55 protein-coding genes, 2 tRNA genes and 1 pseudogene (2 of these 58 cut by a window edge) are annotated in these 54042 nt (G+C 67.2%); 7 read left to right on the top strand and 51 right to left on the bottom strand.

All coding sequences use genetic code 11. The annotated features are described in order from the left end of the window. The 5 genes from ACZ48Y_RS01825 to ACZ48Y_RS01805 all read right to left on the bottom strand — a co-directional run. Positions 1-1177, bottom strand: partial view of a nitrous oxide reductase family maturation protein NosD gene (locus ACZ48Y_RS01825; RefSeq protein WP_464741591.1) — the 5' portion only. 92 nt of this gene lie to the left of the window's left edge; 1177 of the gene's 1269 nt are visible here — the first part of the coding sequence; it begins with the start codon at positions 1175-1177; the stop codon falls past the left edge of the window. After that, positions 1167-1658 (bottom strand): nitrous oxide reductase accessory protein NosL, encoded by a 492-nt coding sequence (locus tag ACZ48Y_RS01820; RefSeq protein WP_464741589.1) that lies wholly within the window; start codon positions 1656-1658, stop codon positions 1167-1169. Before ACZ48Y_RS01820 ends, ACZ48Y_RS01825 begins: the two co-directional genes overlap by 11 nt. Positions 1659-1668: 10 nt before the next feature. Further along, on the bottom strand, positions 1669-2256 hold the full coding sequence (locus tag ACZ48Y_RS01815) for a hypothetical protein (protein WP_464741587.1): 588 nt from the start codon (positions 2254-2256) through the stop codon (positions 1669-1671). 78 nt (positions 2257-2334) lie between these two features. After that, on the bottom strand, positions 2335-4314 hold the full coding sequence (gene nosZ, locus ACZ48Y_RS01810; protein WP_464741585.1) for a Sec-dependent nitrous-oxide reductase: 1980 nt from the start codon (positions 4312-4314) through the stop codon (positions 2335-2337). Between the two features lie 133 nt (positions 4315-4447). Further along, complete coding sequence (locus ACZ48Y_RS01805) at positions 4448-4903, bottom strand: c-type cytochrome (protein WP_464741583.1); 456 nt, start codon at positions 4901-4903, stop codon at positions 4448-4450. Between the two features lie 84 nt (positions 4904-4987). Between ACZ48Y_RS01805 and ACZ48Y_RS01800 the strand changes: the two genes are divergently transcribed. Beyond that, positions 4988-6550: an AAA family ATPase gene (locus ACZ48Y_RS01800; RefSeq protein WP_464741581.1), complete on the top strand. Its 1563-nt coding sequence runs from the start codon at positions 4988-4990 to the stop codon at positions 6548-6550. On the opposite strand, the gene ACZ48Y_RS01795 is transcribed toward ACZ48Y_RS01800, so the two are convergent. From ACZ48Y_RS01795 to ACZ48Y_RS01765, 7 genes are read right to left on the bottom strand one after another with little or no spacing between them, the layout of a single operon-like run. Next, positions 6547-7305, bottom strand: a complete 759-nt coding sequence (locus ACZ48Y_RS01795) for a hypothetical protein (RefSeq protein WP_464741579.1) — start codon at positions 7303-7305, stop codon at positions 6547-6549. The genes ACZ48Y_RS01800 and ACZ48Y_RS01795 overlap by 4 nt on opposite strands. Positions 7306-7307: 2 nt before the next feature. Next, a complete protein-coding gene (locus tag ACZ48Y_RS01790; RefSeq protein WP_464741577.1) occupies positions 7308-7811 on the bottom strand; it encodes a nitrous oxide reductase accessory protein NosL in 504 nt (167 codons plus the stop codon). 49 nt (positions 7812-7860) lie between these two features. Next, entirely contained in the window at positions 7861-8487 is a 627-nt protein-coding gene (locus tag ACZ48Y_RS01785) for a nitrous oxide reductase accessory protein NosL (protein ID WP_464741575.1), read from the bottom strand. Further along, the gene (locus ACZ48Y_RS01780) at positions 8468-9208 is read right to left on the bottom strand and encodes an ABC transporter ATP-binding protein (protein ID WP_464741573.1); all 741 of its coding nucleotides are present in this window, start codon (positions 9206-9208) and stop codon (positions 8468-8470) included. The genes ACZ48Y_RS01785 and ACZ48Y_RS01780 overlap by 20 nt, the downstream gene beginning before the upstream one ends. After that, positions 9193-10437 carry a NosD domain-containing protein gene (locus ACZ48Y_RS01775; RefSeq protein ID WP_464741571.1) on the bottom strand — a complete coding sequence of 415 codons (1245 nt, stop codon included), beginning with the start codon at positions 10435-10437 and terminating at the stop codon, positions 9193-9195. Before ACZ48Y_RS01775 ends, ACZ48Y_RS01780 begins: the two co-directional genes overlap by 16 nt. Before the next feature lie 51 nt (positions 10438-10488). Beyond that, positions 10489-11058, bottom strand: coding sequence for a response regulator (locus tag ACZ48Y_RS01770; protein WP_464741569.1), 570 nt, complete (start codon positions 11056-11058; stop codon positions 10489-10491). Beyond that, positions 11018-11950 carry a sensor histidine kinase gene (locus ACZ48Y_RS01765; RefSeq protein ID WP_464741567.1) on the bottom strand — a complete coding sequence of 311 codons (933 nt, stop codon included), beginning with the start codon at positions 11948-11950 and terminating at the stop codon, positions 11018-11020. The genes ACZ48Y_RS01770 and ACZ48Y_RS01765 overlap by 41 nt, the downstream gene beginning before the upstream one ends. Positions 11951-11994: 44 nt before the next feature. On the opposite strand from ACZ48Y_RS01765, the gene ACZ48Y_RS01760 reads away from it, so the two are divergent. Then, positions 11995-12855, top strand: coding sequence for a cell division protein FtsX (locus ACZ48Y_RS01760; RefSeq protein WP_464741565.1), 861 nt, complete (start codon positions 11995-11997; stop codon positions 12853-12855). Beyond that, on the top strand, positions 12852-13997 hold the full coding sequence (locus ACZ48Y_RS01755) for a murein hydrolase activator EnvC family protein (RefSeq protein ID WP_464741563.1): 1146 nt from the start codon (positions 12852-12854) through the stop codon (positions 13995-13997). Before ACZ48Y_RS01760 ends, ACZ48Y_RS01755 begins: the two co-directional genes overlap by 4 nt. Before the next feature lie 53 nt (positions 13998-14050). On the opposite strand, the gene ACZ48Y_RS01750 is transcribed toward ACZ48Y_RS01755, so the two are convergent. The 4 genes from ACZ48Y_RS01750 to ACZ48Y_RS01735 all read right to left on the bottom strand — a co-directional run bounded on the left by ACZ48Y_RS01750 (position 14051) and on the right by ACZ48Y_RS01735 (position 16413). After that, positions 14051-14599 carry a hypothetical protein gene (locus ACZ48Y_RS01750; protein WP_464741561.1) on the bottom strand — a complete coding sequence of 183 codons (549 nt, stop codon included), beginning with the start codon at positions 14597-14599 and terminating at the stop codon, positions 14051-14053. A gap of 68 nt (positions 14600-14667) precedes the next feature. Further along, on the bottom strand, positions 14668-15138 hold the full coding sequence (locus tag ACZ48Y_RS01745) for a YbhB/YbcL family Raf kinase inhibitor-like protein (protein WP_464741559.1): 471 nt from the start codon (positions 15136-15138) through the stop codon (positions 14668-14670). Between the two features lie 41 nt (positions 15139-15179). After that, positions 15180-15713: a ribosome hibernation-promoting factor, HPF/YfiA family gene (hpf, locus tag ACZ48Y_RS01740; protein WP_464741557.1), complete on the bottom strand. Its 534-nt coding sequence runs from the start codon at positions 15711-15713 to the stop codon at positions 15180-15182. Between the two features lie 22 nt (positions 15714-15735). Further along, on the bottom strand, positions 15736-16413 hold the full coding sequence (locus ACZ48Y_RS01735; protein ID WP_464741555.1) for a cell division ATP-binding protein FtsE: 678 nt from the start codon (positions 16411-16413) through the stop codon (positions 15736-15738). A gap of 49 nt (positions 16414-16462) precedes the next feature. On the opposite strand from ACZ48Y_RS01735, the gene ACZ48Y_RS01730 reads away from it, so the two are divergent. Then, positions 16463-17797: a S41 family peptidase gene (locus ACZ48Y_RS01730; protein ID WP_464741553.1), complete on the top strand. Its 1335-nt coding sequence runs from the start codon at positions 16463-16465 to the stop codon at positions 17795-17797. A 56-nt stretch (positions 17798-17853) separates the two neighbouring features. Further along, positions 17854-18243, top strand: coding sequence for a DUF3197 domain-containing protein (locus tag ACZ48Y_RS01725; protein WP_464741551.1), 390 nt, complete (start codon positions 17854-17856; stop codon positions 18241-18243). Here the strand turns inward: ACZ48Y_RS01725 and ACZ48Y_RS01720 are convergent. The 13 genes and pseudogenes from ACZ48Y_RS01720 to pdo form a co-directional block, all read right to left on the bottom strand. After that, a complete protein-coding gene (locus ACZ48Y_RS01720) occupies positions 18240-19100 on the bottom strand; it encodes a DMT family transporter (RefSeq protein ID WP_464741549.1) in 861 nt (286 codons plus the stop codon). The two genes, ACZ48Y_RS01725 and ACZ48Y_RS01720, sit on opposite strands and share 4 nt — an antisense overlap. A 24-nt stretch (positions 19101-19124) precedes the next feature. Then, positions 19125-20996 (bottom strand): potassium transporter Kup, encoded by a 1872-nt coding sequence (locus tag ACZ48Y_RS01715; protein ID WP_464741547.1) that lies wholly within the window; start codon positions 20994-20996, stop codon positions 19125-19127. Between the two features lie 9 nt (positions 20997-21005). Continuing rightward, entirely contained in the window at positions 21006-22016 is a 1011-nt protein-coding gene (locus tag ACZ48Y_RS01710) for a hypothetical protein (RefSeq protein ID WP_464741545.1), read from the bottom strand. Between the two features lie 33 nt (positions 22017-22049). Next, positions 22050-23027, bottom strand: coding sequence for an ABC transporter ATP-binding protein (locus ACZ48Y_RS01705; RefSeq protein ID WP_464741543.1), 978 nt, complete (start codon positions 23025-23027; stop codon positions 22050-22052). Beyond that, positions 23024-24043 (bottom strand): ABC transporter ATP-binding protein, encoded by a 1020-nt coding sequence (locus ACZ48Y_RS01700; protein ID WP_464741541.1) that lies wholly within the window; start codon positions 24041-24043, stop codon positions 23024-23026. The genes ACZ48Y_RS01705 and ACZ48Y_RS01700 overlap by 4 nt, the downstream gene beginning before the upstream one ends. Before the next feature lie 23 nt (positions 24044-24066). Beyond that, positions 24067-25470 (bottom strand): ABC transporter permease, encoded by a 1404-nt coding sequence (locus ACZ48Y_RS01695; RefSeq protein ID WP_464741539.1) that lies wholly within the window; start codon positions 25468-25470, stop codon positions 24067-24069. Continuing rightward, entirely contained in the window at positions 25463-26446 is a 984-nt protein-coding gene (locus ACZ48Y_RS01690) for an ABC transporter permease (protein ID WP_464741537.1), read from the bottom strand. Before ACZ48Y_RS01690 ends, ACZ48Y_RS01695 begins: the two co-directional genes overlap by 8 nt. 119 nt (positions 26447-26565) lie before the next feature. Further along, on the bottom strand, positions 26566-28311 hold the full coding sequence (locus ACZ48Y_RS01685) for an ABC transporter substrate-binding protein (protein WP_464741535.1): 1746 nt from the start codon (positions 28309-28311) through the stop codon (positions 26566-26568). A 148-nt stretch (positions 28312-28459) separates the two neighbouring features. Beyond that, positions 28460-28690: a preprotein translocase subunit SecG gene (gene secG, locus ACZ48Y_RS01680; RefSeq protein WP_464741533.1), complete on the bottom strand. Its 231-nt coding sequence runs from the start codon at positions 28688-28690 to the stop codon at positions 28460-28462. A 27-nt stretch (positions 28691-28717) separates the two neighbouring features. Beyond that, positions 28718-28805: transfer RNA gene (locus ACZ48Y_RS01675), tRNA-Leu, on the bottom strand. A gap of 27 nt (positions 28806-28832) precedes the next feature. Beyond that, positions 28833-30416, bottom strand: a pseudogene (locus ACZ48Y_RS01670) (gamma-glutamyltransferase family protein). Then, on the bottom strand, positions 30413-31246 hold the full coding sequence (locus ACZ48Y_RS01665; protein WP_464741531.1) for a rhodanese-like domain-containing protein: 834 nt from the start codon (positions 31244-31246) through the stop codon (positions 30413-30415). Before ACZ48Y_RS01665 ends, ACZ48Y_RS01670 begins: the two are co-directional and overlap by 4 nt. A 63-nt stretch (positions 31247-31309) precedes the next feature. Continuing rightward, a complete protein-coding gene (gene pdo, locus ACZ48Y_RS01660) occupies positions 31310-31999 on the bottom strand; it encodes a protein disulfide oxidoreductase (protein ID WP_464741529.1) in 690 nt (229 codons plus the stop codon). A gap of 102 nt (positions 32000-32101) precedes the next feature. Here pdo and ACZ48Y_RS01655 point away from each other — a divergent pair, with 102 nt between their 5' ends. Continuing rightward, complete coding sequence (locus ACZ48Y_RS01655) at positions 32102-33046, top strand: nitrilase-related carbon-nitrogen hydrolase (RefSeq protein ID WP_464741527.1); 945 nt, start codon at positions 32102-32104, stop codon at positions 33044-33046. Positions 33047-33070: 24 nt separating this feature from the next. Here the strand turns inward: ACZ48Y_RS01655 and ACZ48Y_RS01650 are convergent, their stop codons facing one another. From ACZ48Y_RS01650 to ACZ48Y_RS01555, 20 genes are all read right to left on the bottom strand, one after another. Beyond that, entirely contained in the window at positions 33071-33427 is a 357-nt protein-coding gene (locus tag ACZ48Y_RS01650) for a metal-sulfur cluster assembly factor (RefSeq protein ID WP_464741525.1), read from the bottom strand. Positions 33428-33460: 33 nt separating this feature from the next. Continuing rightward, complete coding sequence (locus ACZ48Y_RS01645; protein WP_464741523.1) at positions 33461-35479, bottom strand: (Fe-S)-binding protein; 2019 nt, start codon at positions 35477-35479, stop codon at positions 33461-33463. 42 nt (positions 35480-35521) lie between these two features. Continuing rightward, positions 35522-36004 (bottom strand): divergent PAP2 family protein, encoded by a 483-nt coding sequence (locus ACZ48Y_RS01640; protein WP_464741521.1) that lies wholly within the window; start codon positions 36002-36004, stop codon positions 35522-35524. Further along, a complete protein-coding gene (locus ACZ48Y_RS01635) occupies positions 36001-36840 on the bottom strand; it encodes a bifunctional 5,10-methylenetetrahydrofolate dehydrogenase/5,10-methenyltetrahydrofolate cyclohydrolase (protein WP_464741519.1) in 840 nt (279 codons plus the stop codon). Before ACZ48Y_RS01635 ends, ACZ48Y_RS01640 begins: the two co-directional genes overlap by 4 nt. A gap of 1 nt (position 36841) precedes the next feature. Further along, positions 36842-37276 carry a transcription antitermination factor NusB gene (gene nusB, locus ACZ48Y_RS01630; RefSeq protein WP_464741517.1) on the bottom strand — a complete coding sequence of 145 codons (435 nt, stop codon included), beginning with the start codon at positions 37274-37276 and terminating at the stop codon, positions 36842-36844. Next, positions 37266-37571 (bottom strand): Asp23/Gls24 family envelope stress response protein, encoded by a 306-nt coding sequence (locus ACZ48Y_RS01625; protein WP_464741515.1) that lies wholly within the window; start codon positions 37569-37571, stop codon positions 37266-37268. Before ACZ48Y_RS01625 ends, nusB begins: the two co-directional genes overlap by 11 nt. Positions 37572-37581: 10 nt before the next feature. Further along, positions 37582-38919: an acetyl-CoA carboxylase biotin carboxylase subunit gene (gene accC, locus ACZ48Y_RS01620; protein WP_464741513.1), complete on the bottom strand. Its 1338-nt coding sequence runs from the start codon at positions 38917-38919 to the stop codon at positions 37582-37584. Next, the gene (gene accB / locus ACZ48Y_RS01615; protein ID WP_464741511.1) at positions 38916-39401 is read right to left on the bottom strand and encodes an acetyl-CoA carboxylase biotin carboxyl carrier protein; all 486 of its coding nucleotides are present in this window, start codon (positions 39399-39401) and stop codon (positions 38916-38918) included. Before accB ends, accC begins: the two co-directional genes overlap by 4 nt. A gap of 10 nt (positions 39402-39411) precedes the next feature. Continuing rightward, positions 39412-39969: an elongation factor P gene (gene efp, locus ACZ48Y_RS01610; RefSeq protein ID WP_464741509.1), complete on the bottom strand. Its 558-nt coding sequence runs from the start codon at positions 39967-39969 to the stop codon at positions 39412-39414. Beyond that, positions 39966-40895, bottom strand: coding sequence for a quinate 5-dehydrogenase (locus ACZ48Y_RS01605; RefSeq protein WP_464741507.1), 930 nt, complete (start codon positions 40893-40895; stop codon positions 39966-39968). Before ACZ48Y_RS01605 ends, efp begins: the two co-directional genes overlap by 4 nt. Positions 40896-40904: 9 nt before the next feature. Next, positions 40905-42890, bottom strand: a complete 1986-nt coding sequence (gene tkt, locus ACZ48Y_RS01600) for a transketolase (RefSeq protein WP_464741505.1) — start codon at positions 42888-42890, stop codon at positions 40905-40907. A gap of 44 nt (positions 42891-42934) precedes the next feature. Then, the gene (locus ACZ48Y_RS01595) at positions 42935-43816 is read right to left on the bottom strand and encodes a 2-hydroxyacid dehydrogenase (protein ID WP_464741503.1); all 882 of its coding nucleotides are present in this window, start codon (positions 43814-43816) and stop codon (positions 42935-42937) included. After that, positions 43809-44351, bottom strand: a complete 543-nt coding sequence (locus tag ACZ48Y_RS01590) for a GNAT family N-acetyltransferase (RefSeq protein ID WP_464741501.1) — start codon at positions 44349-44351, stop codon at positions 43809-43811. Before ACZ48Y_RS01590 ends, ACZ48Y_RS01595 begins: the two co-directional genes overlap by 8 nt. Before the next feature lie 53 nt (positions 44352-44404). Next, complete coding sequence (locus ACZ48Y_RS01585; RefSeq protein WP_464741499.1) at positions 44405-45682, bottom strand: Glu/Leu/Phe/Val family dehydrogenase; 1278 nt, start codon at positions 45680-45682, stop codon at positions 44405-44407. Beyond that, positions 45679-46935: a Glu/Leu/Phe/Val family dehydrogenase gene (locus tag ACZ48Y_RS01580; RefSeq protein WP_464741497.1), complete on the bottom strand. Its 1257-nt coding sequence runs from the start codon at positions 46933-46935 to the stop codon at positions 45679-45681. Before ACZ48Y_RS01580 ends, ACZ48Y_RS01585 begins: the two co-directional genes overlap by 4 nt. A 49-nt stretch (positions 46936-46984) precedes the next feature. Next, positions 46985-47947, bottom strand: coding sequence for a polyprenyl synthetase family protein (locus ACZ48Y_RS01575; RefSeq protein WP_464741495.1), 963 nt, complete (start codon positions 47945-47947; stop codon positions 46985-46987). A 91-nt stretch (positions 47948-48038) separates the two neighbouring features. Then, a complete protein-coding gene (locus ACZ48Y_RS01570) occupies positions 48039-50369 on the bottom strand; it encodes an Ig-like domain-containing protein (protein ID WP_464741493.1) in 2331 nt (776 codons plus the stop codon). Continuing rightward, complete coding sequence (locus ACZ48Y_RS01565) at positions 50369-51001, bottom strand: redox-sensing transcriptional repressor Rex (RefSeq protein ID WP_464741491.1); 633 nt, start codon at positions 50999-51001, stop codon at positions 50369-50371. The genes ACZ48Y_RS01570 and ACZ48Y_RS01565 overlap by 1 nt, the downstream gene beginning before the upstream one ends. Next, positions 50994-51779, bottom strand: coding sequence for an SPOR domain-containing protein (locus ACZ48Y_RS01560; RefSeq protein WP_464741489.1), 786 nt, complete (start codon positions 51777-51779; stop codon positions 50994-50996). The genes ACZ48Y_RS01565 and ACZ48Y_RS01560 overlap by 8 nt, the downstream gene beginning before the upstream one ends. A gap of 8 nt (positions 51780-51787) precedes the next feature. Further along, the gene (locus ACZ48Y_RS01555; RefSeq protein WP_464741487.1) at positions 51788-53224 is read right to left on the bottom strand and encodes a tetratricopeptide repeat protein; all 1437 of its coding nucleotides are present in this window, start codon (positions 53222-53224) and stop codon (positions 51788-51790) included. Positions 53225-53314: 90 nt separating this feature from the next. On the opposite strand from ACZ48Y_RS01555, the gene ACZ48Y_RS01550 reads away from it, so the two are divergent. Then, positions 53315-53391 (top strand) — tRNA-Met (locus ACZ48Y_RS01550). Positions 53392-53425: 34 nt separating this feature from the next. Here the strand turns inward: ACZ48Y_RS01550 and ACZ48Y_RS01545 are convergent. Both ACZ48Y_RS01545 and ACZ48Y_RS01540 read right to left on the bottom strand, forming a co-directional pair. Further along, a complete protein-coding gene (locus ACZ48Y_RS01545) occupies positions 53426-53842 on the bottom strand; it encodes a DUF420 domain-containing protein (RefSeq protein WP_464741485.1) in 417 nt (138 codons plus the stop codon). Next, positions 53796-54042: the 3' portion of a hypothetical protein gene (locus tag ACZ48Y_RS01540; RefSeq protein ID WP_464741483.1), read on the bottom strand. 95 nt of this gene lie beyond the right edge of the window; 247 of the gene's 342 nt are visible here — the last part of the coding sequence; the start codon falls outside the window, past its right edge; its stop codon occupies positions 53796-53798. The genes ACZ48Y_RS01545 and ACZ48Y_RS01540 overlap by 47 nt, the downstream gene beginning before the upstream one ends.

The following is a 54042-nucleotide window of genomic DNA, read 5'->3' as shown; positions in this document are numbered from 1 at the left end:
AGACGGGAAAGATCTTCTCCGCCCGGTCTAGGAGCCGCACCAGGGGGCTGTGCAAGAGCACCAGCGCCTGGGGATAGTCTTCCACGATCAGCGAGAAAAGTCGAACCGGACGGTAGGGAACGTCGCCGATGCCGTCCTTGTTCAGGTCGTAGCCTTCGTACTTGTCCCAGTAGTTCTTGAGGTAGGCATTGTAGGACTTGGTGGAGTTGGTGGTGACGTCGAAGGTGTTGCCGATGAAGTTGTTGTACATGAAGAGCATGCCCATCGAGTTGGCGAAGACGCGCATGCCGTAGCCGTTTTGCAGGAAGTCGTTGCCCCAAACCGTGGTGCGGTTCGAGCCGTCGGCGTAGAGCCCGACGCTGTTCCGGAAAAAGACGTTGCGACGAATGTCCGAGTCGTCGATGTCCTTGAGCAAGAGCCCGTAGGAGGCCCCGCCCCAGTTGTACTCGAAGCGGTTGTGCTCCATGCGGGTATGCTTGGAGTACATCACCGCGACCCCCGCTCCGGAGCGGCGAAAGACGTTGTGCTCGAAGACGTTGTTCTCGCTGAACATAAAGTGCAGGCCGTAGCGGACGTGGTCCTCGCTGACGTTCTCCACGATCCGGCTGTCGCGGACGAACTCCAGGTAGATGCCGTCGCGGTGGCCGGCGATATGGTTGCCGACGATCTGCACGTCGTAGGAGTTCCAAAGATGGATGCCGTTGCCGGAGTAGTTCTCGTTCTCGGCGTTGGAGACGATCTCGTTGTTGCGGATCATGCAGTGCGCCGAGCGCTCCAGATAGATCGCGAAGAAGTTGTAGAGAAAGCGGTTGTTCTCGATGACGCAGCCGTTGACCTCGCGCATCTTGACCGCGGCCTGGTCCTCGACGAAGTTCACCCCCGAGCCGCGGAACTCGAGGCCCCGGATCTGCACCCCGTCGGCGGTCACCAGGAGGATCTCGTACTTGCCCTCCCCGTCGATGACCGGATACCCCCTGCCCTCGAGGCTTACGCGTTTGTCGAGGGTCAAGGGGCCCTCGCGGTAGGGGCCCCCTTCGATCAGGATCGTGTCCCCGTCCTCCGCGAGGGCGAAGGCGGTCTTTAGGGTGCGCACCTCGCAGCTCGGGCAGACGTGCACCACCTTGGCCAGGGCCAGGCCAAAGAAGAGCCAGGAGAGGAGCAGGAGGCTACGGCGCATTGCGGGGGCGGATGAACTTGTTGACGTTCTCGGGGTTGAAGCCGGACTCGCGGATGACGTTGGGGAGGTCCTTCCAAAGGAGCTCGAGGCCGTCGTACTTGGCCTTGAAGGCCTCGAGCTCCTTCTTGCTGGCAAAGGCGGTGATCCCCAGGCTCATCGGACTCCTCAGGCCCACGCTCTGCAGGTAGTAGGCGCTCTCCGCGGGAATCAGCGTCCCCGGACGGGCGAAATCGGTCACGTAGGCCTGGGCGACGTTCTCGGGCCCCACGTCGTAGATCATGAAGGCCACCATGCACTCGACCGAATCGAACTTGTAGACCTTGCCCTTCTTGGTGATCAGCTCCGCTCCGTAGCGGGGGTCGGCGATGATCATCTTGCAAAAGGCGCAGATGTCCTGTCCGTACTCGATCGGCACCGGCCCCTTGGGGGCACACCCGGCGAGGGAGAAGATCAGCAGCAAAAGGAGCCCGAGGCGTCGCATCCCCTCCATCTTAAGCACGTTGCTTGAGCGCCGGCCAGGCCACGATCAGCGCGATCAGGGCCACCACAAAGCCCGCCAAGAGCACCCAGAACCCTTCGGCGGGGTGAGAGGCGATCAGGAAGTTCATGAACTGCTTGGTACCCCACATCGGCGGGACGTAGCCCTCGATGCGGATCGGAGCCCGGGGGTCGACGGTGTGGCCGAACTGCCAAAGCCGGTAGTAGAAGTCGATGAGGCCGAAGGCCGCGAAGACGATGTAGTAGCCGAACCACCAGAGGAAGCCGCGCACCGTCCCCACCAGGGCCACCCAAAGCCCCCAGATCGCCAGGATCGCGGTCATCACCGGCAGGACCTTGAACTCCCAGTACATCTCCGGCTTGATCTGCATGAACCCCACGTAGTGGTTGAGGTCGTTGATGATGTCGACCTTGCCGGTGAGCTTGTAGAGCCAGATGTACATGTCCAGGCCCTCGGGGTACTGGGGGGCCTCGAGATGGTAGGTCCAGAGCGGGAAGAAGAACGCCGCAATCGCGATCAACGCGCTGATGGCGACGAGCAACCGGGCGACGAGCGGAAGCTTGTTCTGTTTCGCTTGCATGCTCACCCTCCTCGCGTTCCATCTTTAGGCAAAAGGCCGGGGCAGGATGTCCCACCCCGGCCTCCCGAGCCGTACGGCCTACTCAACCGTCCACTTACCCTCGCGACCGCCGCCGCGCCAGATCATCGGCGGGTTGGCGTCGGCCGGGGAGACCCGCACGTAGCCCTGCATCTCCTGGTGCAGCGCCGAGCAGAAGTCGGTGCAGTAGAAGGGGAAGACGCCAGGCTTCTCGGGCTTCCAGACCAGGGTCAGGGTCTGGCCGGGCATGATCAGCAGGTTGGGCATGTCCGCGCCGTAGACCGCGAAGCCGTGCGGGATGTCCCAGTCCTGCTCGAGGTTGGTGACGTGGAAGTAGACGGTGTCGCCGACCTTGACACCCTCGATGTTGTCGGGCACGAAGTGCGAGCGAATCGCGGTCATGTAGACGTGCACCTCGTTGCCCTTACGCACGATCTTGACGTCCTTCTCGCTCTTGGTCGCGTAGGGGTGCTCGTTCTCCTTGAGGTTGTAGATCTTGGCCTGCTTGTCCTTGATCAGGTCCGCGGGCAGCCCCTGGGCGTAGTGCGGCTCGCCGAGGGTGGGGAAGTCGAGCAGCAGCTGCATCTTGTCGCCGCTGATGTCGATCAGCTGGGCGGACTGGTTGAGCTCGGGGCCGGTGGGCAGATAGCGGTCCTTGGTGATCTTGTTCATCGCCAGGAGGTACTTGCCCCAGGGCTTCGCCGAGTCGCCGCCCGGGATCATCAGGTGACCGATCGAGTAGTAGACCGGGATGCGGTCGACGATCTCGCCGGTCTCCCACTTCCACTTCACGACCTCGGAGCTGATGAAGCAGGAGGTGTAGGCGTAGCCCTTGCCGTCGGACTCGGTGTGCAAGGGGCCGAGGCAGATGTTCTTGACGTGGTGGTCGACGACCGCGTCGTAGTCGAGGATGGGGATGCCGTAGGCGTCGCCGGCGAACTTCTTCTCCTCGATGGCCTTGAGCATCTTCTCGAAGGAGTGCACGGCCATCGTCGCGGAGAGCTTGCCGTTACCCAGGATGAAGCGGCCGTCGGGGCTCACGTCCACGCCGTGGGGCGACTTGGGCGTGGGGATGAAGTAGACGACGCCAGGGCACTGCTCGGGCTTGATGACCTTCTCCTCCTTGATGATCTCGGAGAAGGCCATGTGCTTCTTCTCGTCGAACCAGTTGTGGGCGTAGGGGGTGTTCCAGGTCTCGTACTTGCCCTCCTTGACGCACTCCTCGGCCCGCTTCCAGTTCACCGCGGCGATGAAGTCCTTGTCATGCTGGGAGGCGTTGATCTCGAGGAGGGTGTGGGCTTCCTCGGTGTTGTAGGAGGTGAAGAAGCACCAGTCATGCGAGGGCCCCTTGCCGCAGTGGGCCAAGTCGTAGTCGTAGCCGGGCACCAGGATCTGGAAGGCCAGGCTCATGCGGCCGCTCTCGGGATCAACCTTGATGAAGGAGAGGGTGCCCTTGAAGTTCCCCTTGTACTGATCGATGGGGATGTCCTTTTGCGGCAGCGGGACCGAGAAGCGGGTACCGGCGGTGATGTACTCGGTGTTCTCGGTGACGAACGAGCTCGGGTGGTTGCCCGCCGAGTTGGGGATCTCGATGATCTCCGCGGTCTCCATGTACTTGAGGTCGAGGCGGGCAATCCGTGGCGTGTTGTTGGCGTTGATGAAGAGCCAGCGGCCGTCGGGGACCCCGTTGGTTTGCGAGAGCTCGGGGTGGTGGGTGTCGTCCCAGGGGATGAAGCCGTGGGAGGTCATCAGCAGCGGCTTGGTCTCCGGGGAGAAACCGTAGCCGTTGCGGGGGTTGACCGAGAAGACGCCCACGTTCTTCAAGACGCGCCCGGAGGGAAGCCCGACCACCGAGAGCTGCCCGTTGAAGCCGCCGGAGAGGAAAGCGTAGAACTCGTCGTACTCACCGGGCGGCACGTAGACCTTCTGCGCCGCGTCCTTGGCGAGCTTGCTCGCGACCTTCTTCGCGCCAAAGGCGACGAAGGCCAGCACCGCGAGCGCTGCCATGAGAAAGGCTAACCTGACCCGTCCTTTGTTCATCTTCCCACTCCTCCCTTCGGGCCTTTGGCCCTAATGGTTCACATCTAAGGTAGCCAAAGGGGCATAGGGCGTTTGTCCCGAAAACGCCGAGGGAGGGCCGAAAATCGGCCCTCCCTCGGCGTTGGCGCGTGGTCTACTTGACCTCTTCCCGCCCCGTCGCGTCAATGTAGCGCAGGTACTCGAGGATCGCGCGGAAGTCCTCCTCGGTCAGGTCCGGGGAGGTGCGCATGATCGTGTAGTACTGCATCAAGAGCGCCTTGGCGATGGGGTCGTTCATCACCATCTCCTGGGTGTTCACGAAGAGGTTCATGATCCACTCGGGGCTGCGTGCCAGGGTCACCCCTTTGAGCGGCGGGCCAACATAGCGCTCGTTGATCTTGTGGCAGGCCGAGCAGTACTGCTCGAAGAGCGCCGCACCCTTCTTCGCCAGCTCCTTGTCCACGCAAGGCTCGAGCTTCAGGGTCTTCTCCGCGTAGGGGCCGATGCCCTTGGGCAGGCCCGGCGGCGGCATCTTGGCCGGGATCTCGCACTCGGCGGCGAGCCCAACGGCGAACGCCAGCGTCAAGAGAACCGCGAACACCTTCTTCACTGCCTCACCTCCGCCCTCACGATACCCGGGAAAACCCGACCTGGACCAGGTTGTTTTGTCCCGAAAGCTGATAGCCTAGACGGGATGCTGGAGCGGCTCGAGGTGCGAAACCTCGCGGTCATCGAGGCCGCTGAGCTCGAGTTCTCCCCCGGGCTGAACGTCCTCACCGGGGAGACCGGAGCCGGGAAATCGCTGCTCGTCGACGCCCTGGCGCTCCTGCTCGGCGCCAAGGCCGACCGCGCCGCGATCCCTCCGGAAAGGACCGCGCTGGTCACCGCCTGGATCGACGGCAAGGCCTACAGCCGCAGGCTGGGAGGCCGCAGCATCCCGCGCATCGAGGGCGAGGTGGTGACCCTGGAAGAGCTCGCCAAGGCGGTGCGCGGCCACATCGCGCTGCACGCCCAGCACGCCGCCCATACCCTGACCCGGCCCGCCGCCCAGCGGCGGCTGGTGGACGCGCTGGTGCCGGAGCAGGTGCGCCATGCCTACGCGGCCGCCTACGCCGAACACCGGCGCCTTAAAGAAGCCTTGGCGGCGCTCAAACAGGCCGCCCGCGACCGCGCCCAGCGGCTCGACCTGCTACGCTTTCAGGTCGCCGAGATCGAGGCCGCGGCGCTTGCGCCGGACGAGGAGGAAGCCCTCCGCGCCGAGCGCGAACGGCTGCGCAACGTCGAGGGCCTGCGCGAGCGCCTCGCGGAGGCCATCGAGCTCCTCGGCGGCGAGGGGGACGCCCGGGGCGCGGTGGGCCGGGCCGCCGCGCGGGTCGAGGCCGCCGCCCGCCTGGACGCGACGCTGGCCTCCCTGGCCGAGGAGCTCGGGGGGCTCGAGGCCGCCCTCGACGGGGTGCTCGCCGAGCTCGAGCGCCGGATGGCGACGCTCGAGGCCGACCCCGAGCGGTTGCAGGTTGTGGAGGACCGGCTCGCCGAGATCGAGCGCCTCAAGCGCAAGTACGGCGACAGCGTTGAGGAGGTCCTCGCCTATCTGGCCTCGGCCAGGGACGAGCTGGCGGCACTTGAGAACGCCGAGGACGAGGCGGCGACGCTGGCGGCGGCCCTGGCCGAGGCCGAACGCCGCCTGGCTGAGGCGGCCGGGGCGCTGAGCGAGGCCCGGCGCAAGGCCAAGGCCCGGCTCGAGGCCGGGGTCCGCGCCGAGCTCAAGGCACTGGCCCTGCCCGAAGCGCGCCTTGAGGTGCGCCTTTCCCCCCTCCCCGAACCCGGGCCCCACGGCGCGGAGGAGATCCGCCTCTTCTTCACCGCCAACCCCGACCTCCCCCCCGCCCCGCTGGAGAAGGCCGCGTCCGGCGGCGAGCTCTCCCGCACCCTCCTGGCACTGCTCCTGACCAGCGGCCTGCGCGCGGAGACCGTCGTCCTCGACGAGATCGACGCCGGGCTCGGGGGCGAGGCCGCCCGCGCCCTCGCCGAGCGGCTCGCCCGGCTGGGCGAGCGCCACCAGGTCCTCGTCGTCACCCACCTGCCCCAGGTCGCGGCTCGCGCCAGGACCCACTACCGGGTGAAAAAAGAGGGCGGGCGGGCCACGGTGGAACGCCTCTCGGAAGCCGAGCGCACCCGGGAGATCGCCCGCATGCTCTCCGGCACCTACAGCGAGGAAGCCCTGCGGCACGCGGCCACCCTGCTCGACGAGGGCTAGCGGTCGCGCCGGGCGAAGACCCAGCCGGAGACCCCGTAGAAGAAGAGGTAGCTGAGCAAAAAGCTCAGAAAAAGCGGCAGGTACCCGACCCCTCCCAGGAGCTTGTCCAGCAGGTAGCCGACCGGCCCCACCAGCACCGGGGTGTGCAGCGCGTGCAGGAGGCTCACCCGCAAGATCTCCATGGGGTTTAAAAAGAGCACCGCGGTCAAAAACCCCTCCAAGGGGTAGTCGCGAAAGGCCACCGCGATCGCGATCGCCGCGGGATCGTAGGCCAGGACCAAGAGCCCCCAAAAGAAGAGCCCAAGCCCCAGGGCCCGGCCGGGCTCGAGGGTCCAGGCCCCGGCCAGCGCCGCCACCCCCACCCAGAACGCGAGCACCAGCACCAGCGCGGCGAGCAGCCAGAGCGCCCCGCCCGGGGAGAGGCCGAGCACCGCGGCCGCCAGCCCCCCGCCGAGGAGAAAGGGAAACAGAAAGCCCAGCAAGACGCCGATCGCCGCTCCCAGGTAAAGCCGGGCCGCGGGCCGGGGCATCGCCGCCCAGAAGGCCCACTCCTCGCGCCCCGACAAAAGCGGCGCCGAAAGCGCCAGCACCGCCGGGGGGACGAAGAGGAGCATCAGCCCGTAGACGCTGAGGATCGCCACCCCCTCGGGCCGGCCGCGGAAGGCCAGGGCCAGGAAGAAGAGCGCAAGCCCGAGCCCCCAGGCCCAGGGGTTGCGCAGCACCTCACGGGAGAAGAGCAGGCCGAAGTCGCGCATGCCTAGATCGCCGGCACCCAGGGGTGGGTCTTGCCTTCCTCGAGTAGCTCGGCCCAGGTCAGAAAGCGGGCCCCTTTCAGGCGGCGTTTTTCGACGAAGGCCTCGGCCGCCTCACGGCTGGAAAAGGCCGCCAGCCCGCCCCCCATCGGGGTGCGGATGCGCCGGTGGTGGACGATGACCGCCGACTCGGCGGGTATCAAGACCGGGGCGCTGGGCTTGGACCGGGCGTAGTCCGCGAGGTACCACGCCTTCGGCTCGACCCGCACCGTGGGGCCGTAGGCGGCGTAGCCGTTGACGTGGTCGGCGAGACACTCGATCGCGTCGTAGTTGTAGGATTTGCCGGTCTTGACGATGACCTGGGCGACGAAGCGGCCATCGATCACGGTCATGAAGCAGTAGGGGCAGACGTCGACCCCGATCCGCACCGGCCGGGGCTTGGCCACCCCGCGGAAGGCGTAGGGCACCGCGAAGAAGGCCAGGGCCTTGATCAGCTGACGGCGGGTCATCGCACCTCCATAGCAAGCTTAACCCCCGGGCATGCCCGGGGGTGCGGGGTTAGAGCAGTCCGGTGTGCTTGGCCAAGAGCGGGACCAGGTTGACCTCGGGAAGGGGCTTGAGGTCCCAGAGCTCGGACCAGGGGAGGATGTGGAAGCGCCCGATCTTGGCGAGCCGCTTGCGCACCCCGGCCGAGGCCTCGGCGGGGGTTTCGGTGGCTACCAGGTGGGCCATCATCGTGGTCTTGAGGTTTTGCCCCCAGACGTAAGTGGCCTCGCGGGCCGGGATCAACCCCTTGGGCGTGCAGGGGACCTTGGTCATGTCCACCGCCATCACGTAGAAGGTCGCGCCGTCTCCGTCCTCGATGCCCTTGGCATAGGCGTAGTTGACCATACAGGCGATGGACTCAAAGTGCAGGGCCTTGCCGTCGGCGAAGGCGATCTGCGCGTAGGTCCGCTCGAAGAACCCGGGCGGGAAGGTCTTGCCCTTCATGCCCCCGGGCGGGGTCTTGATCGGCATGTTGCAAAACGCGCAGCGCCCCGTTTCCCAGGGGATGGGGGCCGCGGGCACCTTGCCCTGCTTCACCACCCGGCTCGCACCGGCCTCGGCGAAGGCCCGGGGCGCCAGGGCCAGCGCCCCGCCCACCGTGCCGAGGATCTTGAGGACCTCACGCCTGTTCTTCCTCATAGAGCACCTCCCTTAACACGTCCACGGGCTCGCGCACCACGCGCGTGCCCGGCAGGACCTCGTCCAGCCGCCGGCCATCCGGCAAACGATAGGTGTAGAGCTTGTCCACCGGCCCGCGCCAGCGCACCCGCCCCGCGGAAAGGAGCAACGCCTCGTCGGCGAGGGCCTCGACCTCGTCCGGGCGGTGGGCGCTGACGATCAGCATCCCCCCGCGCCCGCGGTGCTCCCTGGCCCACTCGATCAGCCGCGCCAGCCCCCCGGGGTCGAGGGCGCTGGCCGGTTCGTCGAGCAGCCAGAGCCGTTTATCTCCCATCAGGCCGGCGGCCAGGGCCAGGCGCTGGCGCAACCCGCCTGAAAGCGCGCCCACCGGTTTCTTGAGGTGCTGGGCGAGGCCCATCCGCTCTACCGCCTCGTCGCATTCGCCCGAGCCGGTGCCGGAGAGCCGGGCCGCGGCCTCGAGCACCTCGCGCACCTTGAGGTGCAGGGGAAAGGCGATCTGCTGCGGCACGTAGGCGCGAAGGCGGGCCGCTTCCAACGAACGCGGAGGATACCCGAAGACCGAGACCCGACCGGCGTCGGGTTTGAGCCGCCCCACGATCAGGTTCAAGAGCGTCGTCTTCCCTGCCCCGTTCGGCCCCACCAGGGCCAAGGCCCCCTGCTCCAGGCGAAAGCTCACCTCCTTGAGGCGGCCCCGCTTGTTAACGCTTACGACCTCAACCATAGCCCTCCCATCAGCGCCAGCCCGGCGAGCGCCAGCGGCCAGATGGCGGTCGCGCCGGCGGTCTCGACACGCAGAATCCGGGGTTGGGGGTCGACCAGGGACAGGAGCCGCAAACCGGGCACCTTCTGCTCGGCCTCCTCCCAGAGCTTGACCCCGGGGCTAAAGGCGAAGAGCGAAAGATCGAGCATGCGCGAGGCCAGGAGCGCGTAGCTCGAGGACGGCATGTAGGGCACGTCGGAGACCCCATCCCCGTCGAGGTCGAGGGGGGAGGCGCGGTCGAAGGCGTTGCCGAGAAGGCGCACCTTGGCCTCGGGGTCGTCGACCGCCAGGTCGTAGACGTTGCCGACGAAACGGTTCTCGCGGAAGAGCGCGGCGCTCGAGACCTTGTTCGTTTCCCGCAAGACGAGCACGCCGAACCCGTTTTGCACGACGTCGTTGTCGCGGAAGGTGTCCTCGAGCGCGGAAACCACCAGGATACCAACGTTGTTGCCGCGGATCTCGTTGTGCTCGAAGACGCTCTCGTGCTGCTCCTGGGAGAGCAGGCCGAAGGCCAGCGGCCCGACGTGGCCCTCGAAGCGGTTGTCGTGGACGTGGACCCGCCGCCCGTACATCACCGCCGAGCCCACCCGGCCTTCCTTGGCGACGTTGCCGTAGACCTCGACGTCCTTGGAGAACATCAGGTGGTAGCCGTAGCGAAAGGAATGAAGCAGGACGTTGTTCCGGACCACGCTCCGGTCGGTGCGCTCCATGTAGAGGTTGTCGAGGAACCGCGAAAGCCGGTTGTCCTCCACCAACGCGCCGGGGCATTCGTAAAGGGTGATGCCCGGACCTTTGCGGTTGCCCACGGCCTCGACCCCGCGAACCACCAGGCCCGGGGCCTCCTCCGCGCGCACCGCGGTGATCACCCCCTCGGCCCGAAGCCCGTCGACCACGCAACCCTGGCACTCGACGAGGTCGACCGCGCTGTCGGGGTCGTAGAAGTCCGCGTTGGGGCCGGTGTTTCGCACCACCAGGCGCTCGAGGCGGATCCGCTCGCCGCTGACCACCACCCCGTGACCCTTACCGCCGGCGTCGATAACCGCCCCGGGTTCGGCGCGAAGGGTCAGGTCGCGCCCCTGCAGCTCCAGCGGCGGGTGCACCCCGGCCTTCAGGACCAGCTCGGTCCCCGGGGGCAGGGCCTGGGGCACGGGCTGGCCGGGCAGCAAAACGAGCGCGGCCAGGAACCACATACCAGTGCGTTATAAGCGAAATGAGAAACGCTTACAACATCAGAACTTTTCTTAGGTGCCGAGACCCGTGTGGTAGAGGGTCGCGTAGCGCAAGAGCTCTTGGGCGTTCTTCAGGCCCAGCTTGAACATCGCGTGGCGGCGGTGGGTGTAGACGGTCTTCTCGTCGATCCCCAACCGCTCGGCGATCTCGGCGGTGCTCAGCCCCTCCCCGAGCAGGAGCAAGACCGAGCGCTCCATCGGGGAAAGCCGCTCGTGGGGGGGTCCCTCGATCGGACGAAGCCCCCTCAAGGCCTCGACGAGCTGTTCCGGCGGAGCGTTCTTGGAGAGAAAAGCGCTCGCCCCGAGCTCCCGCGCCCGGGCCCGGAAGGCGGGTTCGTCGTAGGCGGTGAGGATGATCACCGGAAGGTCGGGAAAGCGCTCGGAGAGCTCGGCCAAAAAGCCCAGCCCGGGCTTGCCCGGAAGCGAGAGGTCCAAGAGCACCCGCTCCGCCCAGGCCAGGTGCGGCTCGGCCTCCTCCGCGCTGCCCACCGCCCGCACCTCGGCCTCGGGCAACGCTTCGGCGAGAAGGCGAAGCAACCCCTCACGAACCAACGCGTGGTCTTCGATCACCAGGATGCGCATGCCGCTCCTTTCTCGGCCAGACGACGCCGAGCCTCGCGCCGCCTTCGGGGGCCGGACCGAACTCCAGCCGTCCGCCCAAGAGCCGCATCCTTGCCCGGAGGATGTCCAACCCATGGCCCGGTCGCAGGTCGCCGGTCGGCCCCTGTCCGTCGTCGACGACGTCGATCCCCACTTCCTCCCCGGCGATCAGGCGCACCCACACGCGGCGCGCCCCGCCGTGGCGGCGCGCGTTCTCGAAGGCCTGGCGGGCGATACGGTAGAGCTCCTGCCGCACATGCGGGTCGTCGGGAGCCACGCCCTCAACGGCGACCTCCAGCCCCAAGCGCTCGCCCAGCGCCTTGAGGGCCGCTTCCAAGGGCAGGTGTTCAACCTCCGGCGGGGACAGGGCCTCGATCGCCTGACGCAGCGCGGCCTCGGCCTCGGCCAGGGAATGCTCGGCGGCGACCTGGTCCTTTTGCGCCAGCGCCCAGCGGGCGGCGATCAGGCTCTGCACCGCACCGTCGTGGAGCTGCTGGGCCAACGCGTTCTTCTGCAGGTCCTCGAGGCGGTGGAAGTCCTCTTGAAGGGCGAGCAGGGTGTTGATCTTGGCCACCACCCGGTCGGCGTGCTCCTCCCCCACCGGGAGGAGCCGCCCCTGGCCGCGAATCAGGTGGCCGAGCTCGGCCTCGAGCCGCTCCCAGGGGGCAAGGAGGCGCTTGAGCACCAGGTAGGCGGCAAGCCCGGTTGCCGACGAGGCGAGGACCACCAGGGTGAGGTCGCTGAAGTAGTGGTAGCGGGCGTAAAACCGAGCGAGCAAGGGCACGTCCCCGATTAGGGCCAGCACCAACCCCAGGATCAGGGGCACCAGGTAGGCCACCAGGGCCACGATGTAGATCACCTGGCGCACCCGCATGCTTTTAGGCTACACCCTCATGCACGGCCGGTAGACTGAAGCCCGTGTTCGCCCTCCGCGAAGCCGTGATCGCGCTCCTGCGCCACCCGGTGAGCTCACTGGCAACCCTGGTGACGGCCACCGTCTCCTTCTCGCTCCTGATGCTCGCCGGGCTTTTGCTTTGGAACCTGGAAAAGGTGGTGGGCAGCCTGGAGCGGGACGTCGAGATCGCGGTCTTCGTCAAGCCCGGCCTCGACGGCCGGGGGCTCTATGAACGCGTGCGTGCCTGGCCGGAGGTCGCCGCGGCGCGCTACATCTCGAAAAGCGAAGCCCTGCGACAGCTCGAGGCCGACCTCCCCTACCTTCAGGGCACCGCGGACGCGCTGGATAACCCCCTCCCCGATACCCTGATCGTCCAGCCCCGGGACCCCACGCGGGTGGCCGAGCTGGCCCAGCGGCTCCTCGGCGAGGCCGAGGTCGAGCGGGTCGACTACGGCGGCACCCTGACCCTGCAGCTCTTGCGCCTGGCCCGGGGGATCCGGCTCGGGGCGGTGGGGCTGATCCTGCTCTTGATTTTGAACACCTTCTTCAGCGTGATGGGAACGATCCGGCTCTCGATCGAAAACCGCAAGGACGAGCTAGCCATCATGCAGCTCGTCGGGGCCACCCGGGGGACGATCCTTTGGCCCTTCCTCCTGGAAGGGGTGCTGCTCACCGAGGCCGCGGCCCTGATCGCGCTGGCCCTGGCGCTCTACGCCTACCGCTTTCTGGCGACGAAGGTGCTGGCCCTTTTCCCCTTCCTCCCCACCCTGGGGCCGGAGGACCTCAAGACCGCGGCCTCGGCCCTCCTCCTGCTGGCCTTCTTCCTGGGCTTTTTCGGGGCCTGGCTCTCCAGCCGCGCCCAGCTCCGCGAGGTGGAGGCGTGAAGCGACTCTGGGCGGTCTGGCTTTTGCTCTTCGCGCTGGCCCTCGCCGGAAGCGAGGCGATCACCAGCCAGATCGAGAAGGCCAAGGCGGAGATGGCCGCCGCAGCGCGGCAGGCGGCGGCGATCAAGAAGGAGCTTGCCCAGCTCGACGCGCGCAGCAAAGCGCTCCTCGCGACCCTCAAGCGGCTCGAGGCCAAGCTGGCCCGCCTGGAGCGGGCGCGGCACGCGCTGGTGCTGGAGCTTCGAGACCTCGAGCAGGAGATTCAACGACTGCAAGAGGAGAAGGCCGCGGCCGAGGCCACGCTGGCCCGCCAGAAGACCCGGCTCCGGGCGCTGATGCGCCGGCTCTGGTACCAGCGGATGGCACGGCGCCTCCCCCTGGTGCGGGCGGAGAGCCTGACCGAGCTCACGATCAAAACCCGCTGGCTTGCCCGCCTGAGCCAGGCGGACCTGGCGTTGCTCAAGGAGACCCAGGCCCAGGCCGAACGCCTCGCCGCCGCAAAGGCCCGGCTTGAGGCCGCCCTTTCGGCCCTAAAGAAAAAACAGGCGGTGCTGCGGGAAAACGCCCGCGCGACCGAGCATGAGCGCCGTAAGATCCGCGAGACCCTGGCCCAGCTGGACCGGCAAAAGAAGGCCCGGACGGTCCGCCTGGCGCAGCTTTTAGAGAGCCAGGAGGCCCTGGAGCAACGCCTCCAGGCGCTGCAACGCCAGCTCGAGGCCGCCCGCGCCGCCGAGGCCCAAGCGAAGCTCCCGGTCCCGAAAGCGCTGGTCGGCCGGCTCCTCTTCCCCATCCCTGGGGGACGCATCGCCCATCGCTTCGGGGAAAACGGCCAGAACTTCACCTGGATCGAGGCCCCGAAACCCGCCGCCCCGGTCCTCGCCGCCGCCGATGGGCAGGTGCTCGCGGTCCTCTTTTACGGCAACATCGGCTGGACGGTGATGATCCAGCACGCCAAAGCGCTCTTTACCCAGTACGTCAACCTGCAAACCCCGTTGGTGCGCACCGGGGACCGGGTCGCGCAGGGGGAGGTGATCGGCTACCTTGGCGGGGGGACGCTGATCCCTCCAAACGTCCTCTGGTTCCGGGCGGCGATCTGGAAGGACGGGCGCTTCTACTACGTCGACCCCGCCCCCTACTTCTAAGCCACTTCCATGGGGACGGCGGTGCACCGCCGTCCCCATGGAAGCCGTCGGGCTCAGCGCCGCGGCGCGGGGCGCTTTGGAAACCGCTTGGAACGGCCGGGTGCCCCCGGACGGTGGGGCGCCTTCGGCCCCAGCCCAAGCCCCACCGGCCGGGAGAGGACCCGCTCGGCGAGCTCACCCACCTTGGCCAGAAGCCGACCCTTCTCCTGAGCGGAGATCAGGCCCAGCTCGTAGAGCCGCGCGACCTCCTCCCGGAACCGCGTCTCCAGGAGGTTCTTGGCCTTCGCGAGGTCCCCACCGGAGGCGGAGATCAGCGCCCCCCAGCTCGGCGCCGAAAGGCGCACGAGCCGCGCGGTGAGCCGGGCCTTCTCCACCTCGTAGCGGAGCCGCGCGATCTTTCCGGAAGCGTAGGCGGCCTCCAGCTTCTGAAGCGCCGCCTCAAGCCGCGCCCGGGCCTCGTCCGGGGTCCTCGGCCTGGCCATGGCCGCCGTTTTTTGCATCCCCGCGCCCGGTCCCCGCGGGGACGTTCCCTGGGCCAGGGCCCCTCCGGAGAGCACCAAGACCGCCAGCGTGACCGCGCCGATGCGTTTCCAGTCCTTCATCCTTCCACCTCCAGCCCCAGGCTAGGGGCGGGAGGTTTTAGGACGATGACGCCGAGCTGAAGGCGGCGTCAGCGGGCGTAGACGCCCATCCAGCTGGCCCTGGCCAGGACGTGGCCGTCGATCCTGGCGAGGACCGCGCGGGCCGGGACCCCGGGGTCGAGCCCCAGGCCTTCGACGTCGAGCGCCAGCAGTTCGAAGAAGTAGCGGTGGGGGCCGTGCCCCTTGGGCGGACAGGGACCGCCGTACCCGGCGAACCCGAAGTCGTTGATCGCCTGGGAGAACCTATCCACCGCGGGACCCTTGGGCACCCCCTCGGGAAGGCCGGCAAGGCTCGGGGGCAGGTCGTAAGCCACCCAGTGGATGAACGTCCCGGCCGGGGCGTCCGGGTCCGACATCACCAGGACCAAGGACCCGGCCCCTTCGGGCACGCCCTCGAACACCAGGGGCGGAGAGCGGTCCTCCCCATCGCAGGTGTAGGCCCGTGGAATGACCGCGCCCCGCTCGAACGCCGGGCTGTAGATCCGAAATCCCGCGGCCATCACCATGCCTCCTAGAAGGACGAGCCAGAAGCCGAGGCGGCTCATTGCGTCTCGATCAGCCCGTAGTTCCCGTCCTTGCGCTTGTAAATGACGTTGATCTGCTCGGTGTCGGCGTTCTTGAAGACGAAGAAGTCGTGGCCCAGGGCCTCCATCTGAAAGGCCGCGTCCTCGGGGGTCATCGGCTTCATCGCAAAGCGCTTGACGCGGACGATCTCCGGCCCTTCCTCGAGGGTCTCCTCCGCCGCCGGCGCGGGACCCAGGCTGGTGTGCCGCTTGCCCATGAGGCGGCCCTTGTAGCGCTTGAGCTGCTTTTCCAGGACTTCCACCGCCCGGTCGATCGCGGCGTAGAGGTCGGGGTCGTCCTCCTCGACGCGCACGATCCCCCCGGGCACGTTGATCTGGATCTCGGCCTTGGCACGCCGTTCGACGTGAGGGCTGCGGGCCAGGCTGAGCACCACCTTGGCCTCCTGCGCGCCGTCGAAGTAACGGTCCAGGCGGGAAAGCTTCTTCTCGACGTAGGTTCGGATGGCTTCGGTCACGTCAACGTTGCGTCCCACGAGGCGGTAGATCTGCATGCGCCCTCCTTTCCCTGCAGCCTCATTGTACCGCGAGGCGCTGGTCGCGCACGATCTGCCCGGCCTTCAAGGCCACCACCCTTTGGGGATAGGCCTTGACCAGCTCCGGGGAGTGGGTGGCGATCAGCACGGTGGTGCCCTTGGCGTGGGCCAGCTTGAAGAGCTCGAGCATCGCCAGGGCGTTCTCCGGGTCGAGGTTGCCGGTGGGCTCGTCGGCCAGGAGCACCTCGGGCTCGACGATCAGCGCCCGGGCGACCGCGACCCGCTGGGCCTCGCCGACCGAGAGCTGGAAGGGAAAGGCACGGCGCTTGTGGGGAAGGCCCACGGTGCGCAGCACGCGAGCGATGCGCTCGGGCCAGAGCCGGCGGGGGACGCCCTGCACGCGCAGGACGAAGGCCAGGTTCTCCTCGACGGTGCGGTCCATGAGCAGGCGGTGGTCCTGGAACACCATCCCCACCCGGCGGCGGTAGCGGGCCAGGCGGTTGCCGTGGAGCCCGCGAAGGTTCACCCCGTCCACGTAGACCGCCCCGCTCGTGGGCTGGAAACGCCGCAAGATGAGGCCCAAAAGGCTCGACTTCCCGGCCCCCGAGTGCCCCATGAGGAAGACGAACTCCCCCCGCTTGATCTCCAGGTTGACGTTGTAGAGGGCCATCGTCTTGGTGCGCGGGTACTCGAGACCAACCCGGTGGAGGTGGATCACGCCCTCAGCCTACCCCCTTTCTCATCGGCCAGTCGTTAGAATGGCCGGCATGAAGCCGAAACGCTACCTCTTCGCCGTCCTGGCCGTGGCCGCCGCGCTGGGCATCGCCCAGTTTCAAAACCAGGGGGAGTTCCTCACCCACCCCAACGGCCAGGCCGCGGTGGAGACCTACGAGCTCATCAAGACCCATTACCTGAAAAAACTCAGTCAGGATGAGCTGGACCGCGTGCTCGAGGGCGCGATCCGCGGCGAAGTGGAGGCCCTCGACGATCCTTTCACCACCTACAGCGCTCCGCGCCGCACCGAGATCCGCAACCAGGACGTCCAGGGCGAGTTCTACGGCATCGGCGTGGTGATCCAGGCCGCCCGCCCCGACGGGACCGGGGCCAAGATCCTCACCGTCTTCCGCGGCGGCCCCGCCTACCGCGCCGGCCTCAAGGCCGGGGACGAGATCGTCGAGGTCGACGGAGAGGACGTCACCCAGCTCGACCTCTTCGACATCGTGGCCAAGATCCGCGGCCCCAAGGGAACGATCGTGGAGATCGGGGTGCGGCGCAAGGGGTCGCGGGCAGTCTTGCGCTTTAAGATCCCCCGGGAGAAGGTGGAGATCGTCTCCGTCTCCAAGACCACCATCGGCGAGGACGTCGGCTACGTGGCGATCGAGACCTTCCTCAACGTCAAGGTGATCGAGCAGCTGCGCCAGGCGATCGAGGCCCTCAAAGAACGCGGGATCAAAAAGCTCATCCTCGACCTGCGCGACAACGGCGGCGGCCTCCTCGACCAGGGCTGCCAGGTCGCTGACGCCTTTCTCGACCAGGGGGTGATCGTCTACACCCGCTCCCGCGAGCGCACCCGACCCTTCTGCGAGGCCTCGCCCAAGCAGCTCTGGGACGGGCCGATGGTCGCCCTGGTCAACGGCAACTCGGCCTCGGCCTCGGAGATCGTCGCCGGCGCCTTGCAGGACTACCAACGGGCCAAGATCATCGGCGAGAAGACCTTCGGCAAGGGCGTCGGGCAGAACGTCTTCACCCTGGCCAACGGCGGCGAGCTGACCCTGGTGACCTTCGAGTGGCTGACGCCAAAGCAGCGCTCGATCCACGAAAAGGGGATCACCCCGGACATCCTGGTCAAGGACACGCGCTTCCCCGAGCCTTTGGCCTTCGACGGCCTGGGGGCCCCCGCCGGTGGCGAGGTGGAGCTCGTCGTCCGCGACGCCAACGGGAAGGAAATCAAGCGGGTGAAGGCCAAGGTCAAGGAGGACGGCACCTTTTCCTTCAGCGAGGAGGTGCCGCCGCGCCCCACCTCGGACGTTCCCGGAGAGGCCCGGATCGACCTCGCCCACGACGCGATCCTCCAGGCCGCCTTGAAGGCCCTCGGCAAGTAGCCGACGCCGGGACGATGGCCCCGGCCAGAGGCCGGGGCCTTAGGCATAATGGAGGCATGAAGCTCGTTGGCGTTCCCGCGAATCCCGAGGCCACCCTCGAAGAGTTGAAGGCCGCGCTTAAGGGCGCACACTGGCCCAGCCTGAGCTTGACCCTGGTCGGCGACTGGCAGGGCAACCGGGCCCGGATGGCCTACGCGGTCTTCGTTCAGGGGACGAAGACCCCCATCCTCACCCAGCCCGCCTTCGGGGGAGCGTTCGGCGAAGCGGGGCAAAACGCCCTGATCGAGCTGGTCCGCTGGGCCGAGGAACGCGGCGTGCGGCGCTTTTTCGAGGCGATGCTCGAGCCCGGCCTGCTCGCCGAACTCTCGGCCGCGAACGAGGCCCTCGCCGCCCACCTGAACGCGGCGAAGAACCCCGCCGGGCCCTGGCTCTGGCCCGCGTCCTAGGTCTGGCTCTTGGCCCGCTGGGTCAGGTAGACCCCGACGATCACCAGCACCGCGCCGAGGAGCGCCCGCAAAGGCAGCCGCTCGCCGAGGAGCAAAAACCCACCGAGGGCCCCGAGCACCGGGGCCAGGTTCTGCCAGACCCCAGCCTTTGCCGGCCCTAAAAGCTGCACCCCCCGCATCCAGGCCAGGTAGGCGGCGACGTTGGCCAAGAGGCCGCTCGCGGCGATGCCCCAAAAGGCCCAGGCCGGCACCCTGGCAAACGGCAGCGTCAAGAGCCCCGAGAGGTTGGCCAGCCAGTAGGGCAGCATCCCGCCGACGTAGCCCAGGCTGACCCAGGAGAGCAGCGGGTAACGGGCCCCGACGGTGCGCGCCGAGGCCGAGTAGATCGCCCAGGCCAGCGAGGCCAGAACCAGGTCGGCCACCCCCAGCCCGACCTCGAGGCTTCCCCCGCCGAGCCCCAATAGGGCCACGCCGAAAAACGCCAGGAAGATGCCCAGGTAGCCCAGGGCCTCGAGCCGCTCCCCCAGCCAGAGGTAGCCGACCAGGGCCAGCCAGGCGGGGTTGGTGGCGTTGGTGACCGCCGCCACCGAGGCCGGGGTGCGCAAGACCCCCTCCATCAAGAGCCACTGGAAGAGCGCGTTGCCGACGATGCCAAAGCCCAGGATGACGCGCGCGTCCCGCCAGGGGATCCGCGGGGCGCGGCCGATGCGCGCGAGCAAGAGGAACGCCCCGGCGGCGACCAGGGTGCGCAGGGCGTTCATGAGGTGCGCGGGGAGGACCCCCACCAAGACCTTGAGGAGCACGAAGTTCAGCCCCCAGAAGGTCACCGCGATCAGGGGATAGAGGTAGGCCGGCACCCCTCCATCATACTGACCTGCAGGTCAGATCCGGGCGAAGACGCCGAGCTCGAGGGCCCGATCCGAGGGCAGGTTGAAGTAGGCCACCGGGCTCTCCGCGTTGCGCCGCATGAAGGCAAAGAGGAACTCCCGCCAGCGGGCCATGTAGCGGCCGGCGGGCACCACCTCCTCCCGCCCCAAGAAGAAGCTGACCTCGTAGGGCATCAGGTTCAGGTCCCCAAAGGTCGAAAGGTCGCGCAAGAGGTCGGGGTTTTCCATGAACCCGTAGCTCACGATCAGGCGTTCCACCCCAGCCCCCAGCGGTTGCAAGAAGACCCGTTTTTCGGGCTCGACCCGGGGGCGCTCCGAGGTGCGCACGGTGAGAATGACGACCCGTTCGTGCAGGACCCCGAAGTGCTCGAGCTGGGCCAACAGGACGTCCGGCGCGCGTTTGGGGTCGGCGCTCAGGTACACCGCGGTCCCCGACACCCGCGAGGGCGGCTCCGCTTCCAGGCGCGCCACCAGCGCATCGAGCGGCAGGGAGAGCGTGCGCAAGGCCCGGTGCAAGAGCGCGCGACCGAACTTCCAAGTGCTCATCAACACGTAGACGACCGCCGCGACGACCAGCGGCACCCAGCCGCCCTGGGGCACCTTGATGAGGTTCGCGGCCCAGAAGGCGAGGTCCACGGACAAGAAGACCGCGGCCATCAGCGCCACCTTCACGAGCGGCCAGCCCCAGAGGCGGTAGACGATCAGGGAAAAGAGCAGGGTGGTGAAGACCATGTCCGTGGAGACGCCCACCCCATACGCGCCGGCCAGGTTGGACGAGGTCTTGAAACCGAGCACCAGGGCGACCGTCGCCACCATCAGGATCCAGTTCACGGAAGGGACGTAGACCTGACCGCGCTCCTCGCTCGAGGTCTGCACCACCCGCATCCGGGGCAGGAACCCAAGCTGGATCGCCTGCCGGGTCAGGGAGAACGAGCCCGAGATCACCGCCTGCGAGGCGATCACCGTGGCCGCCGCCGCCAACACCACCAGCGGATAGGCGGCCCAGGCCGGCGCCATGAGGAAGAACGGGTTCTCCACGGCTTCGGGATGGCGCAGGATCAACGCGCCCTGGCCGAAGTAGTTGAGCAGCAAGGCAGGAAGGACGTAAAAGAACCAGGCGATGCGGATCGGGGCCCGCCCGAAGTGCCCCAGGTCGGCGTAGAGCGCCTCGCCCCCGGTGACCACCAAGAACACCGCGCCGAGGATAAAAAACCCCTGCGCCCCGTGCTGCAAGAGGAAGCCCAGGCCATACACGGGCGAAAGCGCGTAGAGCACCTGCGGCGCCGCGACCAGGTGCCTTATCCCGAGCACCGCCAGCGTCGCGAACCAAACTAGCATCACCGGCCCGAAGAGGCGGCCCACGCCCGCGGTCCCCCGCGACTGCAGGGAAAAGAGCCCGATCAGGATGAGCACCGTGATCGGCAGGACGTACGGGGAGAGCGCGGGCGAGGCCACCTTCAACCCCTCCACCGCGCTGAGCACCGAGATCGCGGGGGTGATCATCCCGTCCCCGTAGAGCAACGCGGCGCCGAAGATCCCCAGCACCATGGCCCAAAACCGCCAGTCCCTGCGGTCGGTCTCCTCTTCTTTTGGCATGACCAGCGCGGTCAGGGCCATGATCCCGCCCTCACCGTGGTTGTCCGCGCGCATGACGAAGAGCAGGTACTTGACGGAGATGACCACCACGAGCGCCCAGAAGATCAAGGAGAGCACGCCAAGGACGGCCTCGGGACCCACCGCGACGCCGTGCCTCGGCGAGAGCGCCTCGCGCACCGCATAGAGCGGGCTGGTGCCGATGTCCCCGAAGACCACACCCAGCGAGGTCAATGCCAGCTTGAAGACGTAGCCCGGAGCGCGCTTGTCCACCCCCGAATGCTACCGCAAGGTGAGCTCGACCTCGTAAAGGTAGCTGTGGGTCTCCCCCGGCGCCAGGTCGAACGTCACCCGGTAGCCCCCGGCCACGCGCTCGCCCTCCGAGAGCGCGAGCGCCACCCCCTTGGCGGCGAAGCGCTCGGTGATCTCGACCCGGGCCGCCTCTTGGCCGCGATTCGTGACCCGGGTGGTGACCCGGTAGCGGCGCCGGTCCGCGGTCTCGGCGAGCACCGCCACTTGCCGCTCGACCTTGGCCTGGCTGGCCTGCCCAAGGACCGGCGCCACCGGTGCGCCCTCCGGGGTCCTCGGCACCGCGACCCGGCCCAGGAAGGAGCCTCCGTAAAAGACGTCGAGCGGCCCCGGGCTCAGGTCGATGGGCGCGGTCAGGCGATACGCCCGGTTCAACGCAAACGCGCTTCCACTTTGAAAGCCCCCGTCGTAGCGCCAGATCAGCCTAGGATGCACCGGTCCCTGGAACAGGGGGAGCTCGGTGCGGTCCGGCTCCAGGGTGATCGGGCCGGTCAGCGCGTAACGGGTGACCCCGCCCCGGCGCTCCGCTGGGGCGGCGACCTTGGCCCGGAGCGCGGTCGAACGCGCCTCCTCCAAAAGCGGTACCTCCCCGGAGACGAAGACCAAGCGGTCCAGCCTCAGCGTCTCGTCGAGGGCGTTCTCCACCCCCAACCAGGCGGCAAAGCGGCCCTCGGGCAAAAAGAGCCGGTAGGCCACCCGTCCCTTGAGCCCCCGGGTGAGGTAGTGAAGCGTTCCTCGCTCCCCGTCGGCCTCGACGCGCAAAACCCCTTTGCGCCAGACCCGGCGCCGGGGGGTCACCCCGCTTACCCAGACCAGGTCCTCGATCAGGGTCTTTGCCACGCGTTCGCTGGGCTGCCAGATCAACACCCCGTGCTCGAGGCGCACCGGAACGCTGACCTCGCCAAATGGTTCATAGAGCGTCAGATCGAGCCCCAGGGCGAGCCCCGCGATCAGCGAAAGGAGCACCGGCCAAACCCGCTTCATGCCCCATCCTATCAAGGGAAGGGGGCGCCCCGGCTAGAAGATGTCGTCGCGGATGCAGGCCTTGTAATGGCCGGGCGCGACCTCCCGCAACTCGGGGACGGTTTCGGCGCACTCAGGAATCGCGTAGCGGCAGCGGGTGCGGAAGACGCACCCAGAGGGCGGGTTGATGGGGCTCGGGATGTCCCCCTCCAGCACGATGCGCTCACGCTTGATCGTGGGATCGGGGATCGGCACCGCCGAGAGTAGGGCCTCGGTGTAGGGGTGCTGGGGGTTTTCGTAGAGCTCCCGCGCCGGGGCGATCTCCATGAGCTTGCCCAGGTACATCACCGCCACCCGATCGGAGATGTACTCGACGACCGCGAGGTCGTGGGCGATGAAGAGCAGGGTCAGCCCCAGCTCCTCCTTGAGGTCCTGGAGGAGGTTGACCACCTGCGCCTGAATCGAGACGTCGAGCGCGGAGACCGGCTCGTCGGCCACGATGAAGTCGGGGTTCACCGCCAGCGCGCGGGCGATCCCGATGCGCTGGCGCTGCCCGCCGGAGAACTCGTGGGGGTAGCGGCGCATGTGGTCCGGGGAAAGCCCCACCAGCTTCAAGAGCTCGGCCACCCGCTCCACCCGCTCCTTGGCGTTCTTCACCAGCTTGTGGATCACCAGCGGCTCGCCGATGATGTCCCCCACCGTCATCCGCGGGTTCAGCGAGGCGAAGGGGTCCTGAAAGATGATCTGCATGCGCCGCCTAAACGGCCGCATCGAACCCCGGGGGAGCTTGGCGATGTTCGCGTCCTCGAAGTAGACGTCGCCGTCGGTGGGCTCGACCAGACGCAGGATGGTGCGCCCGACCGTGGTCTTGCCGGAGCCGGACTCGCCGACGAGCCCCAGAACCTCGCCTTTTTTGATCTCAAAGCTCACGTCGTTGACCGCTTTGACGTGGCCCACGGTGCGAGACAGCACGCCACCGCGAATGGGAAACCAGGTCTTGAGGTGCTCGACCCTGAGCAACGCCTCGCTCATCGGAGTTCCTCCTGGATCTCACGCCAACGGAAGCAGCGCACCATGTGACCGTCTCCGGCGTCCTCGAGCTGGGGGATCTCGGCGTCACAGCGCCCCGCCTCGTACCAACGGCAGCGGGGGTGGAAGGCGCAGCCGGGGGGGAGGAAGAGCGGGTTGGGGACGTTGCCGGGGATGGCCTCGAGCCGCTCCTGTTTCTCCGCCGCCCGGTCCACCCGGGGCACCGAGTTCAAGAGCCCCATCGTGTAAGGGTGGAGCGGATTCTTGAAGGTCGGCACCACGTCCGTCTCCTCCACCGCGCGTCCGGCGTACATCACCACGACCCGGTCGGCGATCTCCGCCACCACCCCCAGGTTGTGGGTGATGAAGAGCACGCTCATGCCAATCTCCTCCTGGAGCTGCTTGATCAGCTCCAGGATCTGCGCCTGGATCGTAACGTCCAGCGCGGTGGTCGGCTCGTCGGCGATGAGCAGGCTGGGGTTGCAGGAGAGGGCCATCGCGATCATCACCCGCTGGCGCATCCCCCCGGACATCTGATGAGGGTAGTTGGCAAGCCGTTTTTTGGGCTCCGGGATGCCCACCAACTCGAGCATCTCCGCGGCCATCTCCAGGGCCTCCTTCTTGCGCTTGCCCTGGTGCAGCATGATCGCCTCGGCGATCTGATCGCCGATCGTGTAGACCGGGTTCAGGCTGGTCATTGGCTCTTGGAAGATCATCGCGACGTCGTTCCCGCGAATGCGCCGCATCTCCGCTTCGGAGAGCTTGACGAGGTTCTTCACCTGCCCGTCCTTGCCCCGAAAGCGGATCTCACCATCGACGATCTTCCCCGGCGGGCTGGGGATCAGGCGCATGATCGCCAGCGAGGTCACCGACTTCCCGGAGCCAGACTCGCCGACGACCGCCAGCGTCTCCCCCTTGTCGATGTGGAAGGAAACGCCGTCCACCGCCTTCACCACGCCCTCGTCGGTGAAGAAGTGGACCTTCAAGTTGTCAACTTCTAAAAGCCGGTTCGCGTCCATCAAATCTCCCCCATGGTTATACCCTAACGGCGGCGGCGCGGATCAAATGCGTCGCGCAAGCCATCCCCGACGAAGTTCCAGGCCAAGACGGCGATGAAGATCATCACCCCGGGCGCAAGCACCCAGGGCCGGTCGGCAAACGAGGCGAACCCACCATCCTGGGCGGCCTTCAAGAGCAGTCCCCAGGAGGTGTAGGGCTCGGTGATGCCAAACCCGATGAACGAGAGCCCGGACTCGGCCAGGATGAAGCTCGGGATCGCGATCGAGGCGTAGACGATGGTGTAGCTCGCGGTCGCCGGGAGGAGGTGCTTGAGGATGATCGAGAAGTTGGACACGCCGAGGGCCCTGGCTGCGGTGACGTAGTCCATCTCCCGAAGCGAGAGCACCATCCCCCGGATCGTCCGGGCTAGCCCGCCCCAACCGATCAGACTCAGCACCCCGACCACGATGTAGAAGGTCATCAAAGGGTCGATGTCGCTGGGAAAGATGCTGCGCAGGGTGATCAGCAAGAACAACCCGGGGATCGCCGCCAGGATCTCCACGAGGCGCATCACCACGTCGTCCGGGTCCAGCTGGACAGGCACCACGAACGCGGCGGCCAGGCTCCCCAGGATGGCCAGGATGAGCAGCAACGAAACCACAAGCGTGCCGAAGTCCAGTCGGTCGGTGCTGTTCCAAAGGGTGGTGAGCCCGAGGAAGAGCCCGTAGGCCAGGCCCACCCAGAGCAACGCGACGGCGATCCCCCAAACGACCTTGGCCACCCTTCGAACGGGCGTCCGCGCGTGGGCCCAGCTCGCTACGCGCAAGAGCGGAAGGCTCAAATGGATCCTGCTTCCTTGGTAAAAACCCGAGAGGCCACCCATGATCAAACCGATGATCATCGCGATGATCACCGAAAGGATGCCGATGGTCAGCGAGACCTGCCCGCCGTAGACCAGACGGCTCCAGAGGTCGCGGCCGAAGTTGTCCGCGCCAATCAAAAAGAGCCGGGCCCCGGCCTGGGTGGCCGCGGCATCCAGCCCAAACAGGCGGATGTCGCTTTTGAACACCTTGAAGATCGTATAGGGCTGGTCGGGGGTGCGCACGAAGAGATGGATGGAAAAACGCTTGCCGCAATCCTCGACGTACTTTTCCAAAAACGTGTCGAGGTCCAAGGTCTTCTCGGTCGCGCAAACGAAGGGGTGGGTCAGCCGACCGGTCTCGGGATCGCGGACGTGGATGGGGGTCGGCGGGGCATAGCGGTAGCTGGGCGAGAGGGTATAGAAGTTGGGATCGTAAGGGCTAAAAAACCCGGCAAACGCGGCCACGAAGTAGAGGACGACGAGGATCCCCCCGCCGATCAGGGCCAGCCGGTGCTTTTTAAACTGCTCCCAGGCCAGCCTGGAAGCGGACTTCATCCGGGCTTGGTTCGCGGTGGGTTCAGCCATAGCGAATCCTCGGGTCGACGATGGCCAAGAGGACGTCTCCGATGATGTTGCCGATGATCAAGAGCAAGGTTGAGAGGGCGATGATGCCGGCGTTCACGTAGAGGTCCTGGCGGTTGAGGGCGTCGAGCAAAAGCGGGGTCATCCCCGGCCAGCCGGAGACCACCTCGACCAGGCCGGCCCCTCCGATGAGCCCCGGGAGCAGCCCGCCGATCGTGGCGATGACCGGGATGATCGCGTTGCGCAGCGCGTGCTTGTAAAGGACCACGCGCTCTGGGAGTCCCTTCGCCCGGGCGGTGCGGATGTAGTCCTGCCCCAGGACCTCGAGCACCAGCGCCCGCATGTAACGGGTCATCCCGGACATGTCCGCGGTGACCACCACGAAGGCCGGTAGGGCCGCGTGCCAGAGGACGTCGAGGATCTTTCGCCAGGTCGAAAACTGCTCGAAGCCCTGGCTGGTCATCCCTCCGATGGGAAAGGGGGTCCAGCCGAACGCAAACTTGATCTTGACCAGGAGGAAGATCAACACCAGCATGAAGAAGAAGTTGGGGATGGCGATGCCGAAGTAGGCGAGGAAGCTCACCACGTAGTCACCCAGGGTGTAGGGCCTGACCGCTTGGTAGATCCCGATGGGAATCCCGAGGAGATAGAGGAAGAGCACCCCCAGCCCGACCAGAACGAGGGAGTTTTCAATCCTGGGCAGGATGACCTCCACGACCGGCTGCTGGTACATGAACGAATAACCGAGGTCCCCGTTGAACAGGTTCTTCAACCAGATCAGGTACTGCACCAGCACCGGCTTGTCGAGGCCAAAGAGGTGCCGCATGTACTCGATCGTCTCCGGCCGGATCTTGGGGTCCAGGGAAAGCTGGGTCAAAAAGTCCCCGGGCACGGCCTGAAGCACCATGAAGGCGAGGAAGGTCGCGCCCAAAAAGGTGGGAATCAGGTAGAGGGTGCGGCGGATCAGGTAGGTCGTCACGTCGGCTCTCCACGAAAATCCCGGGGGGACCCCGGGATCGACCGCTTTTCAAGGCAAACTCTACACCGAGTCAAAGAAAAAGGAAAGGGCGCCCCGGGCCTTGGCCCGGGGCGAATGGGCTACTTCTTCACGAAGAGCAAGGGCACCTCGTAGGCCCCCCAGATCGAGGAGATGATCTCGTCCGGGTGGAAGCCGCCGAGGCGGTTGTTCCAGGCGACGTGGTAGTTGGGCCCGGCGATGTAGACCAGCGGCTGCAGGTCGCCCTCGATCTCCTGGATGCGGTAGCCGATCTTGACCCGCTCCTTGAAGTCGAGGGTGGTGCGGCCCTGGTAGTAGTACTTCTCCATCAGGGTCTCGCGCGCGTCGAGGCAGGTGCCGGAGCGGTTCCAAAGGTGCAGGTTGCCCTTACAGGGAACCACGTTGGAGCCGAACGGCCAGTCCAGACCACCGCCGGTCAACCCGATGATGATCGCGTCGAAGGGACGATCGTCGCCCTTGGCCAGAAGCTGACCGACGAGGGTGTTGAAGTCGATGGGGCGGAAGTTGACCTTCACGCCGACCTTCTTGGCTTCGTCGACGAAGATCTTGGCGATCTGCTCACGCTGGGCGTTGCCCGCGTTGGTGGAGAGGTTGAACTCGATGCGCCGCCCCTTGTTGTCGACCAGGTAGCCCTCGCTGTCCTTTTTGGTAAAGCCCAGCTCGGCGAGGAGCTTCTTGGCCTTTTCGGGGTCGTAGGTAAACTTTGGCGCGTCGGGATTAATCCACTGCTTGAGCACCGGGTAGACCGAGCCGTAGGTGGGGGTGCCCAGGCCGCCGTAGACGACGTCCACGATCGCCGGACGGTTCATCAGGTGGCTCATTGCCTTGCGGAACTTGTCCGAGCGGAAGAGAGCCTCCTTGAAGGGATCGGACTTCTTGTTCCAGTTGAAGACCATGAACTGGCTGGAGGCGATCGGCGAGGCGTTGACCTTCAGGGTCGCGTCGAGGTTCCCGGCGTTGATCGCCTTCTTGACCTGAGCGATCTGCTCGACGGTCGCGGGGTTGAAGACGTCGATCTTACCCACCAGGAAGGCCGCGAGCTCGGCGTTGACGTCGGGGACGATGTTCATCTGGCGGCGCTCGAGGTAGGGCAGCGGGTTGCCCGCCTCGTCCTTGTTCCACTCACCCCAGTAGGGGTTGCGCTTCAAGATCACGCGCTCGCCCTGGCGGTAGGACTCGACCACGAAGGGGCCACCGCTGACGATGTTCTTGGGATCCTCGCTCAGGCCCCACATCCCCTTGATGCCCTCGGCGCCCTTCTCCGCGTAGACCGGGCCGAAGATGTGCGCCGGCCAGGGAACGAAGCTGGCGATCGAGAAGGCCTCGGCGTCGGGCTTCGGGTAGATGAACTTCAGGGTGTAGTCGTCGATCTTCTCCACGACGATCGGCTTGTCGCCGATGAAGAAGGAGTCGCGGCTGTTGGAGCCCACGTCCGGGTCCATGTGGATCTTGTAGGTGGTAACCCAGTCATCGGCGGTGATCGGCTGGCCGTCCGACCACTTCATCCCCTTGCGGATCTTGAAGGTGATCTCGGTCTGATCCTTGCTGATCTCCCAGGAGGTGGCCATGTAAGGAATCCACTCCCCGGTGGTGGGGTCCCGCATGACGAGGCCGTAGGGGTTCATCAGGTCGGGGATGTTGGTGGCCTCCGCGGTGATGAAGGGGTTCATGGTGCGGAAGTCGCTGATCGTGGCCTCGACGAAGGTCCCGCCCGACTTGGCCTCGCCCGGCTTCGCGGTGGTCCACTTCGAAGGCCAGACGAAGGTCTGCGCGAGGCTCAACGAGGCGAACGCGATCGCAGCCAATACCCAGATGTGCTTTCTCATACGTAACCTCCTCCAAAAACACGCCCTGGCCGTGCTGAGTTTTTCGCAGGCTCATCCTGGGCGTTGCCCCTAGCCTACCCAAGAGAAAGCGCCGCGTCAACGAAAAAGCGGGCGCCGCATCACGCGGCGCCCCGATCGTCTTTCTCCGCTAGAGCTGGCGCGCACCGATGAGCAGCGCCAAGAACATGAAGCCCAGACCCAAATAAATGGTGATGCGGTAGAGCCCGCCGGTGAGCCCGCGGGCGGCGAAGAGGTCCGTCGCCCCACCGCCGAAGATGTCGCCGCCCCCGGTCTTGGGTTCCTGCAGCACCACGACCCAGATCAGCCCGATCGCGATGACCACGTAGATGAGTAGCAAGAGCAGCTGAATGAAGTCCACGTCCGCCTCCTCAACGCGCCGTTTCTTTGGTGCCGGGAGCGGGACTCGAACCCGCACGGGCTCATCGCCCAGCAGATTTTGAGTCTGCCGCGTCTACCAATTCCGCCATCCCGGCCCGCGGCCGAGGACGAGTATAGCAGACCTAAAGGGCAAAGGCCAGCCCGTCGGCACGGGGCTCGCTGCCGGCGACGAAGGCCTCGCCGATCCGAAGGATGACCTGGCCGCGGCCAAAGAGGCCGTAGTCGGCGCTCATGCGTACCTCGTGGCCGCGGTCGGCGAGGGCGACCGCGACGTCCCGGGGAAGGCCCGCCTCCAGGACCAGCCCCTGTTCCCAGACCACCTGCCAGCGCGGGGCATCGAGCGCGGCCTGAGGGTTGTGTCCGGCGTCGACGAGCTGGTGCACCACCTGGAGGTGCCCCTGCGGCTGCATGAACCCGCCCATCACCCCAAAGGGGCCGTGGGCGCCGTCCGCGAGCTCCAGGTAGCCGGGGATAATCGTGTGATAGGGGCGCTTCCCCGGGGCCAGGACGTTGGGGTGGCCCGGGGTGAGGCTGAAGTTCTGCCCCCGGTTGTGCAGGCTGATCCCGGTTCCAGGGACCAGGATGCCCGCGCCAAAGCCCATGTAGTTGGACTGGATGAAGCTCACCCCGAACTCGCGATCCATCGCCGCCAAATAGACCGTGCCCCCGGGGCGAATCCCCGGCTCGGGCCAGGGCATCGCCCGCTCCCCGATCGCCTCGACCCGGGCGCGGGCGTAGGCCTTGTCGAGCAACCGGGACCAAGGCGTCTTGGCGTCGGGGTCGGCCACGTTCGCAAAGGCGTCGGCGAAGGCCAGCTTCATCGCCTCGACCATGACGTGGAGGCGCCGTTCCTGCGGCAACTGCATGAGGTCGAAGGGCTCGAGGAGGTTCAGCGCCAAGAGCGCGGCGATCCCCTGGCCGTTGGGGGGCAGCTCATAGACCCTTGCGCCCCGGTAGTCGGTCGAGATCGGATCCACCCAAAGGGGCGCGTGTTCGGCGAGGTCCTCGGCGGAGAGCCACCCCCCGGTGGCGCGGGCATGCTGAACGATGCGCTCGGCGAGCGCCCCCTGGTAAAAATCCCGCTAGCCGGCCTCGGCGAGGCGGCGCAACGTCGCGGCGTGCTCCGGGCTTTTGAAGCGCTCCCCCGCCCGGGGCGCCCGGCCTTTGGGGAAGAAGCGGGCCTTGAACGCGGCGTGGGCCTCGCCCTCGAGCGCCAGGTACACCCGCGCCGCGCGCGCCCAGACGCGGGCCACCTCGGGGCTCACGGGGAACCCCTCCTCCGCGAGCCGGACCGCGGGGGCCAAAACGCGGTCCAGGGAAAGGCGGCCAAAACGCTCGAGCAACGCTCCCCAGGCCGAGACCGCCCCGGGCACGGTGACCGGCGCCCAGCCAAAGCGCGGCAGCCTCCCGGCCTCGAGGTAGGGGCCTGGATCCAGTCCCCGCGGGCTCTTCCCCGAGGCGTTCAACCCGAAGAGGCGGTCGCCCTGGCGCACGATCGCAAACGCGTCGCCCCCGATGCCGTTGGCCGTGGGCTCGACCACGGTCAAGGCCGCGGCCATCGCTACCGCCGCGTCGACCGCGTTGCCCCCGGCGAGCATCACCTCGACACCGGCGGCGACCGCCAGGGGCTGGGTGGTGGCCAGCGCCGCGCGCGCGCCCATCACCACCCGGCGCCCGGAAGGAAAGGGGTGGCGGAGGAGGTTCATTGGGTCAGTTTAAGCATGTAGTTCTCCAAGAGGCCCTTGATCAGCTGGCCGGGGTGGCGAGCGACGAGGCGGCCCTTGGCGTCGAAGAAGAAGGTCGTGGGCAGACCGTTGGCCCGCAACAGACGGGAAGTCGCCGAGTCCGGGTCCAAGAGCACCCACTCGAGCACCAACCCCTTTTCGTCGAGGAACTTGCGGATCGTACCCTCGTCCTCGCCCTGGTTGACGAAGACGAAGGTCACCCCGGAATAACGGGACTGGGCCTCGGCCAAAAGCGGCATCTCCGCCCGGCACGGCGGGCACCAGCTGGCCCAGAGGTTGATGACCAGGGGCCGGCCCTTGAACTGGCGAAGGGCCACCTCACCGCCCCCGAGGCGCCTCAGGGTGAGATCGGGGAGCGTGACCTCCGGGCGCTTCGGGGCATGCTTGAGCACCTTAGCGGGGTCCTCCTGGGCGGTCGAAAGGGGGTAGCCCTCGCTGGCCCAGGCCAGCGTGCCGCCCTCGATGTTCTTGACCTTCCCCTTGAAGCCGTGCTCCTTCAAAAAGGTCATCGCCTGCCGGGAGCGGTGGCCGCTGCGACAGACGAGGTAGACCTCCTTGTCCGTGGGCAGGGCCTGGTACCAGTCCTCGATCTCCTGCAGGGGGAGGTTGACCGCCCGAGGCACGTGGCCCTGGACGTACTCGGCGGGGGTGCGCACGTCCACGATCACCACGTTGGGGTCGTCGAGGTGCTGCTTGAGGTCCGCCGGGGAGACGGTTTGAAAGTTGCCTCGGCCGCCGCAAGCGGATAAAAGCAAGGCGAGGAGGAAGAGCCAGTAAGGAAGCCTTCGCATACCCCGATGCTACAAAAAACCAAAGCGCGGGGGTAGGTACCCCCGCGCCGTATTCGCGCCTGACTAGGCGGTGGCCCCGACCGCCTTCTTGATCGCGTCCAGGAAGGCCGAGACCGGCTGGGCGCCGAGGATGCGCTGGGCGCCGTGGTTGACCACGGTGTCGGGCACGCCGTGGATGTGGTACTTGTCCGCGAGCGAGGGGAACTCCTGGGCCTCGACCATCTCCCCCATGACCTTCGGCGAGGCGTAGGCGAAGCGGTGGGCGGTGCGCACCGCCTGCGGGCAGTAGGGGCAGGTGGGGGTCACGAAGACCTGCAGGACGACCTCCTGGGGTAGCTCGTTCAGGGTCTTGACCACGTCCTCGGGAAGGCCGTGCCCCTCGCGGCCGATCATCTCGATGTCCTCGAGCAGGCTGGCGAACTCGTAGCCCGCGGGAATGCCCCGGTAGCGGATGTTCACCGCGTCGCTGCCCTTCTCCCGCAGGATGATCGTCGGCGCCGCCTCGACCTTCATCGCCTCGGCCTGCTTCTTGCCCTCCTCGCTGGCCAGGTCGTAGACCACGAGGTGCACCTTGTCCGAGAGCGGCTCGATCTCCTTGAGCAGCTGCTCGGTCTCCTTGCAGTAGATGCAAGGCTCCTTGCCCGGCGCGATGACGTTGGAGCTATCGGTGAAGAGGACGATCTCCACGTCGCGACTCAGGTTGCCCAAGCGCTCGCGAACGATCTGCTGTTCCTGTTCTCCCAAAAGTGGCATGCTCATCCCTCCATGGTGGTTTACCCAGGGCCTTGGCCCCTGATACCCGAGTGTAGTATACGGGTTTAGAAAAGTAAAGCAGCGCGGGGTAAGCTGAGCGGGATGCTGGTCCAACTGGCGGCGGTGCAAGCGGAGATCGTTCCCGAAGGCTACACGAGCCCCAAGGCCTTCTCGACCCGCGTCGAGACCCTGATGGAAGACGCCCTCGCCGGCAGCGAAGCCGAGACCCGGGTGGTGGCCTTCCCCGAGCTCTTCGCCCTGCCGTTGCTCTTTTGGCTCGAGGCCCCCCGGGAGGTCATGCGGGCGCGGACGACGCTCGAAGCAGCCTGGGCCTGGGCGCGCGCCCTGGGCTTGGCCCGGGGCCTGATGCAGGGCCCCTGGGGGCTTTACAAGATGCGGGCCCCCGCGGTCTGGCCGGTCTGGCGCACGGCGATGCAGGAGGCCGCCAGGCGCCACAAGGCCTACGTCTTCGCCGGCACCGCGTTCTTGCCCCGGCTCGACGAGGAACCGGTCAAGGGGCTCTACGCGACCAGCGCCACCGCCCACAACTGGGGGTTTTGGGTCACCCCGCGCGGGGCGCTCTTGGGGCGGCCGGAGAAGCTTCGCCTCACCCCGGACGAGCGCCGGGCCCTGATCCTCCCCGGCCGCTGGGGCGAACAGGTGATCCAAACCCAAATCGGCCGGCTGGCCACGTTGGTCTGCCTCGACGCCTTTCACGAGGCCTTGGTCGAACGCGCCGACGCCGCCGGGGCCTGGCTCTTGGTCCAGCCCTCGGCCAACGCCCGGCCCTGGGACGGCCCCTGGTCCGGCGATCCCCACAAGGTCGAGGGCGAGGTCTGGCTCGCCGAGGGGCTCCAAAAACGGCTCGAAGGCCGGGAACACCTGCGCTACGGGCTCAACCCGATGCTCACCGGCTCGCTCTACGACCTCGGCTTCGAGGGGCGGGCGAACGTCGCCAGGGCCGGCGAGGTCATCGCGATCACCGACCGCCCCACCGGGGACGGGGTGGCCACGGCGACGGTCACGATCGAGGCGGCCCCGGCCTAGGCCGGGGCCGCCCAGCAACGCGGATCAAACGTTGAAGCCCAGCATGCGCAGCTGCTTCTTGCCCTCCTCGGTCATCCGCGCCGGAGTCCAGGGCGGGCTCCAGACGAAGTCCACGTTGACGCTCTTCACCCCGGGCACGCGCATCGCGGCCAGCTCGACGTCGGCCTTGATCATGTCTTGGACCGGGCAGCCAATCGCGGTCAGGGTCATCTCGATGTCCACCTGGCCGCTGGGCTCGACGTGGAGGTTGTAGATCAACCCCAGGTCCACGATGTTCACCGGGATCTCCGGGTCCTTAACAACCTTCAGGGCCTCGAGGATCGCCTGGGGGTCGGGAGCTTGGGTCTCCTGGGCAGTGGCGTTCTTGGCCTCTTCGCTCATGGCTCCATTATATCCGAGAAAAGCGCTCGGGTTTTAGGCGGAAAGCCCCCCGAGCTCCCGGCGGTCCCGCTCGATGGCCTCGGCGATCAGCTCGGCGATGTCCCTCACCTCGGGTCCGCCCTCCTCCCGGGCCGCCTCGTCCTCGATCATGCGCATGCAAAACGGACAGGCGGTGGCCACCAGCTCGGCCCCGGTACCCTTGAGCTCGCGGTAGCGGTTCTCCGAGACCCGCTCCTCGCCGGGCTCCTCCTCCTTCCAAAACTGCGCCCCGCCGGCGCCGCAGCAAAAGCTCTGCTCCCGGCTCCGGGGTGGGTCCTCGAGCTTGAAGCCCACCGCGCTGACCACGTCCCGGGGTGCGTCGTAGACCCCGTTGTGGCGCCCGAGGTAGCAGGGATCGTGGAAGGTGGCCTGGCCCTGAAAGAAGGCCGGGACCTTCAACCGCCCCTCCTCGATCAGCCGCTCGACGAAGACCGAGTGGTGCACCACCTCATAGTCCCCGCCGAAGGCCTTGTACTCGTTGCCGATGGTGTGCATGCAGTGCGGGCAGGTGGTCACGATGACCTTGGGGCTGACCGCGTTCAGCTTCTCGACGTTCTCGGTGGCCAAGGCAAAGAAGAGGTACTCGTTCCCCGCACGCCGGGCGGCGTCCCCGGTGCACTTTTCCTCCTTGCCCAGCACCGCCCAGTTCAGCCCCGCGGCGTCGAGGATGGTGGCCATGGCCCGGGCGATCTTCTGGGCACGGGGGTCGTAGCTGGCGGCGCAACCCACCCAGTAGAGGACGTCGGGGTTGGGGTTCTCGGCGACGGTCGGCACCGAGAAGGGCAGGCCCTCGGCCCAGTCCATGCGCTTTTCCGGAGAGAGCCCCCAGGGGTTGCCGCTGCGCTCCATGCCCCGGAAGGCGTTTTGCAGCTCGCTGGGAAAGTCGCCCTCCATCAGCACCCGCTCGCGACGGAGGTCGACGATGTGCAGCATCTGCTCGTTGCCCACCGGGCAGACCTCGATGCAGGCCATGCAGGTGGTGCAAGCCCAGAGCGCCTCGTCGTTGATCGCAAATTCCATCAGCGGGCGGGGGCTCGGCTCTCCCGCGGCGAACTGGGGAAGGATGTCGTTGAGCTCGTAGCGCTCGTTGATGATCAGGGCCGAGGGGGAGAGGGCCTTGCCGGTGGTGTAGGCGGGGCAGACCTCCTGGCAGCGGTTGCACATGATGCAGGCGTAGGGGTCGACGAGCCGGGGCCAGGTGAAGTCCTCGAGCTTGGCCACGCCAAAGGACTCGGCGGACTCGTCCTCGAAGTCGATCGGGTCCAGGGCGCCCCAGGGTTCCTTGTTGAAGGTGAGCTTGACCCCGGAGATGAAGAGGTGGATGTGCTTGGAGCGGGGGAAGTACGGGAAAAAGGCCAGGATCGAGCCGATCGCGCCCCACCAGAAGACGTGCTCCAGGACCGGCGCCGCCCCCGCCGGGATCAACCCCGCCGCCAGGCTGGCCACCGGCATCGCGGGGTCCGGACCCTCGTGAGCGAGGAGCGACGCCTTGGAGAGCAGCCGGGAGGAGACGTGGAAGAAGATGAAGGCCCCGACGATCGCCGAATCCCTGGGGATGCCCGCGCGCACCTTCTCGTGCAGGGGCACCTTGGGAGAGAAGGTCAGCTCGGCGGGACGTAGCACGAAGCGGCGGATCATCAAGGCCACGATGCCGACGAGCACCGAGGCGGTGAAGAGGTCAGCGAGGAGGTTAAAGAGGTCCCAGGCGCCGCCCCGGGCCTGGAAGGGAAAGAGGCCCTCGAGGACGTCCACCAGGTTGACCAGGATGTAGTAGATGAAGCCGTAGAAGACCAGCGCGTGAAAGAACGAGACCAGCGGCCGCCGCTTAAAGACGGTCTGCTGGGTCACGACCAGCCAAAGGGCGCGCCCGATGCGCTCGGGCAGCCGGTCGAAGCGGTCCTCCGGCTTGCCCCGGCGCCAGGCCAGGTAGATGCGATAAAACCCCAGGCCGCTGTAGTAGGCGCTGGCCAGGAAGGCCAGGATAAAGAGGGCTTTTTCCACCGGCGTGAGCATCTTCGCCTCCTCAAAACCTAAACTCAGTCAAAGCTTATCACCTCATAAGAGGGCAAAGCTCCCCCAGGCCACGAGCGCCCCCAACAGGGCCCCGACGAAGACCTCGAGGTAGCTGTGGCCGAGCAGCTCCTTGACCGGGCCGGGGGCAAAGCCGGTGCGGATCACGCCCTCGAGCTCCTTGACCAAGAGGTTCAACAGCTCGGCCTGGCGCCCCGCCTGGCGGCGGATCCCGGTGGCGTCGTACATCACGATCAGGGCCAGGATCGCGGCCACGGCGAAGAGCGGGCTGTCCCAACCGCTGGCGAAGCCCACCCCCACCGCCAGGGCGCTGACCGTGGCGGAGTGCGAGGAGGGCATCCCCCCGGTGTCCAGGATCCGCCGCCAGTCCACGCGGCCGTTGAGCAGGGCATCGAGGCCCAGCTTGAGGCTCTGAGCGATGACGTTGGCAAGGATCGCGGTCCAGAAGACCTGGTTCTGGGCCAGGCCGGTGTCCAAAAGCCGCACCGCCTCCGGGGGCAGCTTCATCCCCGCCTCCGGATCGCGGCCTCGAGGGTGTTTTCCAAGAGCATCGCCACGGTCATCGGGCCCACGCCCCCAGGGACCGGGGTGACCGCGGAGGCGACCTCGACGACCTCCGGATCCACGTCGCCGACCAGACGCCCGCCCACCCGGACGATGCCCACGTCCACCACCACCGCCCCCGGACGCACCATGGCCTTGGTGATCAGCCCGGGCCGGCCCACCGCGCTGATCAGGACCTCGGCCTCCCGGGTGAGCTCGGCGAGGGCCCGGGTGCGCGAGTGGGCCAGGGTGGGGGTGGCGTCGGCGTGGAGCAAGAACGCCGCCATCGGCTTGCCCACGATGTTGCTCCGCCCCACCACCACCGCCCTCCGGCCGGCGACCTCGATGCCGTAGTGCTCCAGCAGCCGCATCACCCCCTTGGGCGTGCAGGGGGCGAGGGCCGCGTCGGGGCCCAGCGACCAGAGCCGGCCGACGTTGACCGGATGAAAGCCGTCGACGTCCTTGGCTGGATCGATCGCCTCAAGGACGTGATGGGCCGCGATCTGTGGGGGCAGGGGGAGCTGGACCAGGATCCCGTCCACCTCGGGGTCGGCGTTCAGCGCCTCGATCAGCTCCAGCAGTTCAGCCTCTTCGGTCTCCTCGGGCAGGACGTGGACCTGGGCCCGGTACCCGAGGGCCCGGGCCCGCTTGGCCTTGAGGCGGACGTAGGCCTTCGAGGCCGGGTCCTCCCCCACCCGGATGACCCGCAGGCCAGGGACGAACCCAAGACGGGCAAGGCGGGCACGCAGCGAGGCATAGACCGCCTCGGCCACCGGTTCGCCAGGGAGCCAGCGCCCCACACTACCCCCCGTGCTCGCGCGAATGGGCCGGATCCTTTTCGATCCGGGCCTTGAGGTTTTTCAACACCCCGTTGACGAAGCGCCCCGAGTCCTCGCCGCCGTAGCGCTTGGCGATCTTCACCGCGACCTCCATCAGCGGTGGCAGCGGGGTGTCCTCGAAGAGGGCCTCGTAGGCAGCGAGCCGGAGCACCGTGAGGTCGGCCTGATTCATCTGGGAAAAGCTCCAGCCCTTGATCGTCTCCTTGAGGACGCGCTCGACCTCGTCCTTGTGCGCCATGTAGCCCTCGACGAGGCGGCGAGCGAAGGCCAGGGTGTCCTCGTCCGGAGGCGTGCCCTCGAGCTCGATCGCGTGACGCCAGGCCTCCTCGAGGTCCACCCCCCCGTTGAGGTGCTCGAAGAGGGTCTTGAAGGCGATCTCCCGCGCCTTACGCCGCATCCTTGGGCACCACCTCGGTGAAGATCACGTCCACCGCCTCGACCTTGAGCCCGGTCGTCGCCTTCAGCACCTCGGCGACCGCGCGCTGCACCTCGCGCCCCAGCTCGGGGAGGGGGCGGCCGTAGTCCGCGGAGAGCCAGAGCTCCACCCGCACCCGATCCTCCTCGCGGGTGACCTTGACCGGCCGTGCCCGGCGGGAGAGGCTGCGCGTCGCCGGGCGCGCCCCGTCCACGCCCTCGAGGGCGTACTCGACCAGTTGCAACAACGCGGCTTCGGAGATCTCGAACTCGGCCATCGCTCCCACTCTACTCGCTCATCCGGCGGGCGACGAAGTTGGTGTACACCACCCCGCGCCGGAAGAAGGCGTTGTCCAGGACCTTCATGTGGAAGGGGATGGTGGTCTTCAGCCCCGGACCCTCGATCGCTGTCTCGCCGAGCGCCCGGCGCATGCGCTCGATCGTCCGCGGCCGGTCGGTGTCCCAGGCGATGATCTTGCCGATCAAGGAGTCGTAGTAAGGGGGAATCTTGTAGCCGGTGTAGAGGTGGCTGTCCACCCGGATCCCCGGGCCCCCGGGCCAGAGCAGGGTCTCGACGGTGCCGATCGCGGGGCGGAAGTCCTTCTCCGGGTCCTCGGCGTTGACCCGCACCTCGATCGCGTGGCCCCGGGCCTCGATCTCCGACTGCCGCAACGCAAGCGGCGCGCCGCCCGCGACCTGGAACTGCAACCGGATCAGGTCCAGCCCGGTGATCATCTCGGTCACCGGGTGCTCGACCTGGATGCGGGTGTTCATTTCGATGAAGTAGTAGTGCCCCTCCTTGTCCACCAGGAACTCGAGGGTGCCGGCGCTCTTGTAGCCGACGTGCTCGGCGAGACGCACCGCAGCGGCCAAGAGGCCCTCGCGCACCTCCTGGGACAGGGTCGAGGGGGCCTCCTCGAGGAGCTTTTGATGGCGGCGCTGGATCGAGCAATCGCGCTCGAAGAGGTGCAGCACCCGCTCGCCGTCGCCGATCACCTGCACCTCGACGTGGCGCGGCTCCTCGACGTACTTCTCGAGGTAGACCGCAGGGTTGCCGAAGGCCGCGCGGGCCTCCTCCTGGGCCTGGAGGACCGCCCGCTCGAGCTCGGCCTCGGTGTGCACCACCCGCATGCCCCGCCCGCCGCCTCCGGCGGAGGCCTTGAGGATCACCGGGTAGCCGATCTCCTTGGCCGCCGCCTTGGCCGCCTCCAGGTCCTCGAGCTCGTCCGAGCCCGGCACCACCGGCACCCCCGCCTCACGGGCGATCTTGCGCGCGGTGGCCTTATCCCCCAAAAGGCGCATGTTCTCCGGGGTGGGCCCGATGAAGGTGATGCCGTGGTCCAGGACCATCTGGGCGAAGTCCGCGTTCTCCGCCAAAAAGCCGTAGCCGGGATGGATGGCGTCGGCCCCGGCGACGATCGCCGCGGAGAGGATGTTGGGGATGTTCAGGTAGGACTGGGCGGGGCTCGCCGGCCCGATGCAGATCGCCTCGTCGGCGAGCAGCACGGGCAGGCTCTCGGCATCGGCCTCGGAGTGCACGACGACGGTCTTCAGGCCCAGCTCCCTGGCGGTGCGCAGCACGCGCAGGGCGATCTCCCCCCGGTTGGCGATCAGGACCTTTTTCATGTCGGCTCGATGAGGAAGAGGGGCTGGCCGTACTCCACCGGCGCGCCGTCCTCGACCAGGATCTTGCGCACGATGCCCGAGACCTCGGACTCGATCTCGTTGAAGAGCTTCATGGCCTCGATGATGCAGAGCACCTGGCCCTTCTCCACCCGGTCGCCCTCCTTGACGTAGGGCTCGGCGTCGGGCGCGGGGCGGCGGTAGAAGGTGCCGACGATCGGGGCCTTGACCACGACGCAGTTGGGGCAGTCGTCGGTCTCCTCGGCCTTGGGCTCCGGCGCGGGCGCGGCGGCCGCCTGGGCGGGCGGCTCGGGAGCGGGCAAGGGGGCTGGGGCCGGAGCCGGCGCGGCGGCCGGCGGGGGCGGGGCCACGACCTCCTTTTCACGCCTCAGGGTGATCTTGAAGTCCGGGGTCTCGAGGCTCACCTCGGTCGCCCCCGTGGCCTCCATGGCCTCGAGCAGCGCCTTGATCTCCTTGGGCTTCATGCCAGACCTCCTAGGCCCGCCCCACGTACTCGCCGGTGCGGGTGTCGACCTTGACCACGTCGCCGGCATTGACGAAGAGGGGCACCTGAATCACCGCGCCGGTCTCCAGCGTCGCCGGTTTGGAGCCGCCGGAGACGGTGTCCCCCTTCACCCCCGGGGGGGTCTCGACGACCTCGAGCTCGACCACCGTCGGCGGGGTGACCTTGATGATGCGCCCCTCGTAGACGTCGCCAAGAGCGGTCATCCCCTCCTTCAAGAACTTCGCCGCCTCCCCCACCACGGCCTTCGGGACGTGGTACTGGTCGTAGGTCTCGAGGTCCATGAAGACGTAGTCGTCCCCCTCGGGGTAGAGGTACTGGATCTCCTTGGTCTCGACGAAGATGTCCTCGAGCTTCTCCCCCGAGTTAAAGGTGCGCTCGACGGTGGCCCCGGTCTCCAGGTTGCGGAACTTGGCCACCACCTTGGCACCGCCACGGCCGATCTTCTGATGCTGGTAGCTGACGCACTCCCATAAACCGCCGTCCATCTTTACCTTGGTCCCGGGTCGCAAATCGGTCACGCCAATCATGCCGTTTCCTCCTTACCGGTGATTTTACCTTCGCCCTCAAGCGCGATGACCTCGGGGTGGAGGCCGATGCGCTCCACCCAGGCGGCGTAGTCCTCGAGGGTGAGCGGAAACTTCTCCGCGAGCGCCACGATCATCGCCTCCATCACGTTGGTGCCGAACGAGCGTCCGGAGAGGCGCGGGGTGGTCGTCGCCAGCCAGGCCACCCCTCGCTCGCGCAAAAAGTCCAGGTCGCGCGCGGTCGTGGTGTTGGCCACCACCCCCTTGCCCTGCATCCCCGGGGGCATGTGCCGGCGGATATAAAGGAAGTCCCCAGCGATCACGTCCGCCCACTGGAAGTAGCGCGACCGCCAGTCGACGCGCACCTCCTCCTGCTTCCTCCCGGTGGGATAGAGCCAGGTAAAGGGCAGCTGGGTGAAGACCGGCAAGAAGACCCGGGCCAGCACCGCCAGCTGCCGCGGCGTGGAGAGGGGGATGGGCAGGCCCAGGGCGAAGATGAAATCCCCGTAAAGCGTCCTCGCCCCCACCTCGTAAAAGGCCTCGGCCATGCCAAAGCGGTCGACCGCGGAGGGGATCAGGACCTTCTTCCCGGAAAAGCCGAGGCGCGCGTGGAGCTCGAACACCGCGCGGCGCTCGAGGGTGGCCTTGAGCCCCGAGCCGTCGACGACCGGGGTCTTTTTCGCGGCGCGGGCCAGCTTGAGGGCGTCGCGGATCGTGTAGCGCCGGCCCGCGGCGTAGAGGTAGAGGTCGATCCCGCCGAGGCCGATCGCGTCGACCTTCCCGTCCAGTTTCCGGATCGTCTCGATCGCCGCATTGAAGTCCCCATCGGTGCCGACGCGCTCGAGCACGAAGCGCTCGCCCAGCACCTCGACCTCGGCGCGGTGATCGCGGGTGCTCGAGCCCAGGGACACGCTAACGACGTGCTTCACGGCGCCATTCTATTCGAGCATCGCCTTGACCCGGGCGACCACGTTCTCCACGGTGAACCCGTACTTCTCGTAGACCACCGGCCCGGGGGCGCTTGAGCCAAAGTCCTCGACGAAGAGCCCGTCATCGGCGTAGCGGGACCAGCCGAACCCGCTCGCCGCCTCCACCGCGAAGACCGGCAGGTCCCGGGGAAAGACGCTCTCCCGGTAGGCCGCGTCCTGCATCTCGAAGAGCTCGAAGGAGGGGAAGCTCACCGTGCGTACCGGCAGCCCCTCCTCGGCCAGGCGCTGGGCCGCGGCCACGATCAGGGCCACCTCGGACCCGCTGGCGACGAGGGTCGCCCGCGCCCCCTCCGGGTTGTCCAGGACGTAGGCCCCGCGCAAGAGCCCGCTCGCGTGCACCGGCGGCGTGCGCGGGATCTGGGGCACCTTCTGACGGGTCAGGACCAGGGCCACCGGCCCCCCCTGATGGCGCAGCGCCGCCACCCAGGCCCAGAGCACCTCGGGGCCGTCCGCGGGCCGGATGACCACCAGCCGGGGCACCGCCCGCAGCGCCGGAAGGTGCTCGACCGGCTGGTGGGTGGGGCCGTCCTCCCCGATCGCGATCGAGTCGTGGGTCCAGACGTAGATCGGCCTGATCTTCATCAGCGCCGCCAGCCGCACCGGCGGGCGCATGTAGTCGGAGAAGACGAGGAAGGTCCCGCCGTAGGGCAGGTAGCCCCGGTGCAGCACCAGGCCGTTGAGGATCGCCCCCATCGCGTGTTCCCGGACCCCGTAGTGGATGTAGCGGCCGGTGGGGTGGTCGGCGCTGAAGTCGGTCATCCCCTTGGCCTTGGTGTTGTTCGATGGGGTGAGGTCCGCGCTGCCCCCGAGGAGCTCGGGGATGCGCTCGGCCAGGGCGTCGAGCACCCGCCCGCTGGCCGCCCGGGTGGCCAGCGGCGTGGTGGGATCGAAGGCCACCGCCTCCTCCAGGCCCTCGAGGGCCCCCTTGGGGAGCTCCGCGCGGACGACGCGCCGGGAGAACTCCGCGGCCGCCTCGGGGTGCGCCCAGGCGTAGGCCTCGAGCCGACGCTCCCAGGCCTCCTGGGCCTCGACGCCGCGATCGAGGACGACCCGGAAGTCCTCGTAGACCTCGCGGGGGATCACGAAGGGCGGGTAGGGCCAGCCCAGATGTTTACGGGTCGCCTCGACCGCCTCCGGACCGAGCGGGGCACCGTGCACCTTGGCCGTGTCCTGGAGCGGGCTGCCGTAGCCGATGTGGGTCCGGACCGCGATCAGGCTGGGTCGGGTCGTCTCCTCCCGGGCCAGGCTGAGGGCGTTGCGGATCGCCTCCAGGTCCTCCCCGTCCTCGACCTCGAGCACCTGCCAGCCGTAGGCGCCGTAGCGCTCGAGCACGTTCTCGGTGAAGGCCAGGTCGGTGGAGCCGTCGATGCTGATGCGGTTGTTGTCCCAGAGCACGATGAGCTTGCCCAACCGCCAGGTTCCGGCGAGGCTCGAGGCCTCCCCGGAGACGCCCTCCATCAGGTCCCCGTCGGAGGCGATCACGTAGGTGTGGTGGTCGACGATCTCGAACTCCGGGCGGTTGAACTCGGCGGCCAGCTTCTTCTCCGCCAACGCCATCCCCACCGCGCTCGCGATCCCCTGTCCCAGCGGCCCGGTGGTGACCTCGACCCCCGGCGTGAGGCCGTACTCCGGGTGCCCGGGGGTCTTCGAACCCCACTGGCGAAAGCGCTTGAGCTCCTCCATCGGCAGGTCAAAGCCGGAAAGGTGCAAGAGCGCGTACAGCAGCATCGAGCCGTGCCCCGCGGAAAGGACGAAACGGTCCCGGTCCGGCCAGTCCGGGTCCTTGGGGTTGACCTTCAAGAAGTCGTGCCAGAGCACGTAGGCCATCGGCGCGGCCCCCATGGGCATGCCCGGGTGGCCGGACTTGGCCGCTTCCACCGCGTCGATCGCCAAAAAACGAATGGCGTTGACGGAAAGCCGCTCGATATCGGTCATGCCCCCATCTTAAGGATCCGGCAGGAACGCCGCCACGGCGACCCTCAATACCCGGCCTCGACCACGTTCCAAAGCGGCCGGCCCTCGAGCAGGCGCCGCACCTGGGCCTTGACCAGGCGGTAGGCGCGGTCCCAAAAGCGCGGCGAGGCCCCGGCGACGTGGGGGGTGAGGTAGAGCCCGGGGGCCTGCCAGAGCGGGTGCGACGCGGGCAGGGGCTCGGGGTCGGTGACGTCGAGCGCGGCCTTGACGCGCCGCGCGTAGAGCGCCCGGGTCAGGGCCTCGGTGTCCACCAACCGGCCGCGTCCGGCGTTGATCAGCCAGGCTCCGGGACGCATCGCCTCCAGGAACCGGGCGTCGACGATGCGCTCGGTCGCCTCGGTGAGGGGCAAGAGCAGGATCACCGCGTCCACCCGGGGAAGCCGCTCAAAGAGCGCGGTGCGGGGCCAGACCCCGGGGCGGGGGCGTCGGGCCATCCGCTCGATGCGCACCCCAAACGGCTTCAAGCGGGCCTCGACCGCGCGACCGATCGCCCCGTAGCCAAGGATCAGCACCCGGCGGCCCAAGAGCTCCGTTCGCGCCGCCTCCCGCCAGGGCAGCCAGGACCGGGCAGCCTGAGCGTGGACGTAGCGCGCGGTGTCCTTGGCCAGCGCCAGGAGGGCCTCGACCACCCATTCCGCGACCGGGACGTCGTGAACCCCACGGGCGTCGGCAAGAAGGACCCCGGGAGGGACGAGGTCGAGCACCCAGTCCACCCCCGCGGAAAGCGTCTGCACCACCTTCAGCCCCTGCAGCGCCGCGAGGTGGGCGCGGGTGCGCGCGCGGTCCCCGAAGCGAGGCACGTAGAACGCCGGGGCACCGTCGTCCTCGATCGCCCCTTCCAGGGGCCAGTCCCGAACCTCGACGCCCTCGGGCAGCCCTTCAAGCAAGCCCCTCGGCGTCCCCGGCGGCACCCAGAGCCTGAGCCCAGGTCTCCCGGTCGATCTCCATGAGGGCATCCTCGTCTCCTTCCCCACTAGGGGCGTAGCCCACCAGCCGAAAGCCAGCCTTTTCGAAGGCTCGCCGGGCGCGAGCGTTCCAGCGAAAGGTGCGGAGCCGCACCCTGGCCAGGCCGAGCTCGGAAAAGGCCTTCTCCAGCGCGGCGCGCACCGCCTCGGTGCCGTAGCCCTGGCCCCAGCGGGCCTTTTCGGTGATCAAGATCCCCAGCGTGGCCTCGCCGCCCTGCAGGTCGTAGAGCTCGACCGCCCCCAAGAACGCGCCCCCCTCGTCGTAGATCGCCCAGGCCACGCGATCGCCCCGGCGCAGCTCGGCGAGGACGACGCGCTTGAAGAGCCAACGGGGCATCCTCAAGGGGCGGTGGCCGTTGAGTCGGGCGATCTCGGGGTCGCGAAAGCCCGCGTAGAACCGCGACCACGCGGTCTCGTCCTGGACCTCGAGAAAGTTTTCAAGCCGCACCCGGGCCACGCTCCCATTAAAGCAAACGGGGCCAGAGGCCCCGCTTGCCGGCGCGATGCTGGTTAGGGGTAGAGCCCCCGCAAGGCCCGGGCCTCGAGGACGCGCGTGGCCGCGAGGATGTAGGCGGCGGTGCGCAGCGAGGCCCCCACCGCCTCGGACTTCGCCCAGGCGGCCTCGAAGGCGTCGGTGATCACCCGCCGCAGGTTCTCGTTGACCTCCTCCTCGGACCAGAAGTAGGAGTTGAAGTCCTGCACCCACTCCAGGTAGGAGACGATCACGCCGCCGGCGTTCGCGATCACGTCGGGGACGACCAGCACCCCGCGCTCGCTGAGGATGTCGTCGGCGGCGGGGGTGGTGGGGCCGTTCGCCCCTTCCACGACCATCTTGGCCTTGATCTTCCAGGCGTTTTGCTCGGTGATCGCGCCCTCGAGCGCCGCCGGCACCGCAATCTCCGCGGGCAGGGCGAAGAACTCGCCGGAGGGCACCGCCTCGGCCTTGGGGTAGCCGCGCACCCCGCCGCTCTCCGCGACGTAGCGCAGGAGGTCGTAGGGGTCGATCCCCTGTTCGTTGTAGATCGCCCCGGTGACGTCGGCGATCCCCACCACCCGGGCGCCGTGGTCGAAGAAGGCCCGGGCGGCGGCGTTGCCCACGTTCCCGAAGCCCTGAATGATGACCCGGCTGCCCTCGATCGGCAGGCCGATCTTCTTGGCCGCCGCCGCGGCGACGAAGAAGACACCGTTCCCGGTGGCGTCCTGGCGCCCCAGCGAACCGCCGAGCGCGATCGGCTTGCCGGTGACCACGCCGGGCACCGTCGCGCCGACGTTCATCGAGTAGGTGTCCATCATCCAGGCCATCTCCCGCTGGCCGGTGCCCACGTCCGGGGCCGGGATGTCCTTTTTAGGGCCGATCAGAACCCCGATCTCCGAGGTGTAGCGGCGGGTCAGGCGCTCGAGCTCGCTGATCGAGAGCTTTCTCGGGTCCACCCGGATCCCGCCCTTGCCCCCGCCGTAGGGCAGCCCCACCGCGGCGTTCTTGATGGTCATCCAAGCGGCCAGGGCCATGACCTCGGAAAGGGTCACCGAGGGGTGGTAGCGCACGCCTCCCTTGGCGGGGCCTCGGGAGGTGTTGTGCTGCACCCGGTAGCCCTCGAAGTGAGCCACGGTCCCGTCGTCGAGACGAATGGGTACGTCAACGATCAGGATACGCTTGGGACGCTTCAGGGTCTCCACCCAGTAGGCCAGCGGACCGAGGTAGGGGGTCACCCGGTCCACCTGCTCAAGGTAGGTCTTCCAGGGGCCTTCGGTGTCTTTGGGTAGGAAGGAAAGCGGTTCGTGCTTCACGGGTACACTCCCCTGAGGCGCGTGGCCTCGTCGACGCGGCGGATGGCGATCACGTGGGCGGCGCTACGCAAGTGGCCGCCGTTCTTCTCGGCCTCGGCCTCGACCACGGCCAGGGCGCGGTCGAGCACCGAGAGGATCTGCTGGTTGACGCGCTCCTTCTTCCAAAAATGCTGGTTGAGGGTCTGCACCCACTCAAGGTAGTCGGAGATCAGCACCCCGCCGGTGGCCAGCACGTGGGGGATCACGCGCTTACCCCGCGTCCGCAGGATGCGGTCCGCCTCGTAAGTGATGGGCACGTGAGCGGCCTCCACCAGCCAGGGGGCCTGGACCCGTTCCGCGTTGTCCTCGGTGATCACGTGCTGGTAGGCGGCGAGGACCACCACGTCCACCTCCAGGGCAAGCAGGTCCTCGTTGCTGATCTCTCGGGCGGGGTAGCCGGAAAACCCCTCAGCCTGTTCGTGATGGGCGATCAGCGCAGGCAGGTCGAGGCCGTTCTCGTCGTAGAGGCCGCCGGTGTCCATCGAGACCGCGACCACCCGCCCCCCGGCGCGATGCAACGCGAGCGCGACCGCCCGGCCCACCTGGCCGAAGCCCTGGACCGCGATGCGCCGGCCCTCAACCGGGCCGGCGAAGCGCTCGAGCGCGTGCACGAGCCCGCTGGCCAGCGCCTGGTTGCGGTCCTGGTCGCCGGAGAGCTGGGGAGGCTTGCCCACGACCACCGCCGGCTCCGCATAGCCCTTGGCCTGGGAGTAGGTGTCGAGGAACCAGCCCATGACCTGGGCGTCGGTGCCGAACTCCGGGGCCAGGACGTCGACCTCGGGACCGGCGAGGTTGACCAGGCCGTACATGTAGCGGCGCGAGAGGCGCTCGAGCTCCCCCTTGGAAAACCGCGCCCGGTCCACCGGGATCCCCCCCGCCGCACCGCCAAAAGGAAGCCCCAGCACCGCGGTCTTCAACGTCGTCCAGGCGGCCAGGCCGGCGACGTCCCCCAGGGTGAGCGCGGGATCGTAGCGCACGCCGCCGATCGCGGGCCCCCGGGCGGTGTTGTGCACCACCCGCCAGCCGCGAAAGGTGCGCACGCTGCGGTCGTCGAGCTTGACCGGCAGCGCCACCGAGCTGATGCGCTCGGGGTGCACCAGGTACTGATAGGTGGTGGGGTGGACCCGCCCCCGTTCGGCGACCTCCCCGAGATAGGCCATAAAGTCCCCCCAGAGTCCCGGGGGTCCTGGCGGCTTCCATACCGTGTTCTCCATCACGGCCTCCTGTTCCGCGGGGATTATAGCGCCTCCTCCGGGGGCATCCCTACCGAATGCGCGCGCGCTCTTGCTCCGCGAGGTCCTTGAGCGCAGCCTTGGCCGGGCTTTCTGGAAGCGGCGCCAGGGCGGCCAGGGCGCGGCCCACCTCCTCCTCGATGAAGGCCTGGGCCGCCCGGGCTGCGCCGGTCTCCCGGGCCAGGCGCTGGAGGGCCTCGATGTCCCCGGATCCGCGCCCCCGCCGGGCGAGGATCGGGGCGACCGCCTCCGGGGCCCGGTCCAAGAGCTCGAGGGTGATCAAGGTCAGCTTGCCCTCACGCACGTCCCCGCCCACCGGCTTTTTGAGGGTCGCCGGATCCCCCATCAGGTCCAGGTAGTCGTCGCGCATCTGAAAGGCCAGCCCGTAGGCCTCGCCGAACGCCGCCAGCGCCCGGCGCCAGGGGTCCGCTTCGGAACGGCCGTCGAGGATCGCCGCCCCCTCGGTGGCCGCGCGCATCAAGGCCGCGGTCTTCCCCCGGATGATGCGCCGGTACTGGGGCAGGGAGTGGGTCTCAAGCGCGGCCAGCTGAAACTGCAACACCTCGGCCTCGGCGAGCTGCTTCGCGGTCTCAGCGAAGAGGTAGACGAGCGCCATCCGGCCGGTCTCCGCGAGCAAAAAGAGGAGCCGTGAGAGGAGGTAATCGCCGGAAAGGACGCTCACCGCGTTGCCGTACTTGCGAAACGCCGCCTCGCGCCCACGGCGGGTCTCGGCGTCGTCCACCAAGTCGTCGTGGAGCAAGGTCGCGGAATGCAACAGCTCGACCGAAAGCGCGAGCTCCATCTCGTGGGGGACCCCACCGTCGCGAAGGGCCCGGCTGGCCAAAAACGCAAGCCGGGGGCGGATCCGCTTGCCCCCGGCGTAGATCAGGTCCTCTTCGATCAGCTGGATGAACTCGACGTCCGAGCGCAAGAGCGCTCGGAGCCGCGCGTCGAATCGGGCCAGGAACTCGTTGGCTTCAACGGCCGTCGCCACCTTAGGTATTCTAAAGGCCTTTGGACCCCATGAGCCAAATAACTAATGGCCCTGCTTTAAAGCAGGGCCATTAAAGAGTTCTTAATGATTATTAAGGACCGCTTGAAGGCGCATAAGATACGAGCACGCCAGGAGTTAAGTATTCTCCACTGCCCGTCGCCACTTTAGCGGTGATTATGCGATCCCCTGGCAAACTTGGATCATGCCCAGCTGAAGCCCGGCTTGTATCCCAAGCAAATACATAACTAACATCGTTAGTTCCCTCGATTTTGGCTGCATAGCCTAGGAATTGCCCGTTAACGTAAATTTCGACGGATAACACCGTACCCAGACTGCCAACTAGCGTACCATTCAAACCGACAGTGACTGCAACCACCGTTCGCTCGGCGCCAGGCCCAACATCATCGTTTTCCTTCGGGTTCGTGATGATAAAGGGGCTAACGATGAAAACATCAAGCTCGCTTTCACCAATCGCACCAGTGACATCCTTTGCTCGAGCAATCAACGTGTATTCACCCGGAGTAGAGCGAGATGTGTTAAATGAAGCTTGGTAATAACCATCAGACAAGGTTCCGTCGGCGATTTTCGTCTCTTTTCCAGACGAATCCCTTATAAAGAAACTCACTCCACCCATACTAAGACCTCGTTGTGCTTCAACATAAGCAGCAAGCCTGATGTCCCCAGCAAGACGGATACCAGGTAACGGACTGCTATCGCCTACCCACGCCCATTGCACCACAGGGTCATTGGCAACCGTCACCTTGATGAGCGCGGTCGCCTGGTTCCCGGAGGTGTCGTAGGCAATCGCCTTCAGGTCCAGCGCGCCATCGGGCACCGAACGCGTGTCCCACGACAGCGAGTAGCCGTCCGTGCCATCCGCGTCCTCACCCAATAAGTTCGCCCCCGCATAAAACTCGACCTTCGAGATCCCGCGATCGTCCTCCGCCGAAACCTCCAGCACGACCGTCCCGCTTACCGTCGCATTGTTCGCCGGCCGCTGCCAGCTCACCGTCGGTGGGGTCTCGTCCGCATTGGCAACCGTCACCTTGATGAGCGCGGTCGCCTGGTTCCCGGAGGTGTCGTAGGCAATCGCCTTCAGGTCCAGCGCGCCATCGGGCACCGAACGCGTGTCCCACGACAGCGAGTAGCCGTCCGTGCCATCCGCGTCCTCACCCAATAAGTTCGCCCCCGCATAAAACTCGACCTTCGAGATCCCGCGATCGTCCTCCGCCGAAACCTCCAGCACGACCGTCCCGCTTACCGTCGCATTGTTCGCCGGCCGCTGCCAGCTCACCGTCGGTGGGGTCTCGTCCGCATTGGCAACCGTCACCTTGATGAGCGCGGTCGCCTGGTTCCCGGAGGTGTCGTAGGCAATCGCCTTCAGGTCCAGCGCGCCATCGGGCACCGAACGCGTGTCCCACGACAGCGAGTAGCCGTCCGTGCCATCCGCGTCCTCACCCAATAAGTTCGCCCCCGCATAAAACTCGACCTTCGAGATCCCGCGATCGTCCTCCGCCGAAACCTCCAGCACGACCGTCCCGCTTACCGTCGCATTGTTCGCCGGCCGCTGCCAGCTCACCGTCGGTGGGGTCTCGTCCGCATTGGCAACCGTCACCTTGATGAGCGCGGTCGCCTGGTTCCCGGAGGTGTCGTAGGCAATCGCCTTCAGGTCCAGCGCGCCATCGGGCACCGAACGCGTGTCCCACGACAGCGAGTAGCCGTCCGTGCCATCCGCGTCCTCACCCAATAAGTTCGCCCCCGCATAAAACTCGACCTTCGAGATCCCGCGATCGTCCTCCGCCGAAACCTCCAGCACGACCGTCCCGCTTACCGTCGCATTGTTCGCCGGCCGCTGCCAGCTCACCGTCGGTGGGGTCTCGTCTCCCAAAGCCAAATTTTCTGTACTAATGGTTAAGGGGAGAATCCTTTTTTCGATGTAACTTCCTCCGTTTTCGTCTCGCAAAATAAAGGAAGCCTCGATATACCACCCTTCATATGGAACATTATTTTGATCAGGAATTTCCTTGATCAGCTCGTACCAATAATTTGCAAAAGACTGCATGCCAATGTTCATTATGTAGGTTCCTTGTTTAATTTCACCTCGATCGGCTCTAGGGATATTCAATACTGCTTTACTTTTCTGCGTAAGGTGCTCCAATAGTTTGTTCTGGGGGTCAAAAAATTTAACTGAAGCCTCTGTAACGGTAATACCTGGGCTAGGACCTTCAATTGAAAAAAGAGCGCTCATCGTCACAGGATCTGCTGAAATCTTGTCCTCAGGGCCTTTAATTTTCACAGAAATCGCCGTTGGCTCAAGCTTAGTGAGTTTAAAGTTTGCCCCCCCCAACCTTACTCCGCCACAGGCGGAAAGAAGAAGTAGGATTCCTATACTTATCCCAAAAAGCAGTTTCTTCACAACCATCACCTCTCCATTACCCTGTGATTAACATAATACGTCAATCTGGTAAGCCCGCCTAAAAAATCGACGTTTTCTATGTGTACAGAAGATGGGGCTTCCAAAACGGCGGGCGAAAAATTAAGAATTCCCCGGATCCCCGCCCGCACCAACCGGTCCGCGACCTCCTGCGCCGCCTCAGCGGGGACGGTGATCAGGCCGATCTCGGCTCCCCGGGTCCGGACCGCCTCGGGCAGGGCCTTGATCGGCTCGATCACCCCCTGCCCCACCGGCTGGCCGATCTTCTCCGGATCCACGTCGAAGTAGCCGACGTGCACGAAGTTCTCGCCAAAGCCCGGGTAATCGGCCAGGGCCTGGCCAAGCCGGCCCATCCCCACGATGACCAGCCGCCAACGGCGGTCCAGCCCCAGGATCTGCCTAAGCTCGCGTTTCAAAAAGGGCACCGCGTAGCCTACCCCTCGGGTGCCGTAGCTGCCGAAGTAAGAGAGGTCCTTGCGCACCTGAAACGCGGTGACCTGAGCGGCCTCGGCAAGCTGATCGCTGGAGACGCGTTCAATACCACGGCGATCGAGGTCCTCGAGCACCCGCAGGTACTGCACCAAACGGGAGATCGCTGCACTGGGCACGCGGTTAGCCACCTCGCACCTCCACCGGCTCGAAGCCCTCCGCCTTGAGCCGTTCCTTGACCTTCGGCAAGGCCGCGTTGTCCACCGGCCCAACCCAGACCTTGGCCCAGCCATCGCGATAGTAGAGGACGACGTCGTAGCCCTTCTCCTTGAGCGTGCGGGCCAGCTCGGCGGCGCGGTCGAGGTCCTTGAACGCCGCGACCTGCAGGTAGGTTCCCGTAGGGAGGGGGGTGTCCCCGCGGTAGATTAGCGGCTCGTAGCGGGCCAGCCGCTTGGCGGCCCGCTCGGCCTCCGCGCGGTCGGCGAAGGGCCCGACGACGACCCGGCTGACCTTCCCGACCACCTCGACGCGGACCGGATACCCCTCGCCCTCCAGCCGTTTGGCCAGCTTCGCCGCGTAGCTGGGGCGGGTGAAGGAGCCCACCGCCACGCGAAAGCGGCCGCTCGCGGGGGCGGAGGGCTGGGGCGCTGCGGCACCGGCCTCGGGCGCGGAGGCCGCGGGGGGGCTGGAGGCCGGGGTCGCTTCGTTGGCGGGGGGAAGCGGCAGCACGGTAATCGGCTCCGCAGGAGGCTTGGTCTCGCGCTTCGGCGCGGCCTGGGAGGGCGCGACCTCAGAGGCCTGTGGAGGCGAGGGCGCCTCGGCCTTTGCGCTGGGGGCGGGCGCGGAGACCACCTGTGGCGGTTTCGCGAAGGGGTTGATCCCGATGAGAAAGAAGACGATCGCCACCACGACGGCGGTGAGCAAAACGAAGATCAGGACGTCGAGCCAGTTCTCCTTGAGCCAGGACATGCCGCCTCCTACCCTTTCACCGGACGATACCCGAGCTCAAGCGCCTTTTTCCAGGCCCGCTTGGCCTCGGCGTCCCGTCCCAGGGCCTTCAGCGCCCAGCCCAGCTGGTACCAGGCCTCTCCCCAGTCCGGGCGCAGCTGGACCACCTCGCTCAGCACCCGCTCCGCGTCGGAAAAGCGCCGCGCAGCGAGGTAGGCCGCGCCGAGGTTGAACTTGATCTCTGGGGCAGGGTCCAGCGCGGCGGCGCGCTCAAGCGCGGCCGCCGCCTGGCCGTAGTCCTTGCGCGCGTAAAGGGCGAGGCCGTACCAGGTCCAGGCCTCCGCCTGCTCCTGGCGCGCCTTGACCACCTTGGCCAGGGCCGCCACAGCCTCGTCGTACTTCCCCAGCAGATAGGCGTTCTTTCCGAGGATGAACCAAAGGTCGACCGGCGCCTCGCCGGAGATCAGGCCGAGGGCTAGCTTGGCCGCGCGGTAGGCGGACTCGGCCTGCCCCGCCGCGTCGTAGGCCGCGGCCAGCCCAGCCATGACCTCGGGGGCCTCCGGTGCCAGACGCAAGGCACGCTTAAACGCGTCGAGCGCCGCCTCGGGCCGCCCCAAAAGGAGGTACAAACGACCCGCCTCGTAGTGGTAGGGCCAGCGCCCGGGGTCCAGCTCGAGTGCCTTTTGCAACAACGCCAGCGCCCGCTCCGCGGGTTGCTGGTTCTTCAAGAGGAGTTTGGCCTTCTTAAAGAGGAACGCGGCCTTAGCTTTGGGGTCCGTGGCCTCGGCGAGGGCCTGGTCCAGAACCCGATAGGCGCGCTCGGAGAGCTCCAGGGCCTGGTAGACGTCCGCGAGAAGGAGCACGGCCTGGGCATCCCCGGGCAGGGCCTTCAGCCGCTCGTAGAGGTAGACGACCGCGCTCTGATCGCGCCCCGCCCGGTGCAGGGCGTCGGCCAGGAGGAGGTCCACCTCCGGGTCCCCGCCGTGCTTTTGGTAGAACGCGAGCAGGGCGTCGGCGGCCTGATCGGGTTGCCCCTGCTCGAGGTAGGCCCGGGCCAGGCCGAGGGCGGCAGCGCGCACGGCGTCTCGCGCAAGCTTGGCTTCCTCCCCGAGGCGGACCGCGGTGGCGAAGGCGTCCGCGGCCTCGCGATCGCGACCGAGGTCAAAGAGGACCAGGCCCAGGTTGTACCAGCCTTCGAAGCGCTTGGGCTCGAGCATCGTGAGCTGGCGGAACTCAAAGAGCGCCTCGTTCAGCTTGCCCATGCGGTAGTAGCCGAGCCCAAGGCCCAGGTGAGCCCGGTAGTTCTTGTAATCGTCGGCGACGATGGCATCGAAGATCGCCACCGCCTCCCCGTAATGGCCGGCGCTGAGCGCCTCGAACCCCTGGTTCAATCGATCGTCGAGGTCACCGCCCTGGGCCATCGCGAGGGCCCAAAGCAGCGTCAATAGCCATAGCCATCTCTTCATGGGTTCTCCTCCCGCACCTTCACAGGCATTCTAAAGGGCCGTGGCGCCGCTTGACAAAAGATGCTCCAGCGCGTAAGATCTTCTTTGCGACGCGGGGTGGAGCAGCCTGGTAGCTCGCCGGGCTCATAACCCGGAGGTCGCGGGTTCAAATCCCGCCCCCGCAACCAGAACGAAGGGCGCGCCGATCGGCGCGCCCTCTTCTCATTGCCCCCAGACCGCCAGCACGCCCCAGACCAACCACCCGGTCAGGGCCACCGCGAGCCAGTTGACCACCGCCCAGGGCGCCAGGCGGCGATGGCGCGCGAAGGCGCCGCGGAAGGCGAAGTAAAGGACGGCCCCAACGAGCGGAAGGTTGATGGCCGCGATCAGGGTGTGGAATCCCAGCAGGATCAGGTAGGCGGCGCGGTAGGCCTCGGGGCCGGCGTAATGGCGCCCGCCATAGAGCCCAGCCTTGAGCAGGTACAGCACCAAAAAGAGGACCGCGAGGGCAGACGCCCAGAGCATCGCCCGGTGGTGGGCTTGACGCCGGCCGGCGCGAATCTCGCGCACCCCGTAGAGCAGGACCAACGCGCTAACGCCGATGCTTACGACGCTTAGCAGGGCGAGCCAGTCTTGCATGACGCACCTCCTCCTCGAGCACCCGGGCCAGGCGAAAGGCCTCGGCGTCGGCAGCGCTGCGGGCGTAGGAAAAGCCACTCAGCCAGGCGGCATAGGCCTCCCGGCCCCGCCCCAGCCGGAGCTGCGAGCGGGCCAGGGCCAAGAACAACCAGGCCAGCCCCCGCGACCGCTCTCGCGAAGGGGGCATCGCCTCCAGACGC

It is taken from the genome of Rhabdothermus arcticus, from assembly GCF_055382915.1.
The sequence above is the reverse complement of the archived record's forward strand: the minus strand, read 5'-3'. Positions and strand labels throughout refer to the sequence as shown.

Excerpts from the sequence above, each read along its gene's own strand:
- ACZ48Y_RS01820 (WP_464741589.1), bottom strand. The coding sequence starts at position 1,658 with ATGCGACGCCTCGGGCTCCTTTTGCTGCTGATCTTCTCCCTCGCCGGG.
- ACZ48Y_RS01815 (WP_464741587.1), bottom strand. The coding sequence starts at position 2,256 with ATGCAAGCGAAACAGAACAAGCTTCCGCTCGTCGCCCGGTTGCTCGTC.
- nosZ (WP_464741585.1), bottom strand. The coding sequence starts at position 4,314 with ATGAACAAAGGACGGGTCAGGTTAGCCTTTCTCATGGCAGCGCTCGCG.
- ACZ48Y_RS01800 (WP_464741581.1), top strand. The coding sequence starts at position 4,988 with ATGCTGGAGCGGCTCGAGGTGCGAAACCTCGCGGTCATCGAGGCCGCT.
- ACZ48Y_RS01795 (WP_464741579.1), bottom strand. The coding sequence starts at position 7,305 with ATGCGCGACTTCGGCCTGCTCTTCTCCCGTGAGGTGCTGCGCAACCCC.
- ACZ48Y_RS01790 (WP_464741577.1), bottom strand. The coding sequence starts at position 7,811 with ATGACCCGCCGTCAGCTGATCAAGGCCCTGGCCTTCTTCGCGGTGCCC.
- ACZ48Y_RS01785 (WP_464741575.1), bottom strand. The coding sequence starts at position 8,487 with ATGAGGAAGAACAGGCGTGAGGTCCTCAAGATCCTCGGCACGGTGGGC.
- ACZ48Y_RS01780 (WP_464741573.1), bottom strand. The coding sequence starts at position 9,208 with ATGGTTGAGGTCGTAAGCGTTAACAAGCGGGGCCGCCTCAAGGAGGTG.
- ACZ48Y_RS01775 (WP_464741571.1), bottom strand. The coding sequence starts at position 10,437 with ATGTGGTTCCTGGCCGCGCTCGTTTTGCTGCCCGGCCAGCCCGTGCCC.
- ACZ48Y_RS01770 (WP_464741569.1), bottom strand. The coding sequence starts at position 11,058 with ATGCGCATCCTGGTGATCGAAGACCACGCGTTGGTTCGTGAGGGGTTG.
- ACZ48Y_RS01765 (WP_464741567.1), bottom strand. The coding sequence starts at position 11,950 with ATGCGGGTGCGCCAGGTGATCTACATCGTGGCCCTGGTGGCCTACCTG.
- ACZ48Y_RS01750 (WP_464741561.1), bottom strand. The coding sequence starts at position 14,599 with ATGAAGGACTGGAAACGCATCGGCGCGGTCACGCTGGCGGTCTTGGTG.
- ACZ48Y_RS01745 (WP_464741559.1), bottom strand. The coding sequence starts at position 15,138 with ATGGCCGCGGGATTTCGGATCTACAGCCCGGCGTTCGAGCGGGGCGCG.
- hpf (WP_464741557.1), bottom strand. The coding sequence starts at position 15,713 with ATGCAGATCTACCGCCTCGTGGGACGCAACGTTGACGTGACCGAAGCC.
- ACZ48Y_RS01730 (WP_464741553.1), top strand. The coding sequence starts at position 16,463 with ATGAAGCCGAAACGCTACCTCTTCGCCGTCCTGGCCGTGGCCGCCGCG.
- ACZ48Y_RS01725 (WP_464741551.1), top strand. The coding sequence starts at position 17,854 with ATGAAGCTCGTTGGCGTTCCCGCGAATCCCGAGGCCACCCTCGAAGAG.
- ACZ48Y_RS01710 (WP_464741545.1), bottom strand. The coding sequence starts at position 22,016 with ATGAAGCGGGTTTGGCCGGTGCTCCTTTCGCTGATCGCGGGGCTCGCC.
- ACZ48Y_RS01705 (WP_464741543.1), bottom strand. The coding sequence starts at position 23,027 with ATGAGCGAGGCGTTGCTCAGGGTCGAGCACCTCAAGACCTGGTTTCCC.
- ACZ48Y_RS01700 (WP_464741541.1), bottom strand. The coding sequence starts at position 24,043 with ATGGACGCGAACCGGCTTTTAGAAGTTGACAACTTGAAGGTCCACTTC.
- ACZ48Y_RS01695 (WP_464741539.1), bottom strand. The coding sequence starts at position 25,470 with ATGGCTGAACCCACCGCGAACCAAGCCCGGATGAAGTCCGCTTCCAGG.
- ACZ48Y_RS01685 (WP_464741535.1), bottom strand. The coding sequence starts at position 28,311 with ATGAGAAAGCACATCTGGGTATTGGCTGCGATCGCGTTCGCCTCGTTG.
- ACZ48Y_RS01665 (WP_464741531.1), bottom strand. The coding sequence starts at position 31,246 with ATGCGAAGGCTTCCTTACTGGCTCTTCCTCCTCGCCTTGCTTTTATCC.
- pdo (WP_464741529.1), bottom strand. The coding sequence starts at position 31,999 with ATGCCACTTTTGGGAGAACAGGAACAGCAGATCGTTCGCGAGCGCTTG.
- ACZ48Y_RS01655 (WP_464741527.1), top strand. The coding sequence starts at position 32,102 with ATGCTGGTCCAACTGGCGGCGGTGCAAGCGGAGATCGTTCCCGAAGGC.
- ACZ48Y_RS01650 (WP_464741525.1), bottom strand. The coding sequence starts at position 33,427 with ATGAGCGAAGAGGCCAAGAACGCCACTGCCCAGGAGACCCAAGCTCCC.
- ACZ48Y_RS01645 (WP_464741523.1), bottom strand. The coding sequence starts at position 35,479 with ATGCTCACGCCGGTGGAAAAAGCCCTCTTTATCCTGGCCTTCCTGGCC.
- ACZ48Y_RS01640 (WP_464741521.1), bottom strand. The coding sequence starts at position 36,004 with ATGAAGCTGCCCCCGGAGGCGGTGCGGCTTTTGGACACCGGCCTGGCC.
- nusB (WP_464741517.1), bottom strand. The coding sequence starts at position 37,276 with ATGCGGCGTAAGGCGCGGGAGATCGCCTTCAAGACCCTCTTCGAGCAC.
- ACZ48Y_RS01625 (WP_464741515.1), bottom strand. The coding sequence starts at position 37,571 with ATGGCCGAGTTCGAGATCTCCGAAGCCGCGTTGTTGCAACTGGTCGAG.
- accC (WP_464741513.1), bottom strand. The coding sequence starts at position 38,919 with ATGAAAAAGGTCCTGATCGCCAACCGGGGGGAGATCGCCCTGCGCGTG.
- accB (WP_464741511.1), bottom strand. The coding sequence starts at position 39,401 with ATGAAGCCCAAGGAGATCAAGGCGCTGCTCGAGGCCATGGAGGCCACG.
- efp (WP_464741509.1), bottom strand. The coding sequence starts at position 39,969 with ATGATTGGCGTGACCGATTTGCGACCCGGGACCAAGGTAAAGATGGAC.
- tkt (WP_464741505.1), bottom strand. The coding sequence starts at position 42,890 with ATGACCGATATCGAGCGGCTTTCCGTCAACGCCATTCGTTTTTTGGCG.
- ACZ48Y_RS01580 (WP_464741497.1), bottom strand. The coding sequence starts at position 46,935 with ATGGAGAACACGGTATGGAAGCCGCCAGGACCCCCGGGACTCTGGGGG.
- ACZ48Y_RS01570 (WP_464741493.1), bottom strand. The coding sequence starts at position 50,369 with ATGGTTGTGAAGAAACTGCTTTTTGGGATAAGTATAGGAATCCTACTT.
- ACZ48Y_RS01560 (WP_464741489.1), bottom strand. The coding sequence starts at position 51,779 with ATGTCCTGGCTCAAGGAGAACTGGCTCGACGTCCTGATCTTCGTTTTG.
- ACZ48Y_RS01555 (WP_464741487.1), bottom strand. The coding sequence starts at position 53,224 with ATGAAGAGATGGCTATGGCTATTGACGCTGCTTTGGGCCCTCGCGATG.
- ACZ48Y_RS01545 (WP_464741485.1), bottom strand. The coding sequence starts at position 53,842 with ATGCAAGACTGGCTCGCCCTGCTAAGCGTCGTAAGCATCGGCGTTAGC.